Source organism: Mesorhizobium sp. WSM4976 (assembly GCF_029625685.1).
In the GTDB taxonomy this organism is placed as follows: Bacteria; Pseudomonadota; Alphaproteobacteria; order Rhizobiales; family Rhizobiaceae; genus Mesorhizobium.
In genome coordinates this window covers 1-57,671 of the sequence record NZ_JARTVT010000026.1, presented here as the reverse complement: position 1 = coordinate 57,671, position 57,671 = coordinate 1, and the positions used below count along the sequence as shown (strand labels likewise).

General features: G+C 56.7%; 40 protein-coding genes and 9 pseudogenes (1 of these 49 running past the window's edge). 37 read left to right on the top strand and 12 right to left on the bottom strand.

What is annotated here, in order from left to right; translation table 11 throughout:
• From P9272_RS27455 to P9272_RS27445, 3 genes are all read right to left on the bottom strand, one after another.
• Positions 1-122, bottom strand: the 5' end (the start) of a protein-coding gene (locus P9272_RS27455; protein ID WP_063169332.1) for an amidase. The gene continues 1,312 nt to the left of window position 1, outside the view; only the first 122 of its 1,434 coding nucleotides appear in the window; it begins with the start codon at positions 120-122; the stop codon falls past the left edge of the window.
• Between the two features lie 79 nt (positions 123-201).
• Positions 202-1,389 carry a M20 aminoacylase family protein gene (locus P9272_RS27450; protein ID WP_063169331.1) on the bottom strand — a complete coding sequence of 396 codons (1,188 nt, stop codon included), beginning with the start codon at positions 1,387-1,389 and terminating at the stop codon, positions 202-204.
• A 409-nt stretch (positions 1,390-1,798) separates the two neighbouring features.
• Positions 1,799-2,266, bottom strand: a complete 468-nt coding sequence (locus P9272_RS27445) for an Lrp/AsnC family transcriptional regulator (protein ID WP_063169330.1) — start codon at positions 2,264-2,266, stop codon at positions 1,799-1,801.
• An 844-nt stretch (positions 2,267-3,110) separates the two neighbouring features.
• Between P9272_RS27445 and P9272_RS27440 the strand changes: the two genes are divergently transcribed.
• The 9 genes and pseudogenes from P9272_RS27440 to P9272_RS27400 all read left to right on the top strand — a co-directional run bounded on the left by P9272_RS27440 (position 3,111) and on the right by P9272_RS27400 (position 13,402).
• Positions 3,111-4,289: an aminotransferase class V-fold PLP-dependent enzyme gene (locus tag P9272_RS27440; RefSeq protein WP_063169329.1), complete on the top strand. Its 1,179-nt coding sequence runs from the start codon at positions 3,111-3,113 to the stop codon at positions 4,287-4,289.
• Between the two features lie 36 nt (positions 4,290-4,325).
• Positions 4,326-5,474: a M20 family metallopeptidase gene (locus tag P9272_RS27435; RefSeq protein WP_063169328.1), complete on the top strand. Its 1,149-nt coding sequence runs from the start codon at positions 4,326-4,328 to the stop codon at positions 5,472-5,474.
• A gap of 401 nt (positions 5,475-5,875) precedes the next feature.
• Complete coding sequence (locus P9272_RS27430; protein WP_063169327.1) at positions 5,876-7,054, top strand: Xaa-Pro peptidase family protein; 1,179 nt, start codon at positions 5,876-5,878, stop codon at positions 7,052-7,054.
• Between the two features lie 973 nt (positions 7,055-8,027).
• On the top strand, positions 8,028-9,506 hold the full coding sequence (locus P9272_RS27425) for an NAD-dependent succinate-semialdehyde dehydrogenase (protein ID WP_063169326.1): 1,479 nt from the start codon (positions 8,028-8,030) through the stop codon (positions 9,504-9,506).
• Between the two features lie 13 nt (positions 9,507-9,519).
• Positions 9,520-10,923, top strand: a complete 1,404-nt coding sequence (locus P9272_RS27420) for an aspartate aminotransferase family protein (RefSeq protein ID WP_063169325.1) — start codon at positions 9,520-9,522, stop codon at positions 10,921-10,923.
• A gap of 145 nt (positions 10,924-11,068) precedes the next feature.
• Entirely contained in the window at positions 11,069-11,962 is an 894-nt protein-coding gene (locus tag P9272_RS27415) for a polysaccharide deacetylase (RefSeq protein WP_224570030.1), read from the top strand.
• 739 nt (positions 11,963-12,701) lie between these two features.
• Positions 12,702-12,899: an SDR family oxidoreductase gene (locus tag P9272_RS27410; protein WP_063169323.1), complete on the top strand. Its 198-nt coding sequence runs from the start codon at positions 12,702-12,704 to the stop codon at positions 12,897-12,899.
• A gap of 27 nt (positions 12,900-12,926) precedes the next feature.
• A pseudogene (locus P9272_RS27405) lies at positions 12,927-13,208 on the top strand (SDR family NAD(P)-dependent oxidoreductase); the annotation flags it as partial.
• A complete protein-coding gene (locus tag P9272_RS27400) occupies positions 13,196-13,402 on the top strand; it encodes an SDR family oxidoreductase (protein WP_199489648.1) in 207 nt (68 codons plus the stop codon). The pseudogene P9272_RS27405 and the gene P9272_RS27400, both read left to right, overlap by 13 nt.
• A 400-nt stretch (positions 13,403-13,802) precedes the next feature.
• On the opposite strand, the pseudogene P9272_RS27395 reads toward P9272_RS27400, so the two are convergent.
• A pseudogene (locus P9272_RS27395) lies at positions 13,803-13,969 on the bottom strand (IS21 family transposase); the annotation flags it as partial.
• Positions 13,970-14,550: 581 nt separating this feature from the next.
• On the opposite strand from P9272_RS27395, the gene P9272_RS27390 reads away from it, so the two are divergent.
• Positions 14,551-16,206: an MFS transporter gene (locus tag P9272_RS27390; RefSeq protein WP_063169321.1), complete on the top strand. Its 1,656-nt coding sequence runs from the start codon at positions 14,551-14,553 to the stop codon at positions 16,204-16,206.
• A gap of 269 nt (positions 16,207-16,475) precedes the next feature.
• Positions 16,476-16,862 (top strand): annotated as a pseudogene (locus P9272_RS27385) (transposase); the annotation flags it as partial.
• Between the two features lie 505 nt (positions 16,863-17,367).
• Here the strand turns inward: P9272_RS27385 and P9272_RS27380 are convergent.
• Together P9272_RS27380 and P9272_RS27375 are read right to left on the bottom strand one after the other, a co-directional pair.
• Positions 17,368-18,585, bottom strand: coding sequence for a serine hydrolase (locus P9272_RS27380; protein ID WP_063169320.1), 1,218 nt, complete (start codon positions 18,583-18,585; stop codon positions 17,368-17,370).
• Between the two features lie 354 nt (positions 18,586-18,939).
• Positions 18,940-19,317, bottom strand: a pseudogene (locus P9272_RS27375) (alanine dehydrogenase); the annotation flags it as partial.
• 458 nt (positions 19,318-19,775) lie between these two features.
• Between P9272_RS27375 and P9272_RS27370 the strand changes: the two are divergent.
• The 4 genes from P9272_RS27370 to P9272_RS27355 all read left to right on the top strand — a co-directional run bounded on the left by P9272_RS27370 (position 19,776) and on the right by P9272_RS27355 (position 25,183).
• Complete coding sequence (locus tag P9272_RS27370) at positions 19,776-20,618, top strand: transporter substrate-binding domain-containing protein (RefSeq protein ID WP_063169318.1); 843 nt, start codon at positions 19,776-19,778, stop codon at positions 20,616-20,618.
• Positions 20,619-20,678: 60 nt separating this feature from the next.
• Complete coding sequence (locus P9272_RS27365; RefSeq protein ID WP_063170377.1) at positions 20,679-21,653, top strand: amino acid ABC transporter permease; 975 nt, start codon at positions 20,679-20,681, stop codon at positions 21,651-21,653.
• A 94-nt stretch (positions 21,654-21,747) separates the two neighbouring features.
• A complete protein-coding gene (locus P9272_RS27360) occupies positions 21,748-22,491 on the top strand; it encodes an amino acid ABC transporter ATP-binding protein (RefSeq protein ID WP_135921822.1) in 744 nt (247 codons plus the stop codon).
• Positions 22,492-22,843: 352 nt separating this feature from the next.
• Complete coding sequence (locus tag P9272_RS27355) at positions 22,844-25,183, top strand: penicillin acylase family protein (RefSeq protein WP_063170375.1); 2,340 nt, start codon at positions 22,844-22,846, stop codon at positions 25,181-25,183.
• Between the two features lie 830 nt (positions 25,184-26,013).
• On the opposite strand, the pseudogene P9272_RS27350 reads toward P9272_RS27355, so the two are convergent.
• A pseudogene (locus P9272_RS27350) lies at positions 26,014-27,470 on the bottom strand (MFS transporter).
• Positions 27,471-27,625: 155 nt separating this feature from the next.
• Positions 27,626-27,781 carry a hypothetical protein gene (locus tag P9272_RS27345; RefSeq protein WP_164548527.1) on the bottom strand — a complete coding sequence of 52 codons (156 nt, stop codon included), beginning with the start codon at positions 27,779-27,781 and terminating at the stop codon, positions 27,626-27,628.
• 258 nt (positions 27,782-28,039) lie between these two features.
• Between P9272_RS27345 and P9272_RS27340 the strand changes: the two genes are divergently transcribed.
• The gene (locus P9272_RS27340; protein ID WP_063169317.1) at positions 28,040-29,215 is read left to right on the top strand and encodes a Xaa-Pro peptidase family protein; all 1,176 of its coding nucleotides are present in this window, start codon (positions 28,040-28,042) and stop codon (positions 29,213-29,215) included.
• Between the two features lie 2 nt (positions 29,216-29,217).
• On the opposite strand, the pseudogene P9272_RS27335 reads toward P9272_RS27340, so the two are convergent.
• Positions 29,218-29,849: pseudogene (locus P9272_RS27335) on the bottom strand (IS5 family transposase).
• A gap of 85 nt (positions 29,850-29,934) precedes the next feature.
• Positions 29,935-30,105: a hypothetical protein gene (locus P9272_RS27330; protein ID WP_164548526.1), complete on the bottom strand. Its 171-nt coding sequence runs from the start codon at positions 30,103-30,105 to the stop codon at positions 29,935-29,937.
• Positions 30,106-30,548: 443 nt separating this feature from the next.
• Here P9272_RS27330 and P9272_RS27325 point away from each other — a divergent pair, with 443 nt between their 5' ends.
• From P9272_RS27325 to P9272_RS27275, 11 genes and pseudogenes are all read left to right on the top strand, one after another.
• Positions 30,549-31,712 carry a M20 aminoacylase family protein gene (locus P9272_RS27325; RefSeq protein ID WP_063169316.1) on the top strand — a complete coding sequence of 388 codons (1,164 nt, stop codon included), beginning with the start codon at positions 30,549-30,551 and terminating at the stop codon, positions 31,710-31,712.
• 62 nt (positions 31,713-31,774) lie between these two features.
• Positions 31,775-32,881 (top strand): ABC transporter substrate-binding protein, encoded by a 1,107-nt coding sequence (locus P9272_RS27320; RefSeq protein ID WP_063169315.1) that lies wholly within the window; start codon positions 31,775-31,777, stop codon positions 32,879-32,881.
• A gap of 190 nt (positions 32,882-33,071) precedes the next feature.
• Positions 33,072-34,160 carry an ABC transporter ATP-binding protein gene (locus P9272_RS27315; protein ID WP_224570037.1) on the top strand — a complete coding sequence of 363 codons (1,089 nt, stop codon included), beginning with the start codon at positions 33,072-33,074 and terminating at the stop codon, positions 34,158-34,160.
• Between the two features lie 20 nt (positions 34,161-34,180).
• The gene (locus tag P9272_RS27310) at positions 34,181-35,959 is read left to right on the top strand and encodes an ABC transporter permease subunit (RefSeq protein WP_063169314.1); all 1,779 of its coding nucleotides are present in this window, start codon (positions 34,181-34,183) and stop codon (positions 35,957-35,959) included.
• A gap of 93 nt (positions 35,960-36,052) precedes the next feature.
• Positions 36,053-36,226 (top strand): hypothetical protein, encoded by a 174-nt coding sequence (locus tag P9272_RS27305; protein WP_164548525.1) that lies wholly within the window; start codon positions 36,053-36,055, stop codon positions 36,224-36,226.
• 319 nt (positions 36,227-36,545) lie between these two features.
• Positions 36,546-37,541 (top strand): succinylglutamate desuccinylase/aspartoacylase family protein, encoded by a 996-nt coding sequence (locus tag P9272_RS27300; RefSeq protein ID WP_063169313.1) that lies wholly within the window; start codon positions 36,546-36,548, stop codon positions 37,539-37,541.
• Positions 37,542-37,994: 453 nt separating this feature from the next.
• A complete protein-coding gene (locus P9272_RS27295) occupies positions 37,995-39,248 on the top strand; it encodes a methylaspartate ammonia-lyase (protein ID WP_063170371.1) in 1,254 nt (417 codons plus the stop codon).
• Positions 39,249-39,259: 11 nt separating this feature from the next.
• Positions 39,260-40,411: a CaiB/BaiF CoA-transferase family protein gene (locus P9272_RS27290; RefSeq protein WP_063169312.1), complete on the top strand. Its 1,152-nt coding sequence runs from the start codon at positions 39,260-39,262 to the stop codon at positions 40,409-40,411.
• 133 nt (positions 40,412-40,544) lie between these two features.
• Positions 40,545-41,447, top strand: coding sequence for a CoA ester lyase (locus tag P9272_RS27285; protein WP_210326668.1), 903 nt, complete (start codon positions 40,545-40,547; stop codon positions 41,445-41,447).
• Between the two features lie 24 nt (positions 41,448-41,471).
• Positions 41,472-41,596: pseudogene (locus tag P9272_RS27280) on the top strand (integrase core domain-containing protein); the annotation flags it as partial.
• A 958-nt stretch (positions 41,597-42,554) separates the two neighbouring features.
• Positions 42,555-42,691: pseudogene (locus tag P9272_RS27275) on the top strand (IS3 family transposase); the annotation flags it as partial.
• 48 nt (positions 42,692-42,739) lie between these two features.
• Here P9272_RS27275 and P9272_RS27270 read toward each other — a convergent pair.
• On the bottom strand, positions 42,740-43,087 hold the full coding sequence (locus tag P9272_RS27270) for a transposase (protein ID WP_063169310.1): 348 nt from the start codon (positions 43,085-43,087) through the stop codon (positions 42,740-42,742).
• A 1,485-nt stretch (positions 43,088-44,572) separates the two neighbouring features.
• Here P9272_RS27270 and P9272_RS27265 point away from each other — a divergent pair.
• The 10 genes and pseudogenes from P9272_RS27265 to P9272_RS27220 all read left to right on the top strand — a co-directional run bounded on the left by P9272_RS27265 (position 44,573) and on the right by P9272_RS27220 (position 57,125).
• Positions 44,573-44,974 carry a hypothetical protein gene (locus tag P9272_RS27265; RefSeq protein WP_063169309.1) on the top strand — a complete coding sequence of 134 codons (402 nt, stop codon included), beginning with the start codon at positions 44,573-44,575 and terminating at the stop codon, positions 44,972-44,974.
• A 167-nt stretch (positions 44,975-45,141) separates the two neighbouring features.
• Positions 45,142-46,068 (top strand): LysR family transcriptional regulator, encoded by a 927-nt coding sequence (locus P9272_RS27260; RefSeq protein ID WP_063169308.1) that lies wholly within the window; start codon positions 45,142-45,144, stop codon positions 46,066-46,068.
• A gap of 193 nt (positions 46,069-46,261) precedes the next feature.
• Positions 46,262-47,695 (top strand): NAD-dependent succinate-semialdehyde dehydrogenase, encoded by a 1,434-nt coding sequence (locus P9272_RS27255; RefSeq protein WP_063170369.1) that lies wholly within the window; start codon positions 46,262-46,264, stop codon positions 47,693-47,695.
• A 27-nt stretch (positions 47,696-47,722) separates the two neighbouring features.
• The gene (locus tag P9272_RS27250) at positions 47,723-49,246 is read left to right on the top strand and encodes a fumarate hydratase (protein WP_063169307.1); all 1,524 of its coding nucleotides are present in this window, start codon (positions 47,723-47,725) and stop codon (positions 49,244-49,246) included.
• A 493-nt stretch (positions 49,247-49,739) separates the two neighbouring features.
• Positions 49,740-50,237, top strand: a complete 498-nt coding sequence (locus tag P9272_RS27245; RefSeq protein WP_063169306.1) for an Lrp/AsnC family transcriptional regulator — start codon at positions 49,740-49,742, stop codon at positions 50,235-50,237.
• Between the two features lie 1,402 nt (positions 50,238-51,639).
• A complete protein-coding gene (locus P9272_RS27240; RefSeq protein WP_063169305.1) occupies positions 51,640-52,500 on the top strand; it encodes a DUF4231 domain-containing protein in 861 nt (286 codons plus the stop codon).
• 9 nt (positions 52,501-52,509) lie between these two features.
• Positions 52,510-53,016, top strand: coding sequence for a TIR domain-containing protein (locus tag P9272_RS27235; protein ID WP_063169304.1), 507 nt, complete (start codon positions 52,510-52,512; stop codon positions 53,014-53,016).
• Between the two features lie 483 nt (positions 53,017-53,499).
• Positions 53,500-53,920, top strand: a pseudogene (locus P9272_RS27230) (transposase); the annotation flags it as partial.
• 190 nt (positions 53,921-54,110) lie between these two features.
• The gene (locus P9272_RS27225; protein WP_063169303.1) at positions 54,111-55,517 is read left to right on the top strand and encodes an aminotransferase; all 1,407 of its coding nucleotides are present in this window, start codon (positions 54,111-54,113) and stop codon (positions 55,515-55,517) included.
• 870 nt (positions 55,518-56,387) lie between these two features.
• The gene (locus P9272_RS27220) at positions 56,388-57,125 is read left to right on the top strand and encodes a LuxR family transcriptional regulator (RefSeq protein WP_082826574.1); all 738 of its coding nucleotides are present in this window, start codon (positions 56,388-56,390) and stop codon (positions 57,123-57,125) included.
• A 175-nt stretch (positions 57,126-57,300) separates the two neighbouring features.
• Here P9272_RS27220 and P9272_RS27215 read toward each other — a convergent pair.
• A partial coding sequence (locus P9272_RS27215) for an integrase core domain-containing protein (RefSeq protein WP_278162965.1) occupies positions 57,301-57,671 on the bottom strand: 371 nt, incomplete at its 5' end.

Below are 57,671 nucleotides of genomic sequence, written 5' to 3'. Positions count from 1 at the left end.
ATGCGGCTGAGACAGTCATCGACGACTTCAACAGGCGAGAGCTGCCGCCTTCGGTAGAGTTCCAGGCATTCGCACGCCGACAGACCCTCAAGAGATGTTGGCACGGATGAACGAGTTTTCATTTTACGAGGTCCGCTACATTCAAGCCTGGCATAAGACGGCAGTTATTCATTCGTTCTGCGGCCCTTGTCAGACCGATCATCAAGACGTCGGACGGGATCCCAACGTGTTCTCTACGAGCTTGATCCAGTACGATGTTCCATAAGGAATCGCCTCGTCGTTGAAATTGTAGGCAGGGTGATGCAGGCCGGCGCTGTCACCGTTCCCGCACCAGACGAAAGCACCCGGCCGCGCCTGCGCCAGGAAGGAGAAATCTTCCCCCCCCATTACCGGTGGCGTCTCGAGCACATTGTTTTCACCGGCCACGCCCTTGGCCGCGCTTCTCGCAAGGTCGGTCTGCTGGACCTCATTGAAGAGAATTGCGTCGAAGCTCTGAAATTTAATATCTATCTTCGCGCCGGTTATCTGGGCGATGCCGGCGACCACTTCGCCCACCCGCTCCTTCACGAACTTGCGCACCTCCGGCTTTAGCGTCCGCATGGTGCCCACCAACTCCGCTGTTTGCGGAACGACGGGGACTAGTCTCTGCCCGGACTGGAACTGGTGGAACGAAATTCCTGCCGAGTCGACAGGGTCAATGTTCTGAGCCAGGATATGCTGCAGGGCCGTCACAAGCTGAGCGCCGACCAGAATCGGATCGATGCATTCATGAGGCCTTCCAGGGTGCCCCCCTCGCCCTTCAATGCTAATTTCTATGCTATCAGTTGCCGCCATCACTGGACCTTGCCGGATTCCGAAGACACCTACCGGCAAGCCCGGACGATTGTGCATTCCGTAGATGTGCTCGATGCCGAACCGCTCCATCAAACCGTCATCTAGCATGGCAACGGCGCCGGTACCGATCTCCTCGGCAGGTTGGAAGATCATGACCGCCGTTCCAGCGAAATTCCGAGTATCGGCAAGATAGCGCGCGGCACCCAACAGCATCGCGGTGTGGCCGTCATGCCCACACGCATGCATCAAGCCCTTGTTCTTGGACGCATAGGGCAGATCGGTCGCTTCGTTGATCGGCAGCGCATCCATGTCAGCGCGCAATCCGATAACCTTTGGGTTACCGTCGCTCACGACGCCGTTGCCCTTGATGACGCCAACGACGCCGGTTTTGCCGATGCCGGTCGCGACGGCGTCGCAGCCGAATTCGCGCAGGCGCTCGGCGACAAATGCCGAAGTACGGGGGATGTCGAAGCCCAGTTCGGGATGTGCATGGATGTCCCGGCGCCAAGCCACTATCTCGGGGAGAAACTCTGCGACGCTATTGAGAATTGCCACGGGGACTTTCCTTTCTTGCCGGTTGCAGGCGAATTTCACGCTTTGTCCTTGCGAGAGCCGGGAGACCCGTTTCCGCGCTGCCGGGAGCACAGCATCCTCTGTGCGACGTAGGCACCCCAGCTATTCCGCCGACTGAAGCCGCTCCAATTAGCCGGGGACCGACAATCCTGAATTCCGCTCCGCCCAGAATGTAGCAAGTGCCAAAGAGCTTGGTTGCGCGAAGGGCGCCTTGGTCCCGCAGAATATCATCGTTTTTTGGTCATTGGCGCATAACACCTGCAGGCTGAGAGGAGGTGCCCTGGTATATATGCGGGACCATTCAAAATAGGACAGCCGACATTCAGAAGTGCGGGACAACTGCGACCCGCGGAAGGCGCGTGGTGGTTGCCTGGGCGGGCTCTTTTGAAGGCTACTCTTCAGCAATTGGCAGAGCAAACGACGCCTTGATCCGATCCATTACAACGATTGTCTTGAACCCCTTTACTTCAAGATGTTCGTAAAAAAAACGACGGGTAAACGCCTCGTACTCGGCCATGTCCTGAGCAGAGACCGTAATAATAAAATCCGCTTCACCCGTAACGTAGTAAGCGTTCATGATCTCAGGCGTCCGCCGAATTGCCTGCTTGAAACGATCGATGATATCGGCGCGATCGCGCTCGAGAGTGATGGATACCAGCAGGAGCAGGGGCCGACCGACGGCTTCCGGTGAAACTATGGCAACGTCCGCTTCGATGACGCCAGCGTCTCGAAGTCGCTTTAATCTCCGCTGACAAGCGGTAGCCGATAGTCCGGCAAGTTCGCCCAATTCCTCTGTCGTAAGGCGATTGTTGCGCTGCACGACGTTGAGAATCTTCCGGTCAATTCGATCCAGATCCATTCACAATCTCTGCTCATGATGATATCGGCCAATGCCAAGGCCGCCAGTCCGTACGTCCAAAATGTAGCAAGTGCCAAACGCCCTCTCGGCGCTAAAGTCGGTCCAAGTCGCAGAAAATCGGCGTTTCTTTCGCCATCTGCGCACAATACCGGCATAGTATAACTATCTGAGGGGTGCCGCTGAATCGATGGGCGTTGCTGGTGAGCAGTTGCGGGCCAGCGCAAGAACGGCAGATTCGATCGGGTGGGGGCGATCCCCGGTCGAAAAGATCCTACCGATCTCGTTGCTCAGGCGCAGAAAACATGAGTTGCAGCACGCTCGCATCAGTTCGAGGCAAGCGTGTTAGGGAGCGACATCACCAAGGGTGTCGGCGTTGCAGCATAAATCGGAGACCATGAGAGTCAGGCTATGAACCGGCCCCGGCTTTCGGATGCCTTACGGCCCTCGCGCGTCGGCCGCGAGTGAACTATGATCCGCATGGGTGTGGGGCTGGAGGAGAAGGTCGTCGGCTCAGTCAGGCTAACGTCGCTCCAAGCACTGGTAAGAAGCCCTATCCGCGGTCTGAGAATTACCCAAATTGATCTCTCGTGAGGCAGTTGTTGCAGCTGCATTCCGTCGAGACGCTTCAGTGATCCGCGAGAATGGCTCGCGATCTCTGCGTGAATCGCGGTTTGGCGCAGGAATGCGGCGTGGGAGACCGAATGTTAGACCAAAGTCGGCACGAGCACCGTGTAAAATGGGCAGGTCAGCGCAGACCAGTCTGGCGGCATTCTTACCCTTGCCGGAACGATCGCCTGAACAAGGTAGCTCAACCGCCGTCCGCACTCCCAGGAGAGAAAGCCATATGCTTCCCTTGGACATCCTCCGAAAGGAGTTTCCAGCCACAGCAAACGCCATCTACATGGATGTCGCGAACCAGGGCCTCATATCAAGCACAACATTGGCTTCAATCGAGCCTCATTTGAACAATCGGCTGCATGGCCTAAACGACGAAGAAAGAATGCTCGAACACGTCGAGCGTACTCGCGCTAGGTTCGCACAATTTATCAATTCAGATCACGATGAAATTGCAATTACCAAGAATGCATCGGAAGGCATCAACATCATCGCTAATGCGATCGATTGGAGAGATGGAGACAACGTCGTTCTATGCCCAAAATTGGAACACGCAAATAATATCTTGCCATGGATTCAGATCAGAGACCGCTACAATGTCGAGTTGCGAGTCGTAGAGCCGGATAACGGCTCAATTCCCCCTGATGCATTCGTAAAGGCGATTGATTCTCATACCCGCGTTGTTGCCTTGGCGACGGTGACGATGGTTCCGGGGTTTCGGACCGTCATGGAGCAGATATCCGAAGCCTGTAGGCACTACGGTGCATTTCTTTTGGCGGACGCGACGCAATCTGTTGGGATACTCCACACCGACGTCAATCGACTTGGCGTAGACGGTGTAGCAGTGTCCACTGTGAAGGGTTTGATGGGTCTTTATGGATCGGGTTTTTTATATTGCCGTAAAGAATGGGCCGATCGGCTGAGCCCGGCCTATCTTGCGCGCTTCAGCGTAGATTTCGGAAACGCGCCAGAATCAGCTCCGGTACCTAGTTTTGTAAAGTTGCGCTCTGGCGCGCCCCGCTTTGATATCGGGCATTACAACTTCCCTGGCATGTTGGCTGCATATGCATCAATGGGCCAGCTACTTGATATCGGAACCGAGGCGATCGACCAGAGCGTTACCTCACTCGCAAAACGTATGGCCACTGGTCTCTTAGATATCGGGCTTCCGGTCTGCGGCGGGCCACCAGGCGCTCACACTGGAAGTATCGTAGCCGTTGGCGATTCCAGCGATCTTGTTGAAGGGCGCCCAGTCGACGCCCGCATTCGGTCGCTTCACGAGCATTTCACGAAGAACGGGGTAATCGTCTCAATACGCAGAGGCATGCTCCGGTTTTCCCTGCATCTTTACAACACCGCCGATGAAGTCGATCGCGTAATCAATCTGGCCAAGAGCTGGTCGAAGTAAGAGCGACACGGCTAGTTCATGCACACAGGAGAGTACATGTCGACCCAGAGCGCCGAGACTATCGGACTTCTCCAAGATCTTATAAAGATCGAGAGCATCAATCCATCGCTGTCGCCAAAAGGTAGTGGAGAGCAAGGTGTAGCCAAGTTCCTCGAGGGTTTTTGCAAGGAGCGGAAGCTGGCTTACGGGATACAGGAGGTGGCCGATGGTCGCTCGAATTTCCTGACCTGGGTACCTGGGAAAGAACCCGATAGGCGTATTCTATTCATTGCTCATATGGATACCGTTCCTATCGATAGGTGGGAATCAGATCCATTCTCGGGTGAGCAACGGGACGGGCGAATATATGGGCGAGGTAGCTGCGACACAAAAGGCTCACTTGCAGCTATGTTGATTGCGCTTAGCTCACTTGGTGAACGGCAGCCCCGGGCCACGGTTGTTGTGGCAGCCAGCATTGACGAAGAGTACCGCAAACTTGGCGCCCGCGCTATAGCCGATTCCGGTGTCGCTTATGAGGGTGCGGTAGTCGGTGAACCCACCGAATTAGAGCTCGTTGTAGCTCACATGGGTTCTGTCCGCTGGCAAATCGAGGTTCAGGGTGTACCGGCTCATACGTCGAAGCCTCATCTCGGAGTGAACGCGATCACGGGCATGGCCAAGGTGGTATTGGCACTTGATGAGCACCATCGATCCCTTGTGTCTCGGGCGCAGCACCCATTGGTAGGGTCATCACAGCTGACCGTGAGCCTCATCGAAGGAGGTTTGGAACTTACCACTGTACCGCCGGTATGCCGTATCTGGGTCGATCGGCGTCTCATACCCGGGGAGCGGCCGCAGGACGCGTTGGCGGAGGTAGAAAGCATACTGGAAGGCCTTCGCCAGGGCGAAGACAAGATCAATGTTCGGTCATTGCTTCCCGCATTGGAAGACCCGCCTCCAATCAGTTCCGGGTCGAGCAAAATTGCAGCAGTCGCAGGAGCGGCTTGTGCCCACGTCGCGGGGACCGGAGAGCAGAAGGGAGCCACCGGCGGCTCGGATGCAAATCAGCTGTCATTGGCTGGGATCCCGTGTGTGATTATCGGACCCGGGCGTACTGCCCAAGCCCATACGAACAACGAGTTCGTTGAAATCGATCAACTGACCAAGGCTGCTGATTTGTACCAGAGAATCATGCTCACATATTAGGAGTGGCCGGCCTGATGGGGGTGCTCAAACCCCGTCCATTGGGCCGCGGACGCCCCGGATGCTGCATGAGCGTGGCGGCCGCAACGTCCCGATCTTCGCTGGTCTCGTCGGCGCTTCCCACGTAGATCTTGCCGCCCGTGCTTGAAATTCTGTTGCGACAGGCAGAGTGCGTCTTCACCATAGGGAGGGCATGATCTTCCACCGGAGACGCAGAGCCACCGAAAATTTGGCGCTCATATGCGGATAACGTACGGCAAGTGCCTAGGAAATGCAGATTTTCCGCGACAAGAAGAAATCCTCGGGGAAAACAGCCTCTTGTGACGTGATACGAAGAGAAAGTATGCGGACAGGACGAATGCCTGATCCGTTCGAGGAATGCCTGTTTTGAAGGACTCGACGAGATGAAATATGAGAAGCCATTTCCGCCCGAGGAGTTTCGGCGTCGTGTTCATGACGTGAAGCAGCGGATGGAGCGAGCGGGGCTGGACTTGCTGATCTGCCAGGATCCCGCGAATATGTATTGGCTTACCGGCTTTGACGGCTATTCGTTCTACGTGCCTCAGGTGGTCTTAGTGCATCTCCAGTCGGACATGCCCCTCTGGTTCGGACGTTTCGTCGATGTAAATTCCGCTTATATAACGACGGATCTGCCTAGAGAAAATATAAGCTCATTTTCCGATCATAGACTTCAACATCCAGAATTACATCCATTTGACGATCTTTGCGAGCTTATCAATTCGCGCGGCTGGGGATCTGATCGAATCGGTGTCGAGCTTAACGCCCACTTCTATACTGCCCGAGCACATCAACATCTCGTCAAAGGCCTTCCGAATGCAAAATTCTCTGATAGCCGCGAATTAGTCAATTGGGCACGGCTTATAAAATCTGACCTTGAACTAGTCTACATGAGAGAAGCGGGCCACCTTGCAACGCATACGATGCAGACGGCAATCGCTAACCTAAGGCCTGGAGTGCCGCAACATGAGGTCGTCGCGGAGGTGTACCGGGCCCAGACACGAGGGGTGGACGGTAAATATGGCGACTCTAGCGGTCCTCCTCTTATCCAGACTAGCGAACAAACGAACGCTCCGCACCTCAGTTGGACCGAGGAGCCCTTGCCGACCTCTGGCCTGGTTCTCATGGAGTTCGGCGCCACCCGACGCCGCTACTGTGCGCCGCTGTGCCGCACCGTCCACATCGGAAAGCCACCCGCAGAGGTCTCGCGTCTTGCTGAGGTTATAGTGGAAGGCGGGGATGCTGTGCTCGAGATGGCAAAGCCTGGTACCGTCGTTGAGGAGCTTAATGCGGTGTGGCAAGATATCCTCAAGCGGAACGGGTATATCAAGATAGGCCGCTCCGGCTATTCAATCGGACTCAACTTCCCGCCGGAATGGGGCGAACGCACGGTTAGTATTCGCGCGGGCGACAAGACCATCCTACAACCAGGAATGTGCTTCCATTTTCAGTCGGGGGTTAGGCTCGAAGGGTTCGGCGCCGCCATCTCTGAATCATTTATTGTAACCGAAAGGGGCGGTGAGCGATTGGCAGATGTTGATCGCCGCTTGATCGTCGTGGACTAGGTGATTTGGATGTGACCCAAATCGTTTTGCGATCTCACTGGGTCCGTTCGAAGCCGGTTGAAATTTGTTTCTGCGGCGAGCGGATGAACGGATCTAGCTTAAGGACGGCGCTGTCTGAGAGGTGCGGCATGCCCAACCTCTGGGACAGGAGAATCTCGCCTAGCACATGAGTTCTCTGCATCAGCGGAGATTAAGATCCGTAGGCCGAAATGAGCCACCTGTGACGCGAGCGCGGCGTGAACGTTGCCCCATTCTACAAATGCGCGGATGACGCAAGAGGACTTAGCTTTTGAGGAGCATTGAGGACGAGTTTACGCGCGCCTGAAGCGGGCTCTTGCCAACCCTGCGCGCCGGTGGGAACGCGAGTATGGTCCGCCCCGTCCGTGCAACACGTCGCGACATCAGCACACGTTGTTCCCGATAGATGGCTCGGCAGCGAAGCTCGCCTTTTGCCCGGGGCTCGCTTCATCCTTTTCTGCTGTTTCGTGCGACTTCACCACTTCACCAAGTGAATGTCTGGGTTATCGCGGGGACCTCAATTTCGGGACCCCAAGACCTCCTTCCGAATGAAGTCGTCCGCGATGCCATCGTGTCTGAAGCGGTCGCGGTCACCCTGCACAGTGCCGGACGAAAGTAGCCTTGCGGCGAGTTCCGTCTAAGATTCGAGGCGGTTGCGCCTGCGTCAGTGCGCCTGATCGGTGTCGGTCGAGAACTTAATGCCACGAGGCCAGATCGGGAACTCGGGATCGGGAGATCGGCGCTGGAACCAACTACTTTCCGCGCCGCCGGCGACCAGCGCGACCTTCGCTCGCGGTCGCTAAGCCTCCTGGCAAGTGAAGTTGTGAGCCGTGTCCAATTCTACGCGAATTGGCTGCTGTTTGCAGGAATGCAGCTAAAGGGGCATCAACTGCGCTGCCGATCGGCGCTGTGGCAGCAATAACCTAAAGGCATCAGCATACCATTGGAGTCTTAGATGAGGGGTACGTCAATCACGGCATTACGCAGGCTCAAACGGCCAGACCTTTTGCGTGGTGATGCGTATCTGAACGGCGCCTGGCTCTCCAAATCAGATACTCTTGCCGTGTTTGATCCTGCCAGCGGTGACGAGATCGCTCAAGTTGCGGCTTGCGCAGACGCCGACGTTGACGACGCGGTCCATTGCGCAAGAGCAGCGTTCCTCAAGTGGCGCGACATGCTTCCGTTACAGCGTGGTGCATATCTGCGGAAATGGGCGGCAGGCATGCGGGAGAGCGCCGAAGACCTGGCTGTCATCATAACGGCCGAGCAAGGAAAACCGATTGCTGAAGCCCGCGGCGAAGTTTCATACGCTGCCGGCTTTTTAGATTGGTTTGCAGGGGAAGGGGAGCGGGCTTACGGCGAAACGATTCCCAGCCATCTCCCCGCAAGCAGGCTGGCCGTGCATTTGCAGCCGATCGGGGTGACTGTCGCCATTACGCCATGGAACTTCCCAGCGGCAATGATCACCAGAAAGGCTGGAGCTGCACTGGCCGCTGGCTGCACAATGATTGTAAAGCCGGCACCCGAAACGCCACTGTCGGCCCTCGCGCTTGCCCGCCTTGCCGGGGATGCTGGCATTCCGCCCGGCGTGTTTCAGGTGATCACGGGCGAAGCTCCGCCACTTGCCAAACGGCTGTTGTTGCATACCCACGTGCGTGCGTTCTCTTTTACGGGCTCCACCGAGGTCGGCAGAATCCTTCTCGAGCAATCCGCGAAGACAGTGAAGAAAGTCTCGCTCGAACTTGGCGGCAATGCTCCTTTCATCCTTTTCGGCGATGCGCCGATCAACGCTGCGGTCGCCGGTTGCATGGCAGCCAAGTTCGCGACATCCGGTCAGGACTGTCTCGCGGCAAACCGGATTTATGTGCAGCGAGAGATTTACGAGCATTTTACGGAAAAATTTGCCGAGGCCACCAGTAAACTAAAGGTCGGGCACGGATTGGAGCCAGGTGTCGACATCGGTCCGATGACAAAGACGTCTGGTGCTGACAAATGCAGGCACCAGGTTTCTGAGGCTCTAGCAGCCGGGGCTCGAATGGTAGCAGGCGCACAGCACAATTCGCTTGGCGGGAACTTCGTCACGCCGGCCGTGCTTGCTAATGTGACCGATGACATGGTGATTGCGAAGGACGAAACGTTTGGACCTGTCGCTGCAATCCTGCCCTTCGACGACGAACGGGAGGTGGTCGCGCGAGCCAACAATTCCGAGATGGGACTTGCGGCCTACGTCTATACCCAAGATCTCAACCGAGCCATGCGGCTCTCCGACCGGCTCGAATATGGCATGGTTGCCGTGAATACTCCAAAATTTACGGGGCCGGGCATTCCGTTCGGCGGCTGGAAACAATCCGGCCTTGGTCGCGAGGGCTCAAGGCACGGTCTTATCGAATATCTCGAACCCAAATACCTCTGCATCGGCAACATCGCGGCCTGAAAGGAAGCATTCAATGACCATCAACATCAAAGAGATCACCGAAAAGGACCGCAACTCGGTCTTGCATCCTTTCACTCAGCTTAAAGATTTCGCCACTGGCAAGCTCGGCGACCCAACGATCGTGGTGACAGGGAAGGGGATCCGCATCCAGGACGCGCATGGCAACCAATTTATCGATGGCTTTGCCGGCCTATACTGCGTCAATGTCGGGTATGGCCGCACGGAAGTCGCCGATGCGATCTCGCGTCAGGCCTATCGCTTGGCGTATTACCACTCCTATGCGGCGCACACGACCGACGAGCTTGCGATCCTCTCCGATCGCCTTGTGAAGATGGCGCCGGGCAAGATGAGCAAGGTGTTCTATGGCATGTCCGGCTCGGATGCGAACGAGACCCAGGCCAAGCTTGTTTGGTACTACAACAACCTGCGTGGCAAGCCGACCAAAAAGAAGATCATCTCCCGTGAACGCGGCTATCACGGCTGCAGCGTCGTGTCGGGCTCGATGACGGGCATGAGCTTTTATCACGACCACATGGACCTGCCACTTCCGCAGATTGTTCACACGGGTGTTCCACATCATTACTGGGGCGCAACCCCGGGCGAAACCGAGCGCGAATTCTCCGCTCGCCGCGCCGCCGAGCTTGATCAGTTGATCGAGCGGCTCGGCCCGGACAACGTCGGCGCCTTCATTGGCGAGCCCGTCCTCGGCACAGGTGGTATCACGCCTCCGCCGGAAGGCTATTGGGAAGCGGTACAGACGGTCCTCAAAAAACATGATGTGCTGCTGATTGCCGATGAAGTGATCACAGGGTTCGGCCGCACCGGTTCCATGTTCGGCTCACAGCACTATGGCATCGAGCCAGACCTCATCACGATCGCTAAAGGTTTGACGTCGGCCTACTTCCCGCTTTCAGCGGCAATCGTCGGTGAGAAGGTGTATAAAGTCCTGGAGGATGGAGCCGACAAGGTCGGGGCATTCTCGCACGGCTACACCTACTCTGGTCATCCGATCGGCGCCGCCGCGGCCAACGCGGTCCTCGATATTGTCGAGAAAGAAGACCTCCCCGGCAATGCGCGTGACGTCGGCGCGTTTTTCCAGGCGCAGTTGCAGGAGAGGTTCGCGCAGTTGCCGATCGTCGGCGAAGTGCGGGGCGTCGGTCTTATGGGCGCAATCGAGTTCGTTGCCGATCGCGACAATCGGAAGCGTTTCGATCCGGCGCTCAAGGTAGGTGCGCGAATCTCGAAGGCCGCCCGTGACCGTGGTCTTATCGCTCGGGCCATGCCGCACGGGGACATTTTGGGCTTTGCTCCGCCGCTGGTTACAACCAAAGCTGAGGCGGAGGAGATTGTTGCAATCGCAGAAAGCGCCGTGCGCTCGGTTATGGATGAGCTTGTTCGCGAGAGTGAGAAAATCTGAATGAGTTGGGCCATCTTGTCGTAATCAAGGCGCAAACTCAAGCGACGGCCTGATCGGCTTGCGGGGCTGCCAGCTGAGCTGGTGCCGCGTTCCGCTCATTGAGTTTTCGGCGGAATTCAATGCAGACACTGCTCAGGAGGAACTGGTGGCCAATTCGACCGCACTCAATCCCTGGGAATGGCCTGAAAGCCATTGGCGGCGGCGCATCAACAAAGTCAGAGCGGGCAAGGCACTAAGACCAATGTGGCCCGGCGGTAAACGCTGTGCCTTCGCCATCTCGTTCGACGTCGATCATGAGTCGAACGAATTGCGCAGGGGAGGGCGATCGCTAAGCAGATTATCCTGGGGTCAGTACGGGAGCCGACGAGGGATGCCTCGGGCTTTGGAACTCTTGAGAAAGTACGACGTTCCGGCGAGTTTTTTCGTTCCCGCTGTGATCGCTCAGTTGTATCCAGACGAGCAACGCGCAGTTGTCGATGAAGGCCATGAAATTGGCATGCACGGCTGGATACACGAGCTAAACTCGGAACTGAGCGCAGAGAGCGAGCGCTCTTTAATGATGAGGAGTGCCGACACTCTTGAAAAAATCACTTCCAAACGCCCGACGGGAATTCGAACGCCTTCCTGGGATTTTTCCGACGCAACTCTACGGATCATACGTGAAACCGGATTGACATACGACTCATCCCTTATGGCCGATGATAGTTGCTATGAGCTGCTGGAAGACGAGGAACCCACGGGAGTGATTGAAATACCGGTCGAATGGATTCGAGACGATGCCACTTATCTTTGGATGAGTCCCGATGGGTCTTCACGGCCAGATTTATCAGTCGACGACGTGCTTTCTGTATTTATTCGGGAGTTCGAAGGGGCCTATCAAGATGCCGATTTATTTCAGCTGACTCTGCATCCACACGTCATTGGATATCGCTCACGGATCTGGATCGTAGAAGAATTAATTCGACGCGCCAAAGCAAAGGGTGACGTTTGGTTCGCCACACATCATCAGGTCGCCGAGCGTGCGTCCTCATGTCTCTGAAAACTCTCAGACAGGAACGCCGGTAGAGTGCGGTGTTCTTGGGGCGGCGCAAGCCGTCCTGCGCCTCGACCGTTGCGGCGGTCACCAATGGATTTGGAATGACGCGGATCATCCGCTGTCCGGTATTCGCTTTCAGAGCGGGTACAGTGGGAGTTCTTATCTTGGAGGAGGACTACAATCTTGATTGACACGACCTTTGCCGGAAAAACGGTGCTGATTACCGGCGGGTGGCGCGCTTGGCCCGGCCAGTGCCAAACTGCTGGCGGCGGGTGGAGCGGATTTGGTGTTGGCTGACCTGTCGCAAGAGGCTCTGGACCAAACTCTGGCCGCCTGTCCTGGTGCCCGTTGAGTTGTCTGCGACGTGACCGATCCGGCGATGCTGGAAGGGCTGGTCGACCTCGCCCGCGAGAGCTTTGGCCGGCCGGTTGAGGGCTTGGTCGCGGCCGCTGGCATTACGGTGCGATGAAGCGGCTGATAGACGTGAAGGGTACGAAGCCATGTTCAGCTTCAACGTCGGGGCCATTTGGCGAATCTGCAAGCTGCATCCCGCAGATGCGCGAGCTTGGCCGCGGATCGGTGGTGCTCTTCAGCTCGACTGCTGGTCTGCAGGCCTCGAAGGACGTGCCGATCTATTCGGTGACCAAGGCGGCGGTTGTGATGATGACTCGCACGCTGGCGCTGAACCACGCGGCAGAAATATCCGCGCAAACTGTGTCTGCCCCGGAACCATCGCCAGCCGTTGGCCGAGGCCGGCGTCGCCTTCGCCCGGGGAGAAGCGGCACAGGTCGAGCGCCGGACGAAGATCATCGCTGCGCATCCGATGGGCCGAATGGGGTTGCCGTCCGAGGTGGCGACAGCTGTCGGCTATCTGCTGGACGATGCGGCGGGCTTCACCATCGGCGCCGCGCTTACGGTCGACGGAGGCAGCCTTGCCTAAGCTCCGGTCAGAAACACTGTCGTCGTCACCGGCGCGGCGCGCGGGATCGGTGCCGCAACAGCGGCGTGGCTTGGCTCGGAAGAGGCGTGGGTGTTGCTAGTGGATGTTCTGGATAAAGTGCACGACACAGCTGCGGGCCTTGGCCAGACGGCGCTCGTCTGCGATCTGGCCATGCCCGACGCCGCAGGGCGGGTTCTGGCCGCCTTGGATGCCGCAAGGATCGAGACGCTCGACGTCCTCGTGAACAATGCCGGCATTGGCGGTTCGAAGTCGCTCGCCGATACTGACGATGCCTTTTGTTCCCGCTGATCGATATCAACTTGCGTGCAGTCATCAGCCTGACCCGCGAGTTGCGGCCGCGGATGCGCCAGCCGGGCGGGCGGATCATTAATGTCAGCTCGATCCTCGGGCTTACGGGCTATCCCGGAACGGTAGGCTATTCGGTGGCCAAGGCCGGGATCGCGTATCTCACGCTCCAGCAGGCCGGCGAGCAGGGCCTGTAGGGTATAACCGTGAATGCGGTGGCGCCCGGCGTGGTCCCCACCGACATGACTCGAGCGCTGCACGTACGCAGCTACCAACGCCTGATGGTCGCGCCAATCCGCTCGAGCGCGTCTCCTCGCCGGAGGAGCAGGCGGCGGTGATCGCCTTCCTGCTTCGGACGACGCGTTCTACGTCTCGGGCGCAGTGATCCCCGTCGACGGCGGCTCCCGCCTGTCACAGTAGAGAAGAATAGCGCAATTTAAGCCTATACACAGGATGGCCCTGCAATTCCCGGATGCAGACCGACTCTGCCGGTAACCGGTTCCGGTGGTCGATCCTGTTAGCGGCGCCATTACCCGGCGCACATTTGATCGCGGTGGTGGGCAAGTTGAATTTACCCTTCGCGCGCTTCCCAGCGATCAATATGGCAGTGTCGTACTGCTCGGTCATTGTCGCAACGGTCGCGTTCAGCGTCGGCGCGAACCACAGCGCCTTGGCCACACCAGGTTGTAGCAGACGGATCGCCTCAGTGACCCGCCGAAGAAGCTGAGGCCGTCAATCCAGTCGGGCAGCTTTTGAGTCAGAGTTGGCAAAGGCTGCTCGAACTGAACGACTGTTGAGGAAAGCCTTTGCAGGCGCGGCGGGCGCGAGCACCGCGGGGAGCCGCAAAAAGGCACGCGGAGAGCTCTGCTGAGGCTGCAGTCAACTCAGCGTCCTTGGGAGCATATTGAAGTAGTATTTGCCCATCTCTCCCTGTTATGGCGATTTGAGAAGCAAAAAGCCCGTTCAGCGTTTAGCTTGGAGAATGTGCCCACTGCACTGCTCGCCCGCGAATCACCGATATTATGCAGATTTAGGAGCTCGACGCCGATCTCCTGCATTTGTTGGCGAGGATTGCTGGAAGAGTACCCATTCAATGCACTAAAATCCTGGAGTGGTCTGATCCTCATATTGTAAGTGTAGGCTGGCCTGATGCGGCTGGTTCCAAGTCTTCACAAAGGTTCCAACTACGCCTCCTCCCAAGGCGCATCGGCCCGGCAGCGAGTTCAATCTCCTGCCGGGCGTTGTAACTATTTGCGCACATTGGCCGATTCGGACCTTCAACGGGTTGGGCGGCTGCTGGCTGTCGGAGCAATGTAAAACTGGCTCATAGGCAAGAGTTAGATTGATGAGCAGTCTTGCGGACCAAGTCGCCGATCCAAATTCGCCAGGAGCATTTGCGCCCCTCAGAAATCCGAGCTTTCGTTCAATCTGGTTCGCCACGCAGGTCAGCTCGCTCGGCTGGTTGATGCAGACTGTTGCCATCAGCTGGCTGATGGCTACGATTTCGACTTCCGATCTGATGGTCGCGCTGGTTCAGGCTTCTTCAAACCTGCCAGCGTTCATCTTATCCGTCTTCGCCGGGGCCTTGGCTGATAATTTCAGCCGGCGCCGGGTCATGTTCGCCGGCCGGTGCCTTATGGTATTGGCATCTGCGATGCTGACGGCTTTTGTGGTGCTGGGCTTTGTCGATCCGTGGATGATCCTCGGCTTCAGCTTCTTGATCGCATGCGGCGGCGCTCTCCACGATCCAGCCTGGCAGGCCTCGGTTGGCGATATGGTGAACCGACGCGACGTTCCCGCCGCCGTCACGCTCCTCTCCGTTGGCTTCAACACTGTTCGGACCGTAGGCCCGGCGCTCGGTGGCATAGTAGTTGCCTCTTTTGGGCTGATGACGGCTTTCGCCGTAACCAGTCTTACCTATCTGGTCCCTTTGGTAACCATATGGCGCTGCAAGTGGATGGTTCGCTCATCACCTCTCCCACGTGAGTCGATGAGGACGGCGATCTATGACGGGCTACGCTTCACGGCGATGTCGTCGGAGATTAAGACGGCGATCACTCGCGGAACCCTCTTTGGTCTGGCGAGCATCGCCATTCTCGCGCTGCTGCCGCTGGTTGTCCGCGACCAGCTGGGAGGCGGACCGCTCGCCTATGGCACGCTCATGGCCGGATTCGGGACAGGCGCCGTCTTCGCCGGCATCTCGAACAGCGTGTTCAGACGGAGCTTGTCACAAGAGCGGCTGATGACGCTCGCATGCGTCGCCTGCGCGGCATGCTCCCTTTCGCTTGCGCTGACTTCTTCGATTGCAGTGGCGGCAATTGCACTCGCCATGGGTGGCGCGGGCTGGGTCACCGCCTGGTCCGGGGTCGGCGTGACCGTGCAACTGGCAAGCCCGCGCTGGGTCGTGGGGCGCACCATCTCGATTTACTATGCATTGATCGATGGCGGCATCGCAGCGGGCAGTTGGGTGTGGGGCACGGTGGCCCAGAACCATTCACTGACCTTGGCACTGGAGGGCTCCGCTGGAGCCCTTCTGCTGGTCGCCGCCACGGGCCTCCTGTTTCCCCTTCGCGAGCGCCGCGAATCCGATCCAGATGCTTTGGAGGACTTCGACGCACCGGCAGTCGCCCTCAATCTCAAGCCAAGAAGCGGTCCCATCGTGGTCAAAGTCGAGTACCTAGTGCCCGAGGAAAATCGCGAAGCATTCCTGGAACTCATGCGGGCGCGCCGGCATGTGCACAGTCGCGTCGGCGCTCGTCATTGGACTCTCCAGCGCAACCTTCAGGAGCCTATGCAATGGATAGAGACATTCCGCACGCCGACCTGGACCGACTACCTTCGCCTGAACCATCGTCTCACGGAAGCAGACAAGGAATTGGGTAAACAAGTGCTGAAATTGCATGCAGGACAGCTTCCGCCTAAAATCATGCTTTTTATCGAGCGACCAACAAGCTCGGCCCTAAAGTCCGATGAATCAGCACGTTATTTTCTCCGACACTGACTCTTCGAGGTTAACCCCTTGTATCTGCACGCAGAGGACTTTGTGCGATGGAAGCGACTGAGCCTCGAACCGGATGGCCATCCGGTTCGAAGCAAGGCGAAGTCGCCCGACACCCCTCCGGCCACAACCGTGGGTGAGCCTGGGATCTTCGCCTTCGTCACGTACGACCGAATAGTCGCTTGGCTCCAATCGCACGCACAAGGCAGGTTACCGTGAACAAGACTATCTGTGGAGTGGATGTTTCGAAAGACTGGCTCGATACCCATGTCGTGCCGAGCGGAGCGGCGGGCCGCTTTCGCAACGATGCGGCAGGCATAGCCGAGCTTGCTGCCTGGTGTTAGGTCAATGGTGTCGAGCTCGTCGTCATGGAGGCCAGTGGCGGCTACGAACGGCTTCCCTTCCTGCTGTCGTGGGAGTTGGGAGTAGCCTGCGGCATGGCCAATGCGAGGAGCGTACGCTGATTCGCCGAGGCGATGGGCTTCCTGGAGAAGACCGACAGGATCGACGCCGCCGTCATCGCCCGCTATAGCGAGGTCAAACGGCTGCAGCCGACGCTGCCGCCGAGCGCGGCCCAGCAGCGGCTCAAGGCGCTGGTCGCCCGGCTTTCCCAGGTAACCGCCGATCTCACCGTCCAGAAGCAGCGCAAGAGCGCTGCCACTGATGCCGATACCATTGCCTGCGTATTCCGATGAAGCCGGCCACCGATTCCGATTTGAAGCCGGCCAGTCATTCCGATTTCATTCCGGCCAGCATTCCGATTTGAAGGCGGCCATTTTTCGGTCTGATCCTGGGTCTCGTTGATGTTTGGGTTGGGTTTTGTTTCAGGTCAAGCTGACGGATAAGCCCGAAAGCGGCACCATGCAAGAATACAATAGGTCCACCGGTTCCATTCTCGCAATACAAAGTCGCGACGGCCCCAATCAATATGCAATGTTCGGTGATCATTGTTTCCTCAGCAAAAGCGAGCCAGATCGGTCTGCATTATGCATATGGGAAGCGAGGCTTCTGGTATTTACTTCATAAGCGTAGCAGCGTCTACAGGCCTTTTGCGCCAATTGCCCCCTAGCCGAACGCAGGAATTCGGCGTAGGCGCCCCAGTTCTTCAACCGCGAATTTGCAGGAAATTCCTAAACAAGCGCGGTGACCGTCTAGTGCATCAAGTTACGCGCGGAGCATCCTCCCCAATGCCTGCATCTGCGGCCTTCTAATCCGATCAATGTGGTCGCAAGCGGGGTGCGACCCGAAGCGCGCAATCACCATCTCCGCCTTTGGCGCTATGTACAGGTTCTGGCCGTAAAGGCCCCGACCTTCAATAGCATCAAGCTCGTCGTGTGATACCCACCATTGGCTTCGGTATGTATAGCCGAATGGGAGGTCCGGCTTGGCGGGGTGGTCGAGATCTTGAAGGTCGTAGACAACACTCGCGGGAACCAGTTGCTTGCCATTACACGAGCCTTCACATCGCATCAGCTCGCCGAAACGCGCCAAGTCGCGCAACGTCACATTGAGTCCGCTATGCGCCCTCGGCATACCGTTTGTCGGGTCGATCTCGACATAGGCGTCTTCTTCGCAGCCCAGTGGCAACCATAAGCGCTCCTCCAACAGTTGTGCGAACGACCGGCCCGTTGCGCGCGACATAACCCAAGCCATAACATTGGTATCGACGCCTTTGTAGACAAATTTGCCGTGCGCCCCTTCCTTTCGTATGGTACGCAGGTATTCGCATCTATATGACTTGTCTACACTTGTGTAATCTTCAGTAAAAGCAACGTTAGTTTGCATGTCCATGACTTGGCGGAGCGTTGCATCTTCCCACCCTGTACCTCGTAATTCCGGCACAAACTGCGATATTGTCTTCCTGTCGTCGAGAATGCCCTCATGCACCAACGCCGCGGCTAGGGTGCCCGCATACGATTTGGTGATTGACTGACACGAATGTTGTACGTGCGGCGCGAGTGCGCCGAAGTATCGTTCGTATATGATCCGCCCCCGATGCAGGACCAAAATGCCGTCGGTGTAGGTGTCGAATAGCGCCTCCTCGAACCGGTTGGTGCGGTCGTCCATGTCGACGAACGTGAGCCCATCGATTTCGGTAGACCTGTTGCTGCACTCAAGCTGCGACGGTCCGCCCCGCCCTCGCCACACTTGGACTGTGGGCCGCAGCTCACGCATATGCGATAGCGACCAGCGAAGCTGAGGAAAGGTCCAAACAGTTTCATTCTCGAATGTTACACGCTTGTCTGGCGGCGGCGGCGCACCGCGCATCCAGCCAAATTCGCGAGGATCCGATGCACGGCCGTCCAGGTATTGCTGTCCGTCGAATTCGAGTACGCTCTCCGACGCGTTACCGACGGTTTGCCGTTGTTTGAATTCTGTCATACATGGGATCCAATTTCATGCCTAGGCGCCCCCGGCGCCAGCTGGCTATCGAGAGTTGCGACCCAACCTCGGGAGTTCGGACTGGACTAAATCACAACATGTTATGATCATAGCAGCGGCAGGCGCGCATTCTATGCGAAATGTCCTCGACAACGCAGCAAATCAGCGTTGTATTGCGGCCGGCGCATACTTGCGGCCCCGCTCTCGCGTGGCAAGTAGGACCTAACTTGCCGAACGCTTCCAGCTACAAGAGGCATGAGCCATCATGCGCAGTATGCCGAGTACATCTCGATTAAACCGGGTCCGAACGGGTTGACAATTGTAACGCGTCTCCGCTGTCCGAGCTACGATGAGTCAAAAATTCTCTGGTCTATCAACGATGTTGACCCAGAGGGATACGTGCGAACTCGCAAGGCAAGAAATCGCGAAATGGCATGGGCGACTCTGCATGTTGGCGACGCGATAGTGGATAACGCCGTCGCCTTCGTAGGTGGGCTCGGCTTGAGTCGTCGCATGCGACGTCTCGAAGCAACCGCCCTGGTCAATAGCGACGTCGACCAGCTCCGAGCCCTTCTTCATGCCGGACATCATTTCGCGGGTGACGAGCTTTGGCGCGGCAGCACCGGCGATCAGCACGGCCCCGACCACGATGTCGGCAGAGAAGCATTCTTCCTCGAGCGCCCCGACGGTTGAGTAGCGGGTGCGCACACGGCCGGCGAAGAGGTCGTCGAGATTAGGGAGGTCGAGATTAGGGAGGTCGAGATTAGGGAGAGAGAGGGGCTTGGACCGCAGTTCCCACGTGACCAGAGTCAGCCCTGCAAGGTGTAATTCAACGCGCCAGTCCAGTTTAGATCCTTCCAAACAAGACGTCTTGTGGCGATGCAATCTGCAGCCTTCGGAGTCCAGCGAGTTGGCGAGTTCGCCGACCTCTCTGAGGCCAGGGTATCCGTGCTTTGTGAAATCGCCAGAGCGATCCGGCGAAAGCCAAGGGTAGTTCGCAGGAAACCTGCATCATCGAACTCGATTTCGCTGAATGCCAACAATGCAGAGCGATAAGGTGTCGTTCGTTAAATGACGGACCGGGATGGGTCCAATCAGCAGGGAGCAATGGCGCACCGCTAAGACACTCCTCTCGGTGGCGACGAAGGTAGCTTTCAAGAAAATAAGAACGAGAAAAAAGGGAACTATAGATGAACAATCATGTAACGACGGTCGTAGTTGCAGTCTCCATGGCGGTTGCGTCGATGTCTTTGTCAGCCAAGGCTTGCGCCGGCGAAGTCCTTGATCGTGTGCTCGCGGCACAGACATTGACGGTAGCGGTCGGGTCCGACTGGGGAGCCTTGTCTCACTTGAACGACCAACATGAACTCGACGGTGATGATGTAGAGGTCGCGAAGGGCATTGCGGACTACTTGGGCGTGAAGATCAAATTCGTGACCCCGGGCTGGGATATCATTCAGGCAGGCCAGTGGGGGGGGCGTTGGGACATGGCCATGGGTCAAATGACGCCGACCAACGATCGCGCCAAAAAATTCGCCTTCCCGGCCATGTACTTCTACGAAGGCGAAGTCGCTGTCGTTCACAAGGATAGCAAAGCGACGAAGCCTTCCGACCTGGAGGGCAAGATCGTCGGCGTCCGAGCGGGAACTCTTGGCGATTTGTATGCCAATCACAAGCTCACACCGGCATGGATCGGCGCTAAGCCAATACAATATCAATTTACAGCGGGCCAAGTGAAGGCTTATCCAAGTGCTAACTCTCTTACGCTTGACGACCTGCGCCTCGGCGATGGTGTTCGTCTCGATGGCGTCATTACTGAAGGAACGACGGCGGCTGCGGCAATCAAATCTGGCTATCCATTGAAGGTTATTGGCGATCCCTTATTCTACGCCCCGGGCGCTGTCACAATCGAGCGTGGCGATAAGGAGTTTATCGACAAGGTCGCTGCCGCGGTCAAGAAGATGAAGGATGACGGCACTCTTGCTAAACTCTCGGTCAAGTGGTTCGGGGGGGATTTCAGCGTCGATAAATAACATGACACAATCGTGGGCGTCCCCTTCCCGGGGGCGCCTCTTCTTAGGAAGAAAATGCTTATGCTTTACCACGATACAGTTGAATCTGAGGTGCTCGTCCACAAGCCATGGTTTATCGGCTGCATATTTGCAATTGTGCTCGCGGTTTTTCTTATCTTCAACGTAGCGGGCACCACGATGGGCGAACTCCTACGGCCCGTGATTGGCGATCACGCACAAGTGAAGTTTTACAGTCGCATTGCGATCGCTTTTGTAATTGCCGCAATGTTCTGCCTCAACCTCGTGCTGATTGGTTTTGTCCCGCTCAAAATCCAAATCGGGATCGTATGGTTTGAGTTGGTGCTACTGTTCCTTTCGCTCTTCGCGGCATTTGACTTAAGCATGCCATTTATTTGGGCAAACCTGCCATTTCTAATTACGCAGGGGGTAGTTACTACAGTTTACGTATCAGCGATGTCACTGCTATTTGCGTCGGCTATCGCAATAATCGGCGCGATTGCGAAACTGTCAAGCAACGGCATGGCTTACGCGATAGTCAGCTTCTACACTTCATGCTTCCGGGGTCTGCCGCTTCTCATGCAGGTTTATCTGATCTACATGGGCTTGCCCCAGGTAGGTTACGTTATTAATGCCGTGCCTGCAGGCGTGTTGGCGCTTTCGCTATGCAGTGGTGCCTACATGACGGAGATCTTCCGTTCGGGCATAGCCAGCATCGATCGCGGCCAGTGGGAGGCATCCCGGTCATTAGGTTTCGGCTTTGCGCTCACAATGCGCAGAATCATTCTGCCGCAAGCGCTTCCGGTTATCATTCCCCCGATGGGAAACACGTTCATCTCAATGCTCAAAGACAGCTCTCTCGTTTCGGTTCTTGGCGTTTGGGAGCTGACGTATCTAGCTCACTCACTCGGCCAGCCAACCTTCCATACTATGGAGATGCTAGTAACAGCGGCAATGATTTATTGGATTTTATCCGCCTGCCTGGAACTGGTCCAATCCCGGATCGAGGACCATTTTGCCAGAAGTAAGAAGCGATGATCGTGAATTCATTGGTCAAGCTAAAAAAGACGTCTAAGTTGGTTCGGCCATTTTCAAGGCACTTACAGATGCGCCAATGAACAAGAGAGATGCAATATTGAGCGACGAAGTCATCGAAGCTAAGAATGTATCCAAATGGTATGGTGCCTTCAGAGCACTAACTGACATCAACCTAACCGTCCGCAAGGGCGAACGTATCGTCATCTGTGGGCCCTCAGGCTCGGGAAAGTCGACGCTGATCCGTTGCGTCAATCGGCTCGAAGCGCACCAGGATGGCGAGATTACCGTCACTGGGATTAGGTTACATAACAAAATGCGCAACGTAGCTGAAGTTCGCAAAAGCGTCGGCATGGTTTTTCAGCACTTTAATCTTTTCCCGCACATGACCGTGCTGATGAACTGTATGGCGGCGCCGATGTGGATAAAGGGCGTTCCAGAGGGTGAGGCTAGAAAGATCGCGCTTAAATTCCTAGAGCGCGTGCGCATTCCCGAACAGGCGAACAAATATCCGGCTCAGCTCTCCGGGGGACAGCAGCAGCGCGTCGCAATTGCCCGGTCCCTCTGTATGGAGCCTGCAGTCATGCTCTTCGATGAGCCGACCTCCTCGCTCGATCCAGAGATGGTCGCTGAAGTGCTCGAGACTGTGACCGGACTCGCACGCGACGGCATGACCATGGTATGCGTCACCCACGAGATGGGCTTTGCGCGCGCCGTGGCCGATCGAGTAATCTTCATGGATCGAGGTGAGATCGTCGAAGAGGGTACACCGCACGACTTCTTCAGAAACCCGCAGCACGAAAGAACGAAATTGTTTCTCAGCCAGATCTTGTCGCATTGAGGGAGCCATCCTTCAACGAGGCCGTTCGACCGAGTTACTGTGTATCGAATGCGTTGCCTCAGGCCAGCGAGACAACATGTGCGGATATTGTATTCGTACGTATTGGCTGACATACATCAGAGCGTTCTCGGCAAGCGCCTCGTTCCCGGAAGCGCGAGAGTAGGATCCCGCTGAGCTTGTGCGCAGCCCACCGTGCCAGTTCGCGTCCAGGCGCGCTGAGGATTGGCTCGCCACACATGATCAGGTTGCAAGAGTGCGGCCTCAACCCTCTGCCCGCAACCGACCACAATCTGCAGACGTCGTCCTCTGGCAGATTCCCGACCATCTTTGGGTGAACCAAACGGATCAACACATGTTAAAGAACATAACCTTCGACCGCCACAGCTCCGACAAGCTTAAGAGTGAGGTCACGATCGACATTGATAAATGGGGGGTTCCTCATATCAAGGCTCAGAACTTGCACGACCTATTTTTCGCGCAGGGTTGGAATGCAGCTCGAGACCGCCTCTGGCAAATTGATATTGCGCGCAAACGAGGTCTCGGTCTCCTGTCACGAGACTTTGGCCCCGGATATTTGGAGCAGGATCGGGCGGCGCGTCTCTTTTTATTTCGCGGAGCCATGAGTGCAGAATGGCAGGCGTACGGCCCGGATTCCGAAGAGATATGCTCAGCGTTTGCCGAGGGGATCAATTCCTACGTAGACAGTTGCCATGACGGTTTGATTGCCTTGCCACCCGAGTTTGGCCTCCTCGGTCACACTCCCGACTATTGGAAACCCGAAGACGTCGTTCGCGTGCGAACGCACTCACTAACCCGAAATGCGATTTCGGAGCTTCTGCGCTGCAGGGTGATGGCATTGGCAGGTGTGGAACGAGGTACCCGCCTCGACAGGTTGAGACAAGAATTGTCACCTCCGATAGCGCCACGACCAGCGGAGGGCCTTGACCTCGCCTTTATGACAGATCGAGTACTGCAGGATTTTCGCTTGGCAATCTGTCCCGTCTCATTCTCGAGGGAAAGACTTGCAGCAAGTCTTCAGGAAGCTGACCGTTGGACCCGCGTAACACCGAGTGATGAGATCATGCAGACGGTGTTCCAAGAGGGCTCAAACAACTGGGCCATATCCGCAACAAAAACCACAACGGAGCGACCAATCCTTGCTCTAGACCCGCATCGCAAGCACGTCCTTCCGTCCATCAGGTATCTTGTACACCTGAGTATGCCCGGGCTCGATGTAATTGGCGCTGGAGAGCCTATGATCCCAGGAATCTCCATGGGTCACAACGGGACAGCCGCCTTTGGTCTGACTATTTTCGGCGCTGACCAAGAAGATATTTATGTTTACGAAACCAAGAGTGAGGGAAATAAATACTTATATAAAGGGGCCTGGGAGCAGGTGAAGACTATACACGAGAAAATTCCAGTTCGCGCCCACACCGACCAGGAGGTAAAGCTTCAGTTCACACGCCATGGACCCATTTTAAACCAAAATGCTGAAAAAGACCGCGCCTTCGCACTGAGAACCGTATGGATGGATCCCGGCATGGCACCTTACATGGCCAGCTTGGCCGTAATGCGCTCTAAGACATTTTCAGAATACACCTCCAGTCTAGCAAACTGGGGTTGTCCTTCAGTTAATCACATCTATGCGGACACGTCGAATGTAATTGCGTGGAAACCGTCAGGTGCGGCTCCGGTCCGAAGAAATTGGGACGGCCTGCTTCCGGTTCCAGGAGACGGTCGGTTCGAATGGGAAGGGTATTTGTCACCGGACGATGGGCCGTTCGAGATGAACCCCGCCAAAGGTTTTGTCGCCACTGCCAACGCAATGAATGTTCCGGAGGAATGGAGTAGATCGCATCCTGCTTTTGGCTACGAGTGGTCTGACAGCAGCAGACATGATACCCTTCATACAACTCTCTCACGATCAGAGAAGATCTCGTTGCGGGACTGCATGTCGCTGCAATGTTCGGTGTATTCGCCGATAGCAGTTCGTATTCTTGCGAAACTAGACACTCTTCTCGGTTCGGTTGCAAACATGCCTGCGTTGCACTTATTTTCTAACTGGGACCGGCATTTGGATGCGAGTTCGCCAGCCGCCGCGTTCTTTGAGATTTGGCTTAGCAAACACCTTGGCCCGACAGTAGCTCGCTTAGAAAGCGCTGACGATGAAGTGTTGGCACTGCTCGTGCCTTTACAGCCTTCGGCCATAGCCTCTTGGCTCGAACAGGCAGAGCCTAGTGAAAAGTTGAAGCATTCCATAATGGAATCCCTAACTTCTGCCTGGAGTGAATGCATATGTCGATTTGGCGACGATTCTGCCTCATGGGCATGGGGCAGTATACATAAGCTTGATTTGCGCCACCCTCTGCAGGCACTGACGTCTGAACAATGGTCGTTGGGCGCCATAGCCCTCGGCGGAAGTAGCTCAACGCTCAATTTTTCGAGTTACCGAAGCGGCCAATTCTCTGTTTCAGAAGGACCGTCAGTGCGGATAATCATGGACGTTGGGTCATGGGATGACAGTCTCTTTATTAACAATCCAGGTCAGTCGGGTGTTCCGATCTCAAGTCATTATCGTGACCTCAATCACGATTGGCAACGGGGCGAATACAAGCCCTTGTTATATTCAGAGGAGTCCATACGGAGGGAGCTCGAACATAGGGTCGTCCTGTCTCCCGCTGACTGTTGAGGATGCGACAGTATAGGCCGCTTACCATTGTAGCAGGAACATATCGGTCGAACTCACCTGGCGGCAAGGTGAGGATCGACACTTTAGCGCCCGCCGGCCGACTTTGATATTGACAGCGGAACGCCCGGCCGGAATCTGGATGCGCTTGTGGGGCAATGATCCCGCTGGTGTGCGGCGACCACCCCTGATCGTCACGAGCAGGGCCGTCGCGGCCTCCAATAATGTTGCAGGAGACTTAGAAGCGGGATGTCCCGCATTGGCAATTGCTCTGCCTTGGGGCCATAGGGAAGAGGGGTAAGGTGCTGGCCCGACCACCGGAGAGCGCGTCTGTTACTACAAGGCTCGATCGCGGCCGCATCACGGCCCTCGGCGGCTGCCGATAACGCGCGCTTCGGGCGCTACCAGTACGCATTGGCGATAATCGCATCTGCTGTAGGAGAGCACTTGATTCGAGACTGACAGTGCGACGGTCAACAGGGTTCGCTATCATTGTCGAGCCGAGTTCAAGAATGGACACATACCTCAGGGAGGACCTTTCAGGGGGCAGACCATTGTCTGTCTCCTCATCCGAGAAACAAGCTAACCTCGCAGAGAGTGGCATCAGGGCAACACGTCATTGTCCTTCGATGCGACTGAATATCGACGACTTCAACGCGGCTTGCCGCCTTCGCGTATAGCCGCAGGACCTTGAATGCCGGGAACCAGCCGAGAAATGTTGGCGGTGGGTGAGCGCCTTTCATTTTTCAAGTCCGCTACATTCTGTCTGTCATATACCCGAAGGCGGCGATGCTTGTTGCCCGCCCGATGTGGTTAGCAGTTGACGTGCCTTCTTATGTATCTTCATTCAGCCTGCGGTGGCACGCTGGCCGTTTCGTTGAATGGCGGGGGAAAAAAGGCGTTGATGACTCAGGCTTGCGTGGAGCACTCGTGGGGCGCTCGATTGACAATGTTATTCGTGGAGAATGCTTTCCTTTGTGGAGGAGGATGATTCTCTCGTCCAGTTCCTTGTCGGCCTCGGTAAGGCGATGATTCAGGCGAAGGTAGTCGGTCCAGGTCGGCGTACGGAATGTCTCCGTCCATAGCACAGGCTCCTGAAGGTTGCGCTGGAGAGTCCAGTGCCGAGCACCAACGCGACTCTGTACATGCCGGCACCCGCGCATGGCGAGGAATTCTTCTAGATTTTCCACGAGTATGAGGTACTCGACTTTGACCACGATGGGGCCGCTTCTCGGCTTGAGACTGAGGGCGACTGCCGGCGCGTCGAATTCCTCCAAAGGGTCGGGCTCGGCCTCGCGACCCTCGCGAAGGGGAAACAGGACGCCGCTCGCAATGGAAGAGGCAGTGCCAGAAAAAGGGAGCACGCCGCACAGGCGACGCATGCCAGCGTCATTAGTTGCTCTTCTGACAAGCTCCGTCTTAATAGGCTGTTGGCGACGCCAGCCATGACGGCGCCTGTGCCGAAGCCGGCGATGATGGTGCCATAGGCGAGCGGTCCTTCGCCCAGCTGATCGCGGACAACCAATGGCAGCAGTGCGAGTATGGCGATGCCCGACAGGCCAAAGAAGGTTCCGCGGGCGATCGCCGTCTTGATTTCCGATGACATCGCTGTGAAGCGCAGCCTGTCATAGATGGCCGTCCTCATTGACTCACGTGGGAGAAGTGAGGAGCGAACCTTCCATTTGCATCGCCATATGGTGACCAAAGGGATCATATAGGTGAGTGTAAACATAGCGAAAGCCGTCATAAGTCCGAACGACGCAATCATGATGCCGCGAGCGCCGGTCCCACGGTCCGTGCAGTGTTGAAGCCAATGGAGAGGAGGGTGACGGCAGCGGGAACTTCGCGTCGGTCCACAATATCGCCAACAGAAGCCTGCCAGGCGGTATCGTTGAGCGCGGCACCACTTGCGATCAAGAAGCTGAAGCCGAAGATCATCCACGGGGCGATAAAGCCCAGCACCACTGAAGCCGTAGCATCGCGGATGCTATTACCATTAGGCATCGGCCGGCGAACATGACTCTTCGACGGCTGAAGTTGTCGGCGAGAACCCCTAGCGAAAATGGACAAAATGAAAGCGGGCAGGTTAGACGAAGCCTGCTCGAGCGCAACCATCAGATCGGAGGTCGGAACCGTTGCCATTAGCCAGCTGATAGCAACGGTCTGCATCAGCCAGCCAAGGGAAGAGACTTGAGAGGCTAAACCAGATTGAGCGAAATGTCGTATTCCTGAGCGGCGCAAACGTCTTCGGCGAAACTACATCCGCATCTGCGCCCGCCGCTTTGCTCATTGCTCCGACCGATTCGGTTCCGCCAAGCTTAACCACTTCGCGCGACACGATCCTCTTACACGTCGGATGCGCCAAATGCAGTCTTTGTATTAGTGTCATCTGGTAGCGAGATGCGGAGGTGGCGGCGGAGAGCCGTCGCTGGTGTCGCAGCGGCCTTACATCAGTGCAAACATGCTGTTGCGTGGCGCCGGCACAGTTCCCCCGGCGTCGGCGGCTTCGCCGGCAAGAATGCGAAGGCGCGCCGACTCGCTGCCAAGCTCAAGGTCGTCAGCATGGTTCTTCTGGCCGAGGCTGACGAGCTTGCCGAGCAACTCGGCGCCTTTGTCGGCGATCCTCTGGCGAGAACAAAGCTGTCGGAGACCAGCGTTGCCTGCATTGAGCGGCCGATGAAGGCACTATGCGCATCTCGCTGCGAGATGCAGCCGATATAAAAACAGCATTTGACGCTAGCCGCCAGGAAAGGGGATTGTCACCCCGCATGAGCCGGCGAAGCTTTTGTTCAATTTCGAACATGGACGCGATCGCGCGTTTTGCGCAACCAAACCACGACACACTGATTGAGGTGAGATATGGCGACGACACGCTCCGCAATTCCTCTGACTGGTGTACCGTTTCCGATATCAGAGTATGAGCGCCGGCAAAACAATGTGCTGGATGCGGTTGCTACGGCAGGCTTGGACGCAATCGTAGTAACGGCGCACGGCCACTTGAAGTATCTCAGCGGCTACGATGGGAGCGGTGGATATTTCGCGCCTTTCCCTCTTATTCTGATGCCGGGTCGGGTCCCGATATTTGTTGTCCGAGAATATGACGAGCAGGCAGTACGTTCATATAGCTGCATCGAGGAAATTGAAACCTATACACATCAGCCTGATTTTGGCAGGGTCTGCGCCGATGTATTGCGTCGACTCGGACTGGACAATAAGCGAGTCGGTTTCGAGCTTGGCTGCTGGAATCTCGCGCCCGCCGACGTGCGCGCAGTCCAAGACCAGCTCCCGGATCTGAAGATTACTGACGTCACCCGACTGGTCTCGTCAGTGTCAGCAGTGAAAGGAGAACTTGAGTTGGCGTGTATGCGCGATGCTGTTCGACTCACTGACGTGGCAATTCGAACCTTTCAGCAATCGCTTCGTCCCGGCATTACGGAGATCGAAATGGCAGCGGCCCTAGCTGCGGCGGTAACAAACGACCCCAGCAACGCCGCTGGGGATATCGGGCTTGCGCCGGGTACCATTTTGTTTGGAGAGCGAGTGAAGTTGCCCCATGCGCCAGCGACCCATCATCCTCTCAGCAACAACGAACCTGCCTTTCTGGAGATAGGGGCTTCGAAACACGGGTATACAGTGGGAATGGTTCGATGCGCAGTCCTTGGCAAACATCCCGAAACCGAATCTTTGCACGGCTTGGCTGAAGAGGTCATTGCGGCCCTTGTCTCCTCGATTCGACCAGGTGCTACGCCGGCGGACGTTCACGCTGCTGGGGGCGAGGTGTTGAAGCGATCTGGACGCAAGGGCGTCTTCCGCCAACGAACAGGATACCAAACTGGCATCAATTGGACTGAGCGCGGCGACCTAAGCCTGGAGCCCGATGTAAATGAACCACTCCGAGCTGGCATGACCCTGCACATGCCAAACATTTTGTGCAGCGAAAGTGGCTACCTATTTGGTGCCGGCGCACACGTGCTCGTGACAGAGCGCGGCGCGGAACTCCTGAGCGAAATCCCGCCAACACTTTATCGGGCGTGATGCTAGGCGGCGTGGACAAATTTGAGCCAGTATCTGGCGGTGGCTAGGTAGACCATTCCGAGGAAGCTATTGGCCAATTGATCGTAGCGGGTGGCAATGGCCCGGTTGATTTTGAGGTGGCCGAACATGCGCTCGATTCGGTTCCGCTGCTTGTAGAGCGCCCGGTCATACTCGATCTTCACGCGGCGGTTTGATCGGCCGGGTATGACGGGTTTAATCTTCCGCTCGGCGAGATCGGCGCGAATGGTATCGGCATCGTAGCCCTTGTCCGCAAGGAAGGCGTCCGGTGCACGAGTCCCCCTTTTCCGCCCGCTGCCGAGACATGGGCGCGAACTGTGGTGCTGTCGATGCTGTAGTGGCCGCTGTCCGCCATGACCTCGGCGAGCATTACCGCCACGGTCTCCCAGACCCCGGCCTCGCTCCAGCGTCGGAACCGACGATAGATGGTGTTCCAACTGCCGTATTTGGGCGGGACATCCCGCCATGGAGCGCCGCAGCGGAGCCGCCAGAGAATGCCGTTGATGATCGAACGATTCTGCTTGGGAGGTCTACCTCGGCCGCGTTTGTCAGGGTCGATGGGCAGCAAGCCCTTGAGAACACGCCATTCTGCTTCGGTGAGATCGCCCCTGCTCAAACCTGCCTCCAAAAAGCAGCCTTGAATCAATCCTCTTGGGCTACGTCAATCGCATCGACGTCCGAAATTCCGTAAGGCGGATATACTATTCCGCCAAGGTGATGGACAGTTCGAGAGGGCTGTCGCTATCCGCGAAAAATCGGCTGCCATCCTCAAACTCGATCACCACCTCTCCATCGCGGTGGCGCATGACACGGCGAACAACCTTGCCAATCAGCATCGACGTAGCTCGTTCGCTCTCTTCTTCCAGTGTCATTCCCAATGCTAACAACCCGATCGCAGGAAAGCGACCCTGCTAACATCGAATTTGTCCACGCCGCCTAGGGTCTGCGGTTTGCGGATTGAGTGGCAAAGCGCATGCAGTCCTGGAAAGTAGGTCGTGGGAGGGGGAGGAGTGTCGCGATGGTGACAGCTCTTCCTACTCAGACCTTTGCCATTGGCCGTTGCCAGCAGAGCCAGAGTTTATGATTGCCAGCACTTCGCAGCTGGTCCTCTAAGGCCGAAGCTTATCCATTTGAGGGCAAACGGCTTGTTATCGGGTCGCAGTCGCCGGCGCCAACACCGAGGCCTGAACGCGGGGCTATCTCGGTTCTAGATGGTTACGATATCCAAACTGCATTTGACGAAAACACCGGTGGCATCGATCATTAATTACGCACCGGCGCCTGATCCAAATTACTCAAATGCGGGAACGTGCCTATGGTTGGCGTTGACAGGTTCAAGGAGATCGAGATCGAAGCGATGACTTGGCGCCGGTACCTGCACGAGAATCCGGAGCTTGACTATCGGGTGAATGACACAGCGGCATTTGTGGCGGAAAAGCTGGCTTCCTTCGGGATTAACCACATCGAGTGCAGGATAGCTGAAACCGGCGTGGTTGCGTTGATCCAAGGTCAACTCGGAGATGGGCCCACTATCGGGTTGCGGGCCGACATGGACGCTCTGCCTATACTCGAAGCTTCAGGCAAACCTTGGACGTCGAAAAGGTCCGGACAGATGCACGCGTGTGGTCACGACGGGCATACTGCAATGCTCCTTGGCGCCGCGAAATACCTCGCCGCGACCCGGAACTTCAAAGGGTCCGTTGCCCTGATCTTCCAACCTGCCGAGGAAGATGGCCGCGGCGGCCAAAGAATGGTCCAGGAGGGGATCATGGACCGTTTCGGGATATCTCAGGTCTTTGGCATGCACAATTGGCCAGGCATGGAGGTTGGTGCGTTCGGCATTTGCGAAGGTTCGATTTTTGCCGCGCTCGACGAGTTCGATATTGTGGTCAAAGGCAGAGGGGGTCACGCGGCCGCTCCCCATCTGACAATTGACCCCGTCGTTGTTGCAGCTCAGATCATTTTAGGCTTGCAGACACTAGTCTCACGCAACACGGACCCCACCGAGTCCCTGGTGATCTCCGTCACAAAGCTGAACGCCGGACAAGCTTACAACATCATTCCCGAACGCGCGGAGATTGCCGGAACAGTCAGGACACTGTCACCGATTTTGCGCGACTTCGCTGAAAAACAGATTGAGGCGTGCGCGGAAAATATTGCACGCGCTTCCGGGGCGAAGGTCGAGTTTCAGCATCGCCGCCTGGAGCCCCTCACTGTCAATCATCCCGATCAAACGCGTCGGGCAACAGAGGTGGCGCGTGCTCTGGTCGGCCATTCATCGGTGAACCCCAAAGTCAAACCTAGTTTGGGGTCAGAGGACTTCGCGTACATGCTAGAGGCGCGGCCGGGGGCATGTATACTGCTTGGAAATGGATCGACTGCTGCTCTCCATAATCCAACCTACGACTTTAACGATGAAGCACTGCCATACGGCATTGGATACTGGGTCAACTTGGCCGAGGCTGCTCTAGCACCATGACATTGTCCAAGCAAAACAACCTTGGCTAATCAAGGCTGAGATCACAAGAAGAGGGTAACGACATGAAATACGAAATAAATCGCCGACGATTGCTGCAGGCGACATCGACCGCCATGGCGGCTGGCGCTCTGTCTTCAATTGCGGGCCGCGTTGCGGCCCAAACACCCAACCAGATCAACGTAGTGCTAGGCGGCGGCGATTGGGGAAAGGCTAACATTGAGGCTTACGCTAAGCCATTTGAAGCTGAGACCGGTATCAAGGTCAACCCAATCACCGACGACATGGGTATGGGACAGGTCGAGTTGATGGTAAAATCGGGCAATGTCACGGTAGATGTCGGGGCGCTTACGCAAGGGTCCGGCTTGGTCGCAGCTAAGAAAGGAATTCTTGAAGAAATTGATTACTCCTTGTTCAGGAAAGAAGAGCTAGACGGAATTTATGAATTTGCCAAGCAACCGTTTGGCGTGGCAAATTTGATTTACTCATATAATATGGTATATAGCACAGACGTATTCCCAGCTGATAAACCCCGGCCGACAAACTGGGCTGAATTCTGGGATGCTGATAAGTTTCCCGGCGTTCGCACCTTGGTGTCCGGCCAGTTTGGTTCAGAAGGACCCTGGGAAGAGGCCCTGTTAGCGGACGGTGTATCTCCCGATAAGCTCTACCCGATGGATATCGACCGGGTGTTTGCCAGTTTGGACAAAATAAAGCCGCACATCCGTAAGTGGTGGAGCAGCGGATCAGAGATTCAACAGATGTTGCATGATAAGGTCGTTGACATCGCTCAATCGTATGACGGAAGAGCTCTACTGTTGATCGATCAGGGCGCCGCGACGGAGATCAATCGAAACCAGGCGAAGCTGCAGTGGGATTATTGGGTCATTCCAAAGGGTTCACCCAACGCGAAGGCTGCGCAGAAGTTTATCGAATTCGCCACTCGCGCGGAACGTCAGGCAGCATTTTGCCAATTGTTTCCTGAGGGACCAAGCAACGGCAATGCGTTCAAACTTCTTCCCGAGAAAGTTGCGCGCAAGCTCCCTACCCACCCAGATTACATCAAGAGCAGCGTTTCCATCAACGGCAAATGGTACAATGAGGTAGGCCCCAGCGGTGTTTCCAACACTGAGATGCTTATCCAGCGGTGGAATGAGTGGATCCTGCAGTAGGGTTGGTTGAAGTGCGAAAGTCCGGTCGGGGTAACTCCATACCGGGCTAAAGTCGAAACTGATGCTGAAAATGTGACGGGGAGCGGGGTAGCCCACTAGCCTCTCCGCTCACGGCATCGGGTACGACGGCAGAAGGTACGGCAAATGCCTGCTAATGCACGCCAGCGATGGTGGAGGAGCCACAGTGAACATGCACGCAATGAATACCGCCCCCCGTTCGGAAGTTGACGCTGCAGATGTGAACCAATCGGTGCCACAAATTCAGTTCAGCAGTGTTACCAAGATGTACGGGAGTGTTCCGGCGGTCAGGGATCTGTCGCTGACCGTGCGTCGCGGCGAGTTCTTGACGATTCTCGGCCCGAGCGGCTCGGGTAAGACCACTACCCTGATGCTCTTGGCCGGCTTTGAGGCCCCGAGTTCGGGTGATATTATGATCGCCGGCCATTCAGTGGCTTCGGTCCCGTCCTACCGGCGCGATCAAGGAATTGTGTTCCAGAGCTATGCGCTGTTCCCGCATCTCACAGTGGCTCGAAACCTGGAATTCCCTCTCGAAATGCGGGGCATGGCTCCCGATCAGAGGAAGGTTCGGGTAGCCCGTATGCTTGAGCGCGTGCATCTAGGGGAATTCGGCGGTCGCATGCCATCCCAATTGAGTGGCGGTCAGCAGCAGCGCGTGGCGCTAGCCCGCGCGCTGATTGCCGATCCACCCTTCCTATTACTTGATGAACCGCTTGGCGCACTCGACCGTAACCTGCGTGAGCAGATGCAGATCGAGATGAAGAGCTTGCACAAGGAGTTCGGTATCACGACGGTGTGCGTTACGCATGACCAGGAGGAGGCGCTTACTCTGTCAGACCGGATTGTTGTAATGCGCGCAGGACGTGTCGAGCAAATCGATACACCAGAGGCCCTCTATGATCGGCCATCATCGTGCTTTGTCGCTAAATTTCTGGGTGAGGCGAACATTCTCGAGGATGCCTTGTTGCTGGCCAGAGGGGGCAACGCGCCGCAAATCGGCACCGTTGCGATGATAAGGCCAGAGCGCATCAGTGTACTTCCGAAGACTGCGGAGTGGGCTCAAACGGACCAGCGGCAATATGTTGCCGGTGCGGTCGACGATATGATTTTTGCCGGCCCTCTGCGAAAATACCATGTTCGCGTTGGCAACAATGTTCTCATCGTCCGGGAACATGTCGCGGCAGACCAACCTGTTTTCCAGCCAGGCGAGGAGGTTTGCCTCACGTGGCTGCGGTCAGACATTCGCTTCGTTTCGCCATAAGCGATTGATAAGGGATATCCATGAAGCTTTTGCGCAGAATGGCCAAGGTGCCACTTGGGTTAACCGCGCCCGCGTTCGCGCTTTTGCTTGTGGTTTTCGGTGCCCCTATAACCTTGCTTTTCCTAAGCAGTGTCAATGCCCCCGATTTCTCGTTCCAATACTACGGAGCGTTTTTCGCCCAGCCAGCTAATGTGCGGGTGCTCTTTCAAACGATAGAAATAAGTCTGGTCGCAACTGCCATCTGCTTAATCGTAGGCTATCCAACCGCGTATCTGATCGTCACGGCATCCAAGACTCTGCGCATGACGCTCATCGCTCTCGTGATCATCCCCTATTTGACCAGTGGGCTGGCGCGTACCTACGCATGGATTGTTATTCTTGGGGATCGCGGGGTCATCAACAACATCTTGCTGGACGTCGGATTGATCGATCGACCTCTGCAACTCATCTATAACCGAACCGCGGTCTATATTGGCATGGTCCACATCATGCTGCCGATGATGATACTTCCCTTGGTTAGTGCGATGATGGGGATCGATCGGTCCTTGATGGCTGCTGCACGCAGTATGGGAGCGGGACCTTTCACCGCTTTCAGGCGTGTATTTCTCCCCCTTAGCATTCCAGGCGCACGGAGTGGCTCGCTCCTAGTTTTTGTGTTCTGCCTAGGATTCTATATCACGCCGGCGGCACTTGGGGGATTGCGCGATGCCATGCTTTCAACCTTCATTGCGGCCGAGGTGAATAGCTCGTTCGATATTCCGCGCATTGCCGCTGCGTCCTTCATCCTTCTCGGGTTTGCCATTGTGGTGCTTTCCATGGTCGGGCTTGACCTCTCCGGCAAACAAGAGCAAAGCCAAACTCGAGCTCCGAAGGGCTCGATGTCCCGACTACCCATTGTTCTTGTTATCAAACGAAACTTCAGCGAAATTCTGCGTCCCTATCGTGTCAAACGGTGGACGGGACGGCGCTACGTGCCTGGGGCGGAAAGGCGATGGCCTAAAGTCGTCGCGATCGTTTTTATCGTTTTGGTGATGGCCTTTCTTTTATTCCCAGGGATAATCGTTGTCATCATGTCGTTCAGTTCCGGGGCATTTTTGCAATTTCCGCCTTCGGGCCTGTCGCTTCAATGGTATCGCTCGTTTTTCGGCGATGCATCTTGGAGCGGAGCAGCTTGGACCAGCGTCGAGATTGGTGTCGAGGTAGCTGTTATTTCTACTCTATTGGGAACACTTGCTGCTTTCGGATTGAGCCGAATAAGCGCAAGACTTCGCGGCGTGCTGACAATGATCATAATCACGCCTATCACCTTTCCAGTTATCGTGGTCGGTATCGCGACTTATCTGGGTCTCATCCAGATTGGTCTAATCGGCACAAAGGGTGGTATCGCCCTCGCTCACAGTATCGGCGCTGTTGGAATTGTGGTGGTGATCGTTTCTGCGACGTTGGCCAACTTCGATCGGACGTTAGAGCAGGCGGCCAAGAGTATGCGTGCCGGACCACTGCAAACGTTTTTTCGCGTAACACTGCCGTTAATCAGGCCGGGAGTGATCGGCGGCGCCATGTTCGCATTCCTCCAGTCATTCGATGAAGCGGTCATAACGTCTTTGGTCGGCGGTCTGTCGGTGCGGACGTTGCCCTTGAAGATGCTGGAGAATATCCGCCACCAAATCGACCCGACGATTGCTGCAGTCGCTTCTCTTTTGATGCTTCTGCCTTTAATCTGGATGCTTGTCCTCTATGCCGTCTGGTGGCGTTCTCGACCGAGCATGCAGCGAACATTACAGGAAGCCGCTGCCTAACTGGCGTGGCAGATCCACTTCCTGATGATGCGTCCGACCTATTCCTACGGACTGGCGACAAGCATCTGTTCGGGGCTTCAACGGGCGGATAAAATGGCCACCTGGTCCAAAACGGAAACCAGTAAAGCTCTTGCAATTATCATCTGGCACATGCGGATCAAGGATTCGGACTATGTCTGGGATCGGCCGGCCTTGCTCGCCAGCAAGCTCAGACCTGCCGATCCTCTTGCTGCGCGCCAGGATGGAATTCGAGGTCAACGGCGCTGACCGGATCGCACAGATCCTTCGCCCGTCTGAACAACGAACAGCTAGCCAACGTCAACCGGCTGATCGCGCGATTTCTGAAATCGGCTACCCACCGCGACTTTGACCTTCCTCCTCCCTTAGTGCACCGGGATCAAGGTGACGAACCAAGGGACAGGTCAGCAGAGCGAGCCCTGGTCATCTGAAAACGCGATGGTGCCGTCTCGGACATTATATTGGCGAAGTGGTGACCGCGTGTGCATAGTTCCAGGCGAAAAAAATAGCCGTGTACAAGACCATATGCCCGGTCAAAGTCGCCAGATCACCCGCAATAGGTTAAGCAATGAACGAAGCACCACATCTTACGTTTGATCTCGATGCGCATGGCGTGAGCAGAGGACACCTCGTTGTGCCGGGAGGCGCCGACCATGAAGAGTTCTCGCTTCCGGTTTTTAGTCTTAATAAGGGCGATGGACCGCGCCTTCTTATCACCGGTGGGAATCATGGCAATGAAATGGAGGGGCCATTAGTCGCGCGGCGGCTTATCGAGTGGCTGCCACAAGCGCAAACCAGTGGTAGGATCATCGTGCTGCCAGTGCTTAATCCATTGGCAGTTCAAGCATGGAGCCGCAATACTCCGCTTGATGGTTTGAATCTGAACCGCGTGTTTCCGGGCCGTGCCGACGGGTCTGTTACGGAACGAATCGCGGATGCGGTTTCACGCGTATTGTTGCCAAATGCCGACATCGTTTTCGATCTGCACAGCTTCGGCCCAACGTGGGATTTTCCCCCGGCGGTCATCACGCATCCAATTGCTGATGCGGATCTCATGGCTAAGACGCTCGCAATGGCAGCGGCATTTAAGCTGCCCGTAACATTGCTCTGGCAACATGACGACACGGCTGGGATGTTCGACAGTTGGGCACATAGCCTAGGGAAGGTATTCGTTTGCGCGGAATTCGGCGGTGGTACGGTTAGCGCAGAAGCTCTAGCGATTTATGAAGCTGGAGTTCGCAACGCGCTCGTTATGCTTGGACTCGTCGAAGGAAAAGTCGAGGACGTGTCTTTCCGTAACAAAAGGTCCAGTCAGACCCTTGAGACGCTGATATCAGACGAGTTGAAATCGCCCGCGCAGGGTATCTTCGAACCTCGCTGCTCTGTGTTGGATGAAGTGAGGTCGGGAGATCTTATAGGTATCCTACACTCTATGGATTCTGTTTCCGCTCCGTCCATTGACATCCGAGCGCCTGGGCCATCAATCGTCCTAGCCATAGGATCGGGCGCGCATGTCGACCGCAATGAAGGGGTAGCCATCCTTGCGCGGCCGCTGCATAACTAGAGGTACAGATTAGCCGCGCCTTGGCCAGCTGTAGTAACTCCGGTATGAAGGCACTGGCCTCGACTGGAGCTTATAGGCCAGCTCCTCGGATCGATCAGCGGCTGATCCTGTCTTCCAAAATCATGCCAAAAAGATTGCTTGATCCTTGATCGCTTGGTTTATACTAACCATGGTTGAAAGTGGCGGTCCGAGATGGGAGCTGGCCGGACGGATTGATCGCCTAGCTTCTGTTATGGAAGCAGGGGCGACGATCCGGCGCACCGCGACCAAGAGGGGAGGCGGACGGTGCCGTCCCCGCTGACGCCCGTAAAACAACTTTATCGTATCTTAAAACGAGATGGGCACGTTCGGGGCTTTATATTGGCAAAACCGATTCCGAACGGGGCATAACTTAGGACAGAGCGCGCAAATCCGGCCGCAGCTCATAGCTTGGCCAAACTCGAGTATAATTCAGTGCAGATCAAAGACGTCATTCTCACGCCCGGCAACGGCGCCTTCTTTTATGACGATCAAGCTGCCATTAGGGCAGGGGTTGGCCAGGACGGTTTTGTTTACGTCGGCGAGCCATTGACGCCCGGCTTCCGTGATATCCGTGTTCCGGCAGCTTGCTTAAGCGTCGGGCTTGTCCTGGAAGACGATATGGTCGCCTGGGGCGATATGATGGGAGTGCAATACTCAGGGGCTGGCGGGCGTGACCCCCTGTTTGACGTCGGAGCCATCATGGATCTCACGTCACGTGTTGTTGTCCCGCGGCTCTTAAACATTGATGCGTCCAGCTTTTTGACAGCCTGCTCCAGTGTCTTCGATCTCCATACTGGGAAACGACTCCCACTATGCATCGAATATGGGGTCAGCCAAGCCCTTTTAAGCGCTGCTGCCCATGCTGCGCGTCGTACCATGGCGGAGGTGGTTTGTTCGGAATTTTGCCTATCCATGCCGCATCGTCGTGTCCCAATTTATTGCCAGAGCGGTGATGCGCGCGAAATCAATGTCGATAAAATGATCCTGAAGGGGGTGGATGTGATCCCGCATGGCCTCATCAACTCGCGTAGCAAATTCGGCGTTGGGGGAGAAACCTTTCTGGATTTCGTCAAATGGGTGGCGCACCGCGTCAAGCAAATCGGCCAACCAGACTATTCTCCGGTGCTGCATTTCGATGTGTACGGCTGGATCGGTATGGAGATCGGGCTCGACGTCCAGCGCATCGCCGACTTCATCAGTAAGGTTGCTGACGCGGTTCCGGAGTTCACGGTGAATATCGAATCGCCAGCCGACTTCGGGTCTACGCCGGCGCAGGTCGAAAATTACGGGCAGATCGTCGGCATTCTGAATGCGCGCGCGTCACGTGCGCGCATCGTTGTCGATGAACGCTGCAACACCTTAGAGGATGTGCGTCTGTTTGCGGAGGCTAAGGCGACCCATCTCGTGCAGATCAAGACGCCGGACGTGGGCTCGATCGCCGACAGCGCCCGTGCGGTGCTTCTGTGCAAAGAGAACAACGTGGACGCCTATGTGGGAGGCAGCTGCAGCGAGACGGATCTCTCCGCGCGAGCGACGGTTCACATTTCGGTGGCAACACAGGCGGACATGATGCTCGCGAAGCCTGGCATGGGCATCGACGAAGGTCTTTCCATTGTAGGCAACGAACAAAATCGGTTGCTCGCCATGCTTGATCGGCGTCGGGCACAAAACCTGAAAGCCGCGTAGGAAGCGCCCTGATGCTAAACAGTCTCAAGGACATCACGGTTGTGGCGGTCGAACAGGCCGTTGCAGCTCCCTACGCATCGTCTCGCCTTGCTGACGCAGGCGCCCGGGTGATCAAGGTCGAAAGGCCCGAAGGGGACTTTGCCCGAAACTACGACAAGCTGGTGCGGGGGCAGAGCGCGTACTTCGTCTGGCTCAACCGGGGTAAGGAGTCGGTCTGTCTAGACCTGAGGTTGGAGGCGGATCGCGCCGTCCTCGACACGCTCATTGCCAGTGCTGATGTCTTCATCCAGAATCTAAAGCCGGGCAGCATAGAAAAACTGGGGTTCGCGTCCGCTGATCTGCGTCGACGATATCCGCGGCTGATCACCTGCGACATTTCTGGTTTCGGGGAGTCAGGGCCGTATTCCCATTTGAAGGCCTACGATCTGATCGTCCAGGCCGAAACAGGTCTATGCGCTATCACCGGCAACCAACAGGGGCCTGCGCGTGTAGGGGTCTCGGTTTGCGATATCTCGGCGGGCATGACAGCGCACAGCGCCATTCTTCAGGCACTGTACCACCGCGAGGTCACCGGCGAAGGGACCAGCATCCAGGTGTCACTGTTTGATGCCGTCGCCGACTGGATGAACGTGCCGGTTTTGCAAAATGATTACAGCGGCTACCAGACGGTACGCGCAGGCGTGAAACACCCGTCGCTCGCGCCGTATGGTGCCTATCGCTGTGCCGACGGCAAAGAGGTCATCTTTTCGGTTCAGAATGACCGCGAATGGGTGAATTTCTGCGAGAAATTCCTGAAGCAGTCCGGGCTCACACGCGCACCTGGTTTTGCTGACAATATGGAGCGCCTCGCTCATCGTGCGCAACTTGATGAGATCATTGAACAGCGGTTTTTTGAACTATCCTGCCACGATGCGATGCAGGAGCTCGAGGCGGCCGGCCTGGCATATGGCCGACTGAACGAAGTGGTGGATGTTTCAAAGCATCCACACATTCGCAGGGTGCAGGTTGGAACACCCGATGGAGCCGTCGAGACGATAGCGCCGGCGGCGATTTTCAACTCGGAGCTCCCCTCGCTTCGCCCAGTCCCGGCTCTTGGCTCTCATACCGAGGCTGTCCGCGAGGAGGTGCGGGCGCTTTTGCGCGAAAGAGCCGCGTCAGCGTGAGCGCGCGTTTCAGTAAGGTGAGACTGCTCGCGGTTTACAAAATGCCTGTGTACCTCGGATCATTTCAGCGCACCGGCCGCCTAGAAAGCTCACTGGCAGCGCCCGCGCTAAAATCGGCCGCAAAGGCGTCTCCATGATCAAGGACACCTTTGCGGCCGTTGAAGGCGCGATGTCTGTACCGCGCTGGAGATCCCTGCTCTTCGTTCCTGTTCACGTTCCGCGCTTTGTAGAGACGGCCCATGAGCGGGGCGCAGATGGCGTCATTCTCGACCTGGAGGATTCCGTGCCCCAGGATCGGAAAGGAGAGTCACGGCAGCAGCTTCCTGAATGCGTGGCAGAGGTGGGCCGGAAAGGCGCATCTGTTTTGGTCCGCGTGAATCATGGTCTGCGCGCCTTGGCGGCCGATCTCGATGCAGCCGTGATGGCGGGTGTTGACGCACTGGTTCTTCCGAAGACGGATTCGGCAGAGTGGGTTATAGAGATCGCGAATGCGGTTTCGGAACTAGAACGTGAAAGAAATCTTCCGCAGGGAGGCATCCGGTTCCTTGCCCAGATTGAGACCCCGGGCGCCTTGCAAAGGCTTGCGGCCATTGCGTCGGCGCATCCAAGGATGGTCGCAATGGCGCTTGGCCCTGAAGACTTCAGCGCCGCTGTTGGCGGCGCCCCAGGATTCGACCTTCTTTTGACGCCGAACCTTTCTGTTCTGTTTGCCGCCCGCGCGGCCGGCTTGCTCCCGCTGGGCTTCATAGGAAGCATCGGCGAGTTCTCGGACACGCATAAACTTCGTGAGGCCGCGGTGCGGGCGCGGCGGCTTGGCTTTGCCGGAGCTTTGGCGATCCATCCGACACAGGTGGCCATATTCAATGAGGCTTTCTCGCCAAGCGCCCAGGAGCTCGAGTGGGCCCATAAAGTTGTCGCGGCGGCAAATGATGCCGCCACGCGTGGACTGTCCGCATTCTCGTTGAATGGCAAAATGATAGATCCGCCAGTGGTGCGGCGCGCCCACGAGATCCTGATTCTTGTGGGCAACAACTGACTGGCCTGTTATCAGCGGCTGAACAGGAGCGAATGGCACTACACCGCGCCGGGCAAGCCGATGCAAAATGGCTACGCGATTCCCTCAACGGCCGAATGCGAGACGAGCTGTTGAACGATGGCCTGTTCTTCGGCCTCGACCACGCCCGCAGTGCCACTGCCGAATGGAGGCAGGACCTAAATCCTGTTCATAACACTCATCTGTCTATGTCATTTGAGTGAATAGGTTTTGCTGATCTGGATGCGATCCCATGGGGTATTTTGGGTTTTGCCGCGCGCGATGAACGATGCGCTGAGCCGCCGGTTCGTCAAGCGTTGATCGGCTGAAGACCCATGGACCGTCCGGCAGAGGATGAACGCCTTCGATCGACGCGAGTCCACCGAAGGCGATGCAACGCGGCTCGCCATTGTCAAGCAGACCACGCCAGCAGGAATAGCGCGGAATGTTGTGCTTGGTTCCCGTGTAGCGGACCGTCAGCTCGCGGCCGCAGCGCCGGCAGCGGACAAGGTCGGCGAGCAGAGCGTCGCCATGCTTGGGCGCCCCGTGATGCCGGCTCGTGGGCACGTGGTCGCTCACCATCTTGCGGATCGCTTCCGCCTTTCCCAGCCGACGTAGCCTTCGTGTGCACCCGGAATCAGCGCCAGCATCTCGCGCCTTACGGCGGCTGCGCGAGCGAATGGCGGCATCTGCGCGGTCTGCGCGTCGTGCGGGTTGGAGAAGATCGAACTGATATGTCGTAGGCTGGCGCGGTATGGACCTCTCCCCGGTTCGCTTCGTGAGGACCCGATGCTGCGCCCGAATCCTCCAATTGCGATGGGGTGTGGGAATTGGCCGTCGGGTCCTGCAGCAGTGTCACCAAGACGCCAAGCGTTCTGGGATCGATATGTGGGGCAGGGCAATGCGCCACGCGGTGCAGACCGCGATCAAACATCCAGGCCGGAACTTCCAGCCACCGATCGGAGGCGTGGCGGGAGAGACTGCAGCGGAAAACCTCCCGGTCGGCGTTCTCGATCACCTCATGAACGTGAACACAACGCCCGGCCCAAGGATGCCACGGATAAAGAAACTTGCGTTCCTCGGTCCTGTGGGTGTTCTTTCCTGGTGTTGTTCAACACCGTGAGGCCGCATTCCTCGCTCGCTATTTGACCCCGGCGGTCTTCGCCGGAACCCTCGCCGCAACCGGCTCCGACGCTGCACTCAATGAAGGCTTCGCGCCTCCGCCCGTTGCTCAAACCGCGCCATAACAGAAACGGCCGAGGCTAATCGCCACTGGTTGAAAGTTCAGTGGCAGGTCAGAGGGTCTGGCTCGACGGCCTTAGCTTCAGGCTATCCGGCCAATCCCGGCGATCACCCAGCGACACGATGACTGACCAGTGCTCAGCGCCACCGCCGGAGCTGCAAAAAGAGTTGCGTATGATTGAGCGTTCGACCACGTTGCTGTCGATCTTGATATGGCCTCGTCCAGGATGCGCGAGAGGCGCTTCCCAGCGCGAGAGCGTGTAGGGGATCGCCGCTGTGAGCTTGGTCTTCTGACTGATTTGGCCGAGCTTCTCTAGCCGCCCTGGGTCCAGTGCCGTGATGGTTGAGCACTTTTTGCCTGCGTGCAGCAAGGCCTCGTTGGCCTCGGCTACGGATGTCATCCTCGATCTTTTAGAGTTCGCGGATCCTTCTTAGCGCCTCGATCGGGCGCGGCATGGCAGAAGGCGAGCGTGAAGCCGCTTTTCGTCGGCCAGCAAGCGATGGCCCGCTATAGCCGTCGACCTGCAAGTTCCGGTAGAGAGCCTGCGAGATGAGCGATCGCACGCTGGGCCTTTTCGGTCCGGCGCATAGACATAAGACGCCCGGCGGTCCGCTCCCTCCCTAATCAGTCATCGCGGGCATAAATCCAGAGTAGGCCTGTCTTCGTCTTGCCGACCCCGGAACGAGCACCGGCGCGGTCGTCGCACGTCGGCGAAGAGTTTTGGCGAGGACTTCGGTTTTGCTAAAGCAACCGTTCATGGACCAGACGTAGGTGCCAGTCCGGCGCGGCCGACTACCGGCGCTGCCAGCAGCCTGGGCAAGCGAACCAAATTGTAGCCCGCCAAGTTATGCCGCGCCCGCGGTGGCACATCCTCGCAGCTTGACCTTGGCCATGCCGTCTGAGGTCTTGACTGACCGAACCCTCCTCTGACCCCTTAGGGCAGTGCTGACTGAGATCATAGCCCGGATGGCGCTTCGTGCGGTCATCGATCGCTATACGCGAGGCTTGTTGCTTTCTGCTCAAATGGGCGTTGAAGGCAACGCGCGGCGTGATCTTGCTCTTTGCAGGTCCTTGACTGGCGCGTCCTAGGCTTCGCCAGCGCCAGTCGATGCGCCGTCGCGGCGTCTGCGGTCCAACATAGCGAGAGCGGCATCACGCTCGCCTGTGCCAGGCCTGGGTATGAAACTTTCCAGTCAAGCCGGATTGGCCAGCACCTGGGTGCATAACCAACCTGTTGTCGCGGCTTCATTAGCATGAGGTGCCCGGAAACGAAGATACGTATGGACCCCGCCCCGCTTTCCAATTGAGCCTAGGGGCTGCTGATTCCTTCTTCGCCAAGGGTCGTGAACGGCGTGATCGACCAATGGATTAGGTTGATGGGACGATGAGTGTCGCCTCGGTCGAGCAATGGTGGATGAAACTGCGATGACATGTCCGATAGGATCTCTGTAATCGCCCTGCCTGACGCCCTGCCTTCAGGTTTTCGACATAAAATTTCACCTCGGTCACACCTGATCTTAATGTCGCCAGCGATCTAATCCAGTGTGCCAGGAATGAGGTACCGTACGGCCGCACTGCGAGAATGCCTTCTTCGCAAATCCCAGTCCTCGCCGTGACTGCTAGGTGCAATACTGCAAGCCAGCTGAACCAATTGAGGATCTGTCCCCTCATCGAGGCGCGGATTGACTTGGATGACGACGGGTCCAGGCTTCGTCCACGGAGTTCAATGTTCGTTGGCCCAGCTGAGGCCGTGAGCTTGCAAGCAATTCTGTGACACGTTGACGATACGATCATGCTCGTCATTAGTCAGCAGGGTTGGTTGGACAATTCACCTCTCGGAAGAGGAAATGGGGTGGCCGGCCGAAGTCCGCCAGCGGCAATAGCAATGACCTCCTTTCCCATCTTGTTAGCGCCGCTGGTTGCAATGGCGCTTGGTACTGAAGACTTCAGTGCAGCTGTTGGCGGTGCCCCAGAACTCGACCTGCTTTTGACGCCGAACCTTTCCGTTCTGTTCCCCATGCGGCAGTCTCGGCTCGATAGGAAGCATCGGCGATTCTTAGACAATGATAACTTCGTGGGGCCGCAGGCGATCCATTTAAACATCGATGGGGCTTTTCACCAAGCGCACAAGAACTCGAGGGACCCGTCGTGTCCTCGCGGCGAAAAAGATGCGACGGCGCAAGGCAAAGGCGCGTTCACATTGGACGGGAAGATGGTCGATCTACCGGTTATTCGAAGGGTCCGAGAAATCATCTCCATGGATCAGGGCGCCGAGTTGGCCGGTTGAAGCCTCGGCGGGTTGGGTCCATTCTGGACACATAGGTTACGGTTTTGGTCAAACCACACTGAGATGACACGACAGTTAGGCGTCATGTCGCTCTGCAATTATTGCTGTCGCGCCATCACATTTCGAGATAGATTACATCATTGCAGTCCGCCCTCGGAAGAGTACCCGTGGAAATCAGGCAGTTAAGATACTTTGTTGGCGTGGTCGAAGCAGGCAGTTTCACGAAGGCCGCTGGCTTTCTGAATGTCGCCCAGAGTGCGCTGAGTCTGCATGTGCGCCAATTGGAGGAAGGCTTCGGCACTCAGCTGCTGATACGCGACAGGACCGGCGTGAGCGTGACGGCGTCAGGAGCCAAACTCCTGGAGCGGGCGCGGGCGATTCTCAAAGAAATTCGAATTACCGAGGTGGAATTGACCAACACAGCCGCTTCCCCCGCCGGGGAGGTGACTATTGGCATTCCGTCTGGAGCTGCTCGCGTCCTGAGCGGTCCGCTGCTTGAGACGGTAAGACACGAACTGCCCAAGGTGTCCCTCAAGATGGTCGAGGGTATGACGGGACCGCTAGAGGAATGGATGGCGGCTGGACGCTTCAATCTGGCGGTTCTGTACCGCACTGCGGACAGTGTGGGGCGAATGACTGTGCTAGCGCGCGAAGACCTTTGTCTGGTGGTTCCGTCCGGCGAGCCACCGTTTGAAGATGCGATATCTCTGGCCGACCTGCATGCATTCCCCCTGGCGGTTCCCATGCGCAACAACAATGTCAGGCGTTCGGTGGCTGATGTCGTCGCACAACACGGTTGCGCGATGGACGTCAAGTTTGAAGTGGACTCGCTCTCAACGATCATCAACATGGTCGTAGAGGGAAAAGCGCATTCTATTCTCGCCCCGTCTGCCGTTCAGAAAGAAGCCTCTCAAGGGCTGGTCCGGACGGTCAAGATAGTCGATCCGGTAATTACCCGCTCCGTGGTGCTTGCTGTAAATCCCAAAGATGAGCGTTCTGCGGCCGTTTCTGCGGTCCGCAAGCTCATTCCGAAGGTCGCCAGAGAATTGATTGAGAGCCGGGGCTGGGTAGCATCGGCTCCTGACGCGACCTGAGAACCATCGATCTGTAAACAACGGCATGACTTCCTTCCTGTCGGAACAGATCGATCTGGATTCCAGATGGATTTAGGCACTAATCGATATTTGACCCGCTGCGACCATCGCGATGAAACTGGCTCAAGCGAGCTCAGCGGCTTCGAAAATTGAAACGGCGCTCGCATGGCCAGAATCACAAGTGGAGCCCGCGATGTCCCACGCCAGGAGCTACGAGCTCTTCATTAATGGCAAATGGCGAGCCGGTGGTAGCCGAGCCACTTTGCCGGTGATCAACCCGGCGACGGAGAAGGTATTTGCCTCAGTGGCCTCGGCTACGGTTCCAGACTTGGATGAAGCTCTTGCTTCGGCAGAACGCAGCCGCAAGGCGTGGTCCTCACGCCCCGCCAAAGAGCGTGGCGAGATCCTCGTCTCTGCCGCCAGCAATCTGGCTGAGAAAGCTGGCGCCGCAGCCAGGGACCTGTCGTCCGAACAGGGAAAGACGATTGCCGAAGCAACAGGAGAGTACGCGCGCGCAGTCGAAACGCTGGAATGGAATGGCCGGCATGCCGATGAGTTGTCGACCCCGATTCCGTTGGGTCCGAACAGGATGATCGTCCCGGAGGCCCTCGGTGTCGTCGCTGCCTTTACGCCGTGGAACTATCCAGCCGTTCTCATCGCCCGCAAGCTCGCCCCCGCGCTGGCGGCAGGCTGCCCGGTGATCCTCAAAGGGGCCGAAGAGACGCCAAGCGTGGCTGTCCATGTCGTGGAATCTTTGCGTCAAGCAGGGATACCGGAAGGCGTGGTCAACCTGGTGTTCGGTGTTCCTGTGCATATATCACGGCATCTGCTCAGTTCGCCAATTGTCAAAGTCTTGACGTTCACGGGGTCGACCGCTGTTGGGAAACAGCTGGCCACACTGGCCGCGAATAATCTGCAGCGCTGCATCCTTGAGCTCGGTGGACATTCCCCGGTTATTGTGTGCGAAGATGCCGACCTGGCAACGGCGATACCGGCTATTTCGGAATACAAATTCGAGTGCGCGGGCCAGAGTTGTAATGCGCCCAGCAGGATTCTTGTCGCCCGATCCCGCTATGAGGAATTCCTGTTCCGGATGACGGAGGCGGTCCGAAAAATCAGGATCGGTCCACCGGATGACCCTGCAACGCAGATGGGTCCCATGGCAAACGCGCGGCGAATCGAGGCCATGCAACGCCTGACCAAAGATGCGGTAGAGGGCGGCGCCCAAATCGAGACCGGTGGCATCCCCCTTGACCGACCGGGGTTTTACTGGCCGCCAACCATCCTGACTGGCGTACCGAAGGAAGCGAGAGTGCTTCATGAAGAGCCGTTCGGACCAATTCTCACCGTGGCTCCTTTCGATACGATCGAAGAGGCGATCGATGAAGCCAACGCCACGGAGTACGGTCTGGCCGCCTACTTGTTTACTGGCGCGGCCGATACGCAACAGAGGCTTGTGGGCGGTCTTTCTGCGGGCGCTGTTAGTGTGAATTACCTGAAAGGGGTTTCCGCTGATGCCCCTTATGGAGGAGTCAAACAAAGCGGCTATGGATATGAAGGCGGCGAGCAGGGGGTGCGAAGCTTCCAGATTCTGAAAATGGTCAATGGCCTCGGTTCATTTGGATAAAATCCGGTGGGAAACAGAACACGGACCATGGCCGGTAGCGACATCACAAGGAGCGTCGCCGACGCCCTTCAGTACATCTCGTACTATCATCCTCCAGATTATATCCGGTCTCTTTCTCACGCATACACGCGAGAACAGAGCCCGTCGGCGAAGAATGCCATAGGTCAGATTCTGCTGAACTCCCGCATGGCGGCCTTTGGGCGGCGCCCGATTTGTCAGGACACCGGACTTGTGGTTGTCTTCGCAAAGGTCGGCATGGATGCCCGCATTAAGTCAACAGCCAGTTTCGCGGATCTTGTGAATGAGGGCGTACGTCAAGCCTATCTCGATCCGGACAATCCCCTTCGGGCATCGATCGTTGCGGATCCCCTCGCTAGACGGGTCAACACCCGCGACAACACACCGGCAGTTGTCCATGTCGACCTGGTGCAAGGTAACCAGATTGAGATCACCATCGCCGCGAAAGGCGGCGGGTCGGAGAACAAGGCACGTTTTACCACCCTCAATCCCACCGCCTCCGTTTCCGACTGGGTGGTCAATACCGTTTCGACCCTTGGCAGCGGGTGGTGTCCACCTGGACTGATCTCTGTCGGCATCGGTGGTAGCGCTGAAAAGGCGATGCTGCTGGCCAAGGAGGCCATGAACGAGCCCATAGATATGGCGGAACTGATCGCAAGGGGGGCGTCAAGCGCAGAAGAGGGGCTGCGGATTGAGCTTTATGAGCGGATCAACGCGCTTGGTATCGGCGCCCAAGGCCTTGGTGGTCTGACGACAGTCGTTGACGTCAAGGTTGCGACCTATCCTACTCATGCAGCGTCCAAGCCTGTGGCGCTCATCCCGCAATGCGCCGCCAACCGGCACCTGAAGTTTACTTTGGACGGCTCTGGACCCATCAGCCTCCAGCCGCCCGATTTGCGCGAATGGCCCGACATCGGAGCCGACGAATTGAACCCAGCCGGCGTCCGGCGGGTCAATTTAGATACGCTTACGAAGGAAGAGACGGCATCGTGGCGCTGCGGTGAAACGCTCCTGCTTTCTGGAAAGATGCTGACGGGCCGTGACGCTGCCCACAAACGAATGGTCGAACTGATTGATGCCGGCAAGCCGCTCCCAGTCGATCTGAGGGGCCGCGTGATCTACTACGTCGGTCCCGTCCGGGCAGTGAGGAATGAAGTCGTTGGACCCGCCGGTCCAACAACCTCCAGCCGCTTGGACGATTTTACGGACAAGGTGCTCGCCGAAACCGGCCTTTTCGCGATGGTGGGCAAAGCGGAGAGGGGACCGGCGGCCATCGCGTCGATTGTAAGACACAGAACGCCATACCTTGCTGCAGTGGGTGGCGCTGCGTACCTGATTTCAAAGTCGATTAAGGCGGCGCGGATTGTCGCCTTTGAAGACCTGGGCATGGAAGCCATCTATGAATTCGATGTGCAGGACATGCCCGTCGTCATGGCTGTCGATGTTGAGGGAAACTCCATTCACAATTCCGGGCCTCTTGAGTGGCGTAAGCGTATGGCAGCCGACAGCATCGCACGCAACATCGGTGTTTGAGTCTTTCCGGTTGGGCGATTTCGGCCAGACCCGAGCGCCAAATTATCGGGCAAGCCATAAGACGAGCGGCATTTGCGGTGCCCTGCGCCTCGGCGAGCCGGCCAAGCAAGGCCTTCAATTCACCCTAATAGTTGAATGTGCGAGTGAATACTGCATTGAGTATGCCGTCCATGCGATCGAGGGTCGAATGCAGTCGCGCGTCTATCAAGTACGGCAGCGAGATTCAAGAAAATCGGTTATCTATTTATCATGGTCTCCGCCGCCGCCGACTATTCTCTCCAGCTGCACCATTGCCCCGTTGGGCGTTGGGGCGATAGCCAAATTACTTCTGCAGCTTTTCTCAGCGGATCGCTCACCCTCAGCTGATTTTCGTACCCCATTCTGGCACATCTCGGGCCTGGAACGGATGCCTTCCACTGCTACATTCGCTCGTTTCAATTGATGATAGAATTGATCGGCACACAACGCGATGTCATCGCTGAGAGCATAGGTTATGAAGTCGAAACCCGATCCCGTGCAACTCGACAGTTGGGACCTGCGGATCCTCTCCGAAATTCAGGCAGACGGTCGGATTTCAAAAAGTGAGCTTGCAAAACGAGTTCATCTTTCGGCGTCCGCCTGTTCGGAGCGGCTCCGAGCACTCAAGGCCGCGGGGATTATTGAGGGATTTTATGCGCGGCTGAGTCCTGCCCTCATCGGCGGCATGATCTTTGTGATGGTGGAGGTCGTGCTGGATCGTCATCGTCTTGAGGACCAACGACACTTCGAAACTGCTATCCAAGACATTCCGGAAATCCTGGACTGCTGGGCAATTGGGGGGCGCGTGGATTATCTGATGCGGGTCGCATCTCGTTCTATGGCCGCCTATCAGGATTTCATGGAGGGACTGCTGCAGGCAGGCTTGGGGATTGATCAATACTATAGCCTTGTCGTCACGAAACCAGTGAAGTCCAATTCACCGATACCTTTGTCCGCCCTGAGGCAACGGTAACCCAAAAGCTAAGTTTCAACGGCGTTTGGCACGGATCCCGTAGATTCGTCGGCAAAAGGCACCCATTCCGACGAAACTCAAGGGACATTTGCGGTATACTAATTGCTGGAAAAAGGTGGCCGAGCGCTATCCGCCAGTTGATCGCGAGCAAGGACGATGCGCTTGAGCAATCTGGAACCGATCTATTCCAGGAGAGGATCGAAGCAGCCATCGGACGCACTTGCCCAGCACGGTTACGGCGAGAAGCCAAACCGGATCGTGCCTGGTTGAGGAGGCGTCCATATCTAAGATGCGAAGTGCCGAAAAATGCCTCTACCGCTACTTCAAGGGGGGAACTTTCGCCCTGGATTGGCGATCAGTGGCGATTGAGCTTAGTCGCGGTCAGCGCATCCGTGTAGGGGGCGAAATCTACAGCGAGGGTTTGGCAAGCCGACGGGTAGCGGGAGTGCAAGCTGGCCCGCTCGGCCTTGGCGACCAACCCGGCCCTCGACGCCTGCGGACATTCGGAGATCGCGTTTTTACGTCCTAAGTTCGTTGCTGTTCGAGATTAGGAGATCGTCTGTCCTGTTTGACATTGCTGGTCTCCGCAGCCTTCTAAGCGAGGAGCATGGCTGTGCCGGGATCGCGTAGGTGGGTGACAAGGCCGGTCACTCCTGCCACCCGACGTGGTCTTTGAGAAGGTGGAGGTTGCGCTACCGGCTGGAGAGCATGGTGCCAGTTTTCACAAGACAAGGGTCGCTTAATCGAATGGGCGTCAAGTTCATAGATTGCGAACAGATCATGGGGGGATTTGAATAGTGCTACTGACCGAGGCAGAGCTGAAAAGAGTTGCGAATGCCAGTCGAGGACATAGAGCCGCATCGATCGTTCTAAAGGAAGAGACGGCCGCAGCTACAGCCAGATCGTCATTCGACGTTTTTCTGTCACATTCTTTCAAGGACGCAGAGATCGTTCTCGGTGTGAAGCGAATTTTCGAGGAGCTTGGGTTCACTGCTTACGTAGATTGGGTCGAAGATTCACAACTGGACCGCACAAAAGTCTCCTCGGCCACCGCCGAGTTGCTGCGGACCCGTATGAGGCAGTCAAAGACGCTAATCTATGTGCATTCAAACAATTCTCCAGGATCCAGATGGATGCCTTGGGAGCTTGGCTTTTTCGATGGGTTTCGGACCGCGGTAGCGGTTCTGCCCGTGGCAAAAAATTCTTCGGAAACATTCTCCGGGCAAGAATTTTTGGGCCTATACCCTTACATTGATGGGACAGGACCTGCATTCCTGTTTATGAACAGAGGGACCGCGCCTCGCTCAAGAATAGGCTCTGTAAGCTCGACTGCTAACCTCACGTTTGCCAAATCCTGGCTTAAAGAATTTACCGCCACAAAATAGACTGGTGTGCTTCAAAAATGAAATATCCTGGACTCTATAATAGCGCCGACGTGGCATCCAACGAGCAGCAGGCGACGTTTCTGCGCCTGATCCGGGCAGAGTACGTTCTTCTTTTTTTAGCGTCGGTGCTCTCTTTGGACTTGTCGCCATCAAAAGCCTATTTCGGTGTCTATGCTGCGGTATTTCTTTGCTCAATGGGAGTCCTCATTTTCCGGTCGGTCACAAAGCCCGAGCAGGTCTGGTATCAGGCTCGAGCTCTGGCAGAGTCGGTGAAGACATTGACTTGGCGCTTCGCGATGCGAGCACAGCCGTTCGATGACGCGCGCGCCGCTGACGCCAGAGCTGATTTTCGAAAGCTCATGGAAGGTATCCTTGATAGCAATCGTCACCTTGGTAGCGCGTTGAGCGGCACCGATTCAGCATCCCCCCAAACAACCGACCAGATGATGTCGATAAGGGACTCCCCGCTAAAAGAAAGAAAAGACCTATATCTGCAGAGACGAATCTGCGACCAACGGAAGTGGTACGAGAAGAAGGCGCGCTCGAACAAGAGGTCCGCGAAAGTCTGGATGGGCCTTGGTATTTTTGCATACGCTCTGGGATTCTCGTTCATCGTAGTACGCATCGCTGACCCCGCGATGCCAGGCTGGCCGACCGAGCCGCTAATTGTCATCGCCGCCTCCCTTATTGGGTGGACCCAGATCAAGAAATTTAACGAATTGGCATCGGCTTACACGTTGACAGCTCACGAGATCGGCTTGACTGCCGACCTTATTACGGACGCCAACTCGGATGAGGCATTCTCCGCCGCGGTGAACGAAGCCGAACTGGCTTTCTCACGGGAGCACACCCAGTGGGTTGCTCGTCAAAACAACTAAGAGACAACAATGGCATACAGCGATCCGACCTATGTAATATTTGACGGCGATGAAGACGCTTGGGCATACCGCTTTATGAAAGGGTGGAACGCCAGCGAGAATGTGAGTTTTGAATTCGCGAACGCTCACGATCTGGACAATATGACGAGCCGAGCACAGGACGAAGATTATGTTAAACGCAATCTTCGCAACAGAATGAATGGATCGAGCCAGGTACTTGTCCTGATCGGTGAGAAGACGAAAAACCTTTTTCGCTTCGTGCGCTGGGAAATGGAATTGGCTCTTGATCTAGGTCTGCCGATAATCGCAGCAAACCTTAACGGCTCGCGGCAACAAGATGTGAGCTGTCCGCCTATCATCAGGGACAAATGTGTTGTGCACGTGCCGTTCAAGATGAAGGCCATCAAGCACGCGCTAGCCAATTGGCCGAGCGAATTTCATCGGCTTTCAAACGCTCAGCGTGGCGATGGCGCCAGGAGCTATGGCGAAAGCACCTATCGCGATCTCGGCTTATAATCGCCACCTAAAAGCACTTAGCCGCCCAAACATCCTCGCCATCCGCTGGCGGCGACTAGCCTTAGCAACGTCCGCCAGCGTGTTCCGAGCTTGCCGAGCGATGATAAGAAGAGCACGACGTCCGATTTGCTGAGTTTGGCTGAAAGCTGCAGGTCATGTGCAACCTATTAGAGGAGCCCCGCTCGAAGCGTCGGATCGTCAGACAAGATCATGTCGCGCGAGGGCGCTGGTTTCGCGAGGAAAAGGAGCGGCTGTTCGATGTTTGAGGCTTGATCCAGCGTTTCGAGACTGCACGAGCGGCCAGCATTGATGGAGGCAGCTTTTCAGGCCGCGCAATTCTGTCGGCTCGCCCCCTCCTGCGAGCCGCAGCTCGGCTCGCCCTGCGCAGCAACCACGAATTTGCGATCGCAAGAAAGGCAACACGCTGACGATAGAACTTGGCGGCGCTGGTCGGCTGCGAATCAAGATGTCAATGGCAAGGAGCTCTCGCCGCGCGTCTTTGCCGGGCCGAACCTTCTGGCTATGCTCCTTCGAGAAGTCTGCCGAGCACCAGCCGCCGCACCGCCAAAGCTATCAATATGCGCGAGGGCACGACCTCAGCCTCTCAGCGCTGGCCAACCAGGTTGGAGCCTGTGCCGCGGCACGGAACCCGCTGCCTGCTGATCGAGGCGAATGTGCTTTGCCCCTGATCACCTCATTACCACCCTTGGGAAGGGCAAGACCGATCCGGACCGTCAGAATGTAAGGGATGACCGGCAGTTCGGCGGAACATGGCCGCCGGCGCTCTATCGTGCCTCGCGCGGCCGGCGGGAACAGCGTCCCGAGCGCTATTCATCCGTCAATATCGCCCGCTAATCGGGCACTATGCTGGGCGCATGCGCGTCGTAAGCTGTTCGTGTTTGCAGGACGCGCCCCCGACCCTCGGCTAAGGCGAAGGTGACGCCTTAGTTTTCACGGCAATTCGGGCCGATCCCGCGAATTTCACGGCGAATAACCTGCATTCCCGAGAAACTCAAGGGACGTTTCCGGTATGCTATTTGCTAAACAGGTGGCTGGCCGAGTGCCCTCCGCCAATTTATCGCGAGGAGAGGGACATGCGCTTGAGCAATCTGGGAACCGAGCAACTCCGGGAGAAGGATAGAAGCTTCGTCTTCCATCCTTCTACGCATCTGGCCAAGCACAGCCGAGGCGAAACGCCAAATAGGATTATGGCCGGTGCGGAAGGCGTCTATATCTGGGACACCGAAGGCCGAAGGAGCCTCGACGGTTTCGGAGGACTCTACTGCGTCAACATGGGATATGGATGCACGGAGATCGCCGAGGCCATTGCCAGGCAAGCACACGAATTGCCGTTCGCGCACGTCTATGCCAGCCAAGGTACGGAGCCGGTCGCCCTGTTGGCAGAGGCCGTGGTCGAGTATTTCGGTCAGAACATGCGAAGGGTCTATTTCGGCCTCTCCGGTTCCGATGCCAACGAAACCAACATCAAGCTGGTCTGGTACTATAATAACATTCTTGGCCGGCCCGAAAAGAAAAAGATCATCTCGCGAAATCGCGGCTATCACGGGTCTGGATTGGTCACGGGTAGCCTAACTGGCCTTCCCTTCTTTCACAATTTCTTCGACCTGCCTCTGGATTTGGTGCGCCATACAACCACGCCGCACTATTACCGCCAGGCGCGTGTCGAGGAGAGCGAGGAAGCGTTCTCCCGGCGCTGTGCCGATGAGCTTGAAGCCTTGATCCTGGCCGAAGGACCGGAAACGGTTGCAGCTTTTATCGGAGAGCCGGTACTTGGGACAGGAGGTATTGTGCCGCCCCCCAAAGGGTACTGGACGTCCATTCAAGCGGTGCTCGACAAATACGATATCCTTCTAATCGCGGATGAAGTGGTCTGTGGCTTCGCGCGAACCGGCGAGAAGTTCGGTTCCCACCTGTATAACATGCGTCCGGATTTCGTGACCATCGCAAAGGGTTTGAGTTCCGCCTACCTCCCCATCTCCGGGTCAATCATTGGCGACCGTGTCTGGTCGGTTTTGGAACAAGGAACTGAGAAGCACGGCGCACTCGGCCACGGCTGGACATATTCGGGGCACACGCTTTGTGCCGCAGCCGCGCTCGCCAATATTCGACTGCTTAAAGAAAAAAATATTCTGGAGCATGTCCGCGATGTTGGACCGTATTGGCAAGACCGGATGAAGGCCGAGCTGGCGGGACATCCCATCGTTGGTGAAGTTCGCGGAGTGGGTATCCTGTCGGCCGTAGAGATGATGCGGGACCCAAAACAAAGGATACCATTCGAACCCGACCTTCAGGTCGGGGTGCGCACTGCAGCTGCTCTGTTTGAGAATGGTGTCATCGGACGGGCCATGCCGCATGGCGACATCCTCGGTTATGCCCCCCCCCTGATCATTACCCGAAAAGAGATCGACATCATTGTCGACGCGACGGTAAAGTCGGTCGATACCACCTATCGCGCGCTGAAGGCCGAGGGTGCCGTATGATTTTGCGATCGCGAAGGAGCGAGTCCGGAGGCAGGCATGTCCCTGCGCGCTACTGCGCCGAGCAGACCCAAAACTGTTGAATTCCAGATATCTGATCTTGAGCATGCTCCGGGCTATTTCAGTCACGATTTGTAACCGAATCAGTTCTGCCGCCGCTGTCCTGTTGCCCAACGACCAGGACCTCTGTGCGGCGCGCCCTGCGGGTGTACCTCCCCGCCGGCAGGGCGCCCTTTTTGACCCACGTAATCAGTATCATTATGGCCCGTGCGGGATCGAGGGTCTGGTAAAGGTCATCTGCACGTTCCGATGCAGATTGAGCTTAGACGTGCCCTTTACATCATTGCAGCGGGCCATAATCATTGCGGTGAATTTTATCACGTCAGGTATATAGAAGGACGATACTCACACGCCACCCCGTTCACAAGGAAAGGCATTTTAATATTGTTGAGACGATTTGCCTATCAAAGAAAAGAAAGCATCGCAACACTTCTTTGCGGATCACGGCGCCCCGGGTGGGGGATGAGCGGCTATCCGAATTGTTATGCTAATGCCGACCCAAATTCCTGCAAAAGCTGGGGTCAATGATGGCTTTTGGTCAGCGCAGGATGATTTCTCCTGATTTGGTCGGTGCAGGGGCGGTCATGATTTAATGCATGGAGATTCTCTGATTGAGCTGTTGAGATCATGAGGCGTCTGCCAGACGCCCATCGGGTGAGCCCAGCATGATTGGGATGACCGACGAAGATCGAAAGTGTGGCAGCATTCTGGAGCCCGGTCAGCCCAGCGACGCCCGCGAATTCAATCACGTTTGTCGGGACATACACGACGCAGCCGGAAGGCGTGCAGAAAGAGGAAGAATCGAGCGCGACGATGACGAGGCACATGCCACTTGTTTTCGAGACATTCCTTGAAAGACTGTCACAGAGTATCGATGAGGCAGATTTCCGGGATGCCATGGCTGAGGCGGCCGGACGACTTGACCTAATCTTCTTTGCCTACCTCTCCTTGCCAGCACGGCCTTCCGGCAAACCGAGGTTAATTTCAAACTATCCACCCCGCTGGACCAGACAGTATCTGGAAAATCAGTATGAGAAACTCGATCCTGTGGTCTTGCGTGCTCGAAATGGCGGCTGCCCGTTTCACTGGGGATCGAATTTGGGAGGCGATAAAATGTCGCCGGCTCAACAGCAGCTATTCGATGAGGCGGCTCAATTCAGCATCTGCTGCGGTTTGACGATCCCAATTGTCGATCTCCGCGGCCGCATCGCTGCGGTTACTTTTGCCGCCGATGAGCCTCGTCCAGTATTTCTTCGGGTCGCTGAGCGGTACGAACAAGCTCTTCAACTGATGGCGGCCTGCTTTCATCGTTGCGTTCGCCGCAAATTGCCGAGCGATCGAACAGTGGATGGGGTTTCGCTGACATCCCGCGAATATGAGTGCCTGAGGTGGGCAGCGCGGGGTAATTCAGCCTGGGTGACCGGCCGCATCTTGGGTATCAAGCCACGCACGATCGCTTTTCATTTGGACAATGCCAAGAAGAAGCTAGGCGTGCGAACCCAAAATCAGGCTATAGCCCTTTTGGGGTCCGAAGGGTCCTCAATTGTCTGAGAAGCTTTTTGATCCCCTTGTGCTCGGGCCATTCGATCGCGCGCTTTGTATCGAGCGTTGACTGGATGCCGAGATCTTCTGTTCCGCCGGCTCGGGCGATGCAGCCGTATTCTTCCAGTCCGCGCCGGTGATCATAGTCTATGGGTGCTCGAGCGGGTGTGTCGTCGCTGACGAGCTAGTTGTGGAGCCTCAACAGGTTGTCCTCGGTTAGAGCGAGGCGACTGATAGGTGTTTTGGACTTTAGGCTCCCGTGGGGACGGTGCCAATTGTATCTGTGCAGCCAGACCGGCAACTCTGCGGCGCGGTGATCTGAAGTCGGATAAGCGATGGCATAAGCCCATTCGCGCAGTGCTGTCTGGATGAAGCGCTCGGCCTTGCCATTGGTCTTGGGTGTATAGGGTCTTGTCCTGACGTGCTTGAGGCCGAGATCGCGGCAGGCCTTGGCGAAGGCCTTTGATCTGTAGCAGGAGCCGTAGCACCTGCGGAATGAAGGAGCGGCGGCGGCCGAGACAGCGGTGCGCGCAGCTTTTCGCTGCAGGCGCGCAC

Coding starts and splice junctions, on each gene's coding strand:
- P9272_RS27445 (WP_063169330.1), bottom strand. CDS start 2,266: ATGGATCTGGATCGAATTGACCGGAAGATTCTCAACGTCGTGCAGCGC.
- P9272_RS27440 (WP_063169329.1), top strand. CDS start 3,111: ATGCTTCCCTTGGACATCCTCCGAAAGGAGTTTCCAGCCACAGCAAAC.
- P9272_RS27435 (WP_063169328.1), top strand. CDS start 4,326: ATGTCGACCCAGAGCGCCGAGACTATCGGACTTCTCCAAGATCTTATA.
- P9272_RS27430 (WP_063169327.1), top strand. CDS start 5,876: ATGAAATATGAGAAGCCATTTCCGCCCGAGGAGTTTCGGCGTCGTGTT.
- P9272_RS27425 (WP_063169326.1), top strand. CDS start 8,028: ATGAGGGGTACGTCAATCACGGCATTACGCAGGCTCAAACGGCCAGAC.
- P9272_RS27420 (WP_063169325.1), top strand. CDS start 9,520: ATGACCATCAACATCAAAGAGATCACCGAAAAGGACCGCAACTCGGTC.
- P9272_RS27390 (WP_063169321.1), top strand. CDS start 14,551: ATGAGCAGTCTTGCGGACCAAGTCGCCGATCCAAATTCGCCAGGAGCA.
- P9272_RS27380 (WP_063169320.1), bottom strand. CDS start 18,585: ATGACAGAATTCAAACAACGGCAAACCGTCGGTAACGCGTCGGAGAGC.
- P9272_RS27370 (WP_063169318.1), top strand. CDS start 19,776: ATGAACAATCATGTAACGACGGTCGTAGTTGCAGTCTCCATGGCGGTT.
- P9272_RS27365 (WP_063170377.1), top strand. CDS start 20,679: ATGCTTTACCACGATACAGTTGAATCTGAGGTGCTCGTCCACAAGCCA.
- P9272_RS27355 (WP_063170375.1), top strand. CDS start 22,844: ATGTTAAAGAACATAACCTTCGACCGCCACAGCTCCGACAAGCTTAAG.
- P9272_RS27340 (WP_063169317.1), top strand. CDS start 28,040: ATGGCGACGACACGCTCCGCAATTCCTCTGACTGGTGTACCGTTTCCG.
- P9272_RS27330 (WP_164548526.1), bottom strand. CDS start 30,105: ATGACACTGGAAGAAGAGAGCGAACGAGCTACGTCGATGCTGATTGGC.
- P9272_RS27325 (WP_063169316.1), top strand. CDS start 30,549: ATGGTTGGCGTTGACAGGTTCAAGGAGATCGAGATCGAAGCGATGACT.
- P9272_RS27320 (WP_063169315.1), top strand. CDS start 31,775: ATGAAATACGAAATAAATCGCCGACGATTGCTGCAGGCGACATCGACC.
- P9272_RS27315 (WP_224570037.1), top strand. CDS start 33,072: ATGCACGCAATGAATACCGCCCCCCGTTCGGAAGTTGACGCTGCAGAT.
- P9272_RS27310 (WP_063169314.1), top strand. CDS start 34,181: ATGAAGCTTTTGCGCAGAATGGCCAAGGTGCCACTTGGGTTAACCGCG.
- P9272_RS27305 (WP_164548525.1), top strand. CDS start 36,053: ATGGCCACCTGGTCCAAAACGGAAACCAGTAAAGCTCTTGCAATTATC.
- P9272_RS27300 (WP_063169313.1), top strand. CDS start 36,546: ATGAACGAAGCACCACATCTTACGTTTGATCTCGATGCGCATGGCGTG.
- P9272_RS27290 (WP_063169312.1), top strand. CDS start 39,260: ATGCTAAACAGTCTCAAGGACATCACGGTTGTGGCGGTCGAACAGGCC.
- P9272_RS27285 (WP_210326668.1), top strand. CDS start 40,545: ATGATCAAGGACACCTTTGCGGCCGTTGAAGGCGCGATGTCTGTACCG.
- P9272_RS27270 (WP_063169310.1), bottom strand. CDS start 43,087: ATGACATCCGTAGCCGAGGCCAACGAGGCCTTGCTGCACGCAGGCAAA.
- P9272_RS27265 (WP_063169309.1), top strand. CDS start 44,573: ATGACCTCCTTTCCCATCTTGTTAGCGCCGCTGGTTGCAATGGCGCTT.
- P9272_RS27255 (WP_063170369.1), top strand. CDS start 46,262: ATGTCCCACGCCAGGAGCTACGAGCTCTTCATTAATGGCAAATGGCGA.
- P9272_RS27250 (WP_063169307.1), top strand. CDS start 47,723: ATGGCCGGTAGCGACATCACAAGGAGCGTCGCCGACGCCCTTCAGTAC.
- P9272_RS27245 (WP_063169306.1), top strand. CDS start 49,740: ATGAAGTCGAAACCCGATCCCGTGCAACTCGACAGTTGGGACCTGCGG.
- P9272_RS27240 (WP_063169305.1), top strand. CDS start 51,640: ATGAAATATCCTGGACTCTATAATAGCGCCGACGTGGCATCCAACGAG.
- P9272_RS27235 (WP_063169304.1), top strand. CDS start 52,510: ATGGCATACAGCGATCCGACCTATGTAATATTTGACGGCGATGAAGAC.
- P9272_RS27225 (WP_063169303.1), top strand. CDS start 54,111: ATGCGCTTGAGCAATCTGGGAACCGAGCAACTCCGGGAGAAGGATAGA.
- P9272_RS27220 (WP_082826574.1), top strand. CDS start 56,388: ATGACGAGGCACATGCCACTTGTTTTCGAGACATTCCTTGAAAGACTG.